Below are 56,185 nucleotides of genomic sequence, written 5' to 3'. Positions count from 1 at the left end.
TGCCGCTGGACGACGGTGACCGGGACACCGGCGAGCCCGGCCTGGGCGGCGGCGCGCTGGACGGCCGGTGGCTGCGCGGCCGGAGACTGCGCGGGCCGTCCGGAGGGGGCGCCCCGTTCCGGCCCGGGCCCGGCGGGGGCACCGGTCTCCGCCGCGCGGGGCATCGCGAGGCGCTGGACGGGCGCGTGCGCGCGGACGACGGGGCCCCGGGCGGCGGGCTCCGGTCCGGGGCCGCCCGGTACGGGGGGCTCCGGCGGCGCGCCGGTCCGGGCCGGGAGCGGCGCGTGCGGCCGGGGCGGGGCGACGGGGTCGGCGGCGACCCGCTGGACGACGGGGGCGGCGGGCGCGCCGGGCGCGGCGGACTCCGGGCGCGGGGTGTCGCGCCGCCAGGTGGCCGGTACGACGGGCCGGGTGGCGGCGGTTTCGCGGGCGGTGAAGCCGTCGGCGGCGCCGGTACGCACGACGATGCTCCGGGCCGCGAGGAGCGCGCGGGCGCGCTGGACGGGGGCGGGCCGGGGGGCCGGGCGGACGCGGACGGGCCCCTCCGGGGCGCGTGGGACGGCGGGCGGCGGCGCGGTGCGCAACGGCATCGCGGGGGGCCCGGCGGGGCCGGGCGGCGCGGGGCGCGGGGCGCCGCTCACGGGGCCTGCGGGGCCGGCCGTGCCTGCGGTCGGCGGGAGGGCGGACAGGGGCGCGCCGAGTCCGCCCCGGGTGCGGGCGTGGGAGCCGGGGCCGGTGGGCGGGGCCGGGTGCGCGGGGTCGGCACTGTCCGCCGTCTGCCGCTGGACGACGGGCAGCGCGGGGCCCGCGTCGCGGGCGGCCGGGGCGAAGGGGGCCGCGCCTGCGGGGAGTTCGCGCAGGGGCTTGCCCAGGGTGGGCCGGGCCGGGGCGGCAGAGGCACCCGCCCGGGCCGCCCCGCTGTCCGCCGGACCGGCAGACGCGTCCCGCCGCTGGACCACCGCGTCCGGAGCCGGGCGTACGGAGGACCCGGCCGTCGGTGCGGACCCGTCCGCCTGCCGCTGGACCACGGGGAGGGCGGGCCCGCCCGGGAGGTCCGACGCGGAGGCCCCCGCCTGGCGCTGAACCACCGGCAGCGCGGGCCCGCCCGGGGTCACGGGCGGCTGCGCGTCGAGGGTGGGCCGTACGGAGGAACCACTGTCCGGACCGGCAGACGCGTCCACGTGCCGCTGGACGACCGGCAGGACCGGGGCATCCGACGCGGGCAGCTCCGGGGCGGCGGCCGACGTGCCCGCCTGCCGCCGGCCGGGCCCGCCCGAGCCCACCACGGGCGGCTGCGCGTCCAGGGTGGGGCGTACGGAGGGACCACTGTCCGGACCGGCAGGCACGTCCGCGTGGCGCTGGACGACCGGCAGGGTCGGGGCATCCGGCGCGGGCCGTTCCGGGGCGGCGGCCGACGGGTCCGCCTGGCGCTGAACCACCGGCTGGACGGTCCCGCCCGGCGCCGTCACGGGCGGCTGCGCGTCCAGCGTCGGGCGCACGGACGAGCCGCCCGCCGGACCGGCAGCCGCGTCCATGTGCCGCTGAACCACCGGCAGAACGGGCCCGTCCGGGGCGGCGGAGGCGTCCACCTGCCGCTGGACGGGCTCGCCCGGCGCCGTCACGGGCGGCCGCGCGTCCAGCGTCGGGCGCACGGAGGAGCCACCCGCCGGACCGGCAGCCCCACCCGGCACCGACTGCTCCGGGACGACGGCCGACGCCTCCGCCTGCCGCTGGACCACCGGCAGGGCAGGACCGGCCGCTGCAACCGGCCCGGACGCATCCGCCTGCCGCTGGGCAGGCCCGCCCGGGGCCGTCACAGGCGGCTGCGCGTCCAGCGTCGGACGTACGGAGGAACCACCCGCCGGACCCGCAGGCGCGTCCGGCTGCCGCTCGGCCGGCGGCAGAAAAGGACCCGCCGGTGCGGACTGCTCCGGGGCGGCGGACCTGTCCGCCTGCCGCTGCACCACCGCCGGTCCAGGGCCGCCCGGTCCCGGACGCACGGAGGAACCGTCCGCCGGGCCACCGGACGCGTCCAACTGCCGCCGCACCACCGGCAGGACGGGCCCGGTCGGGGCACCCGGCCCCGGCTGCCCGGGGGCGGCGGACGCGTCCGCCTCGCGCTGGACCACTGGCAGGGCGGGCCCGGAAGGCACCGGCCCCGGGGCGGCCGGCGGGGGCGCGGAGAGCGGTTCGCCCGAGGGGCCGCCCAGGGCAGGACGTACGGCGGGCCCGGACGGGCCTCCCGGCGCGTCCGCCCGGCGCTGGACCGGCGGCGCGACCCGTGCGGGCACCCCGGACGACGGGACGGCGGACAGCGTGCGCGGGACGGCCTTCGCCGGGCGCCGCGCCAGGGTCAGCGGTGGCGCGGTGCGCCGGGCGCGTACCGGGGCGGGGTTGTCCACCGGCGGCACGCCGGGGCCGGAGGCGCGGGACGCCGACCCGGGCACGGCCCGGACGGCGCGCCGGGGGCCCGGAGGGGCCTGCGGACCGGGGCCGGTGGGCGTGGCCCCCGGGTCCGTGCCCGCATCGCCGCCCTCCGGCGCCGAAGGCCCGGCCGCGCGCAGCACCAGCGGCGCCCCGGAGGGCGCGGTGCGCGGCGTGCCCGGTGTCCGGGTCACCCCGTGGATCCGGCCCACCGGGGCGGACGGGAGCACGGCGTGGCCCAGGTCGCCGTCGCTGTAGGCCACGTTCTGCCAGGACGCGAGACGGGACCGGAAGCGCAGGCCGTCGCTGACGCCGATCGAGGACCGGGCGACGGTCACGGTCGGGGGCGCGACCCGGCGCCACCCGCCGTCCCAGTCCGCACCGGGACGCGGGGCGGCGGTCCCGGCACCCGTGGCGGCGTCCCCCGGTGCGCCGCCCCGGTCCGCCGACGCGGAACGTGGCGAAGGGCCGGCCGGGTCGCCCCCGGTCCCGGGCGCGGCGGCGGACCCCGAAGCGTCCTGCACGCCACGTGCCGCCCGGTCGGCGCCCCGGCGGAACCAGCCCCTCAACTCCACGCCCTCACCCGCTCTCGTTCACGCGGGTGTTGATCCGCGCAATCTCCCTCACCCATTCCTGCCGCTCACCATGCGTGAGGTCCAGGATCTCCTCGCGCTGCCAGTGGAAGTGGTAGGCGATGTACGCGATCTCCTCCCGCAGCCGGGAAGGCGCGTACGTCACGATTCCCCCAGGCGCTCACCCGACAGGTCCACCTCGAACGAGCCCTGGCACAGCGGGCAGGTGACCGCCGCGTGGGTGTGGCCCTCGCTGTTGATGCGGCGGTAGAAGTCCTGGAGGAACGCCACGTCGGTCGCGTACATCCGCTCGACCACCCCGGCGTGCACATCGGTGATCGTGCCGAGGCGGGTGATGACCTGGCTGAGGAGCACCACGCTCAGGTACGCGGGGTTCTCCTTGACCCGGAGGTCGATCTGCGGACGCAGTTCGTCGCGGGCCGTGGCGAGCCGCATGGTCCCGGTCCGGTGGGTCCGGCCCTCGTCGTCCAGATAGCCGCGCGGCAGCTCGAAGTCGAACTCGTCGGGACGGCGGGCGGCCGGGGACGGCGCGGGAGCCGGGGCCGGAGCCTCGGCCGGCGCCGGCGCGGCGGCCGCGAGGGTGTCCAGCACCTCTTCGAGGCCACCGCCGGAAACGGTCCTGCGCCTCATTCGACCACGATCTCCTCGAAGGTGATGGTGACCGTCTCGGTGGCCGCGCTGGACTCGCCGGCCTTCAGCGAGGGGCCCTCCCAGCGGCTGGCCCAGCCCTGCATCAGCTGGATGCGGCGGACGGTCTCACCCTTGGAGTCCTTGATCTCGATGGTGAGGTTCTGCCGCGCGGTGTCGACGGCGCCGTTGTTCAGCGTCTCCTTGATCCACTTGGTGAACTCGCTGCTCTTGTCGAGTCCCCGCGTGATCGTCACCTCGCCGGCCTGGCGCGCGCCGGGCTGCTTGCGGATGATCTGCTTACCGGTGGAGGTCACCTGCCGGACCTCCACCACCTCTTCCTCGACGGTCAGGCCGCTGATCTCCTGGATCGACTCCACGAGATAGCCGCCGAGCTGCACGCCGAAGACGTGGGTGGAAAGAGCGTCGCCCTCTGCCATGACTGTCTGTCACCTGTTCCGTTCGTTGCCGTCGCTTGAGTTGCTGCGGGAGAGGGGCTGCGGTCACTCGTCCACGAGGCTCGTGCTGTCCGAGAACTGGGAGAGGCGGAAGACGACGAACTCCGCCGGCTTCACCGGCGCGACGCCGATCTCGCAGACGACCTGGCCGAGGTCGATGGACTCCTGCGGGTTGTTGTCCCGGTCGCACTTGACGTAGAACGCCTCCTCCGCCGTACGGCCGAAGAGCGCGCCCCGGCGCCACTCCTCGGACAGGAACGCGGTGACGTTGCGCCGGATGCTCGACCAGAGGCGGTCGTCGTTGGGCTCGAAGACGACCCACTGGGTGCCCAGGAGGATGGACTCCTCCAGGTAGTTGAAGAGCCGGCGGACGTTGAGGTAGCGCCAGGCCGGGTCGGAGGAGAGGGTGCGGGCGCCCCAGATCCGGATGCCCCGGCCGGGGAACGCGCGCACGCAGTTGACGCCGATCGGGTTGAGCAGGTCCTGCTCGCCCCGGCTCAGCCGGAGTTCGAGGTCGAGCGCGCCCCGGATGACCTCGTTGGCGGGCGCCTTGTGCACACCGCGCTCGCCGTCGCTGCGGGCCCAGACACCGGCGACGTGGCCGCTCGGGGGCATCAGGGTCTGGCGGCCGGTGGCCGGGTCGAGCACCTTGAGCCAGGGGTAGTACACGGTCGCGTAGCGCGAGTCGTAACCGGCGTCGTCGTTGCGCCAGGTGCGGACGCGCTGGGCGTTCATGCCGGGCGGGGTGTCCAGGACGGCGACCCGGTCGCCCATCTGCTCGCAGTGCGCGATGAGGGCGAGCTGTACGGCCCTGACGCCCTCGTCGTCGATGTCACCGCGCTGGTGGGCGCTCATCAGGTCGGGGACGGCGACCATGGTGATCTCGTCGATCGCCTCAAGGGCCGCGATGCCCGTACGCGCCGACGCGTCGCCCACGTACTCGGTGGGGCCGGTCCGGCCGGTGGTGGTCGCGTCCGGGGTGGCGGGCGCGAGGGTGAGGCTCTGCTTCTCCGGGCGGGACTGCGCCGTGCCGGGCTGCTCGGTGACCTCGATGAGCTTCGACTGACGGGCCTGGGTGACCAGGTAGCCCTTGACGTTCTTGCGTACGGAGGTGTCGAAGGTCTCCACGACCTTCCCGCCCTGGCGGACCAGCAGGCGGAAGCGGTCCTCCGGCGGGTTCTCGCCCTCGGCGTCGGCGACCTCGATGGAGATCCCGTCGCCGGCACCCGGACGGGCCGAGACCAGGAAGCCGCCGATGGCCACGGAGGGGGCCGTCGCGGGGGCACCGTCCTGCGGGGCGTCCTCGGCGGGCCCGCCGATGCGCACGATGTACGCGGCGCCGCCGCCGTTGCTGAAGAACCCGTGGACGGCGAGCGTCAGATACGTGTCCGGGGTGAAGGTGCCGAACGTCGAAACGTACTGGTCCCAGCTGGTCACCAGCGTCGGCCGGTGGAAGGGGCCGGTCTCCGCGAAGCCGACGAAGGCGGCGACCGCGGTGCCGACACCCTCGATGGGCCGTGCTCCGGACTGCACCTCCTCCACGTATACACCTGGGGTGAGGTACGACGGCATGCTCGCTCCTTCGGCTGGTCAGACGTTCGCCCGCCCAGTCTTGGCAGAGGGCGGGCGCGGGCAGTAGGTCTCAAAGTCCTGGCCGGGGGGCAGGGCGGCTGCCTTTCCGGGCCGGTGCCCCGGAACGCCGGGCACGAGGGATTGGATTCAGCCAGAAATGAGGGGCCGGGCCGACGAGATCGGCCGGATTTCCCCGGTCGCTCCGGGGAACCGGATGAGGCCCGGTCCGCTCCGCCGAGCGCGGGTCCCGGTGGTCCAGCCCATTTGCCCCGCGCGGAAATGACCGGGAATCACCCGGGAAACGCCGGAATTGGCCCGCTGCCCGCACTCCGGGCATTTGCGGGTCCAGTGGTTCCGGGTGTGTCCGGGTGTGTGAAGGGACACACCCGGATGAACACGTGGTGGCGCATCCCCGCAGGTGGGAAACCCGTCTGTTCACACAGCGGGAACAGAAAGCCAGGAATCCGGCGCTATCGTTCCTCTCGCGAAACGTCGCTCAACACGCCGCTCACATTGAGCACTTGGTGACACCCGGAGGCCTGCTTACCGGTGGCCGGAGTCCCAGGCTTGGAGCAGGTCACGGAAACGGTGACCGCCGCCTTCTCCGGTATCTGAATGGGGGTCACCCAGTGGTAGTCCTGGTTCCTGAACGTCTCCAGGGCAATGGTGGTGATCTTCCGCTGCCCGAAGGAGATGGTCAGCAGCCCCTCGTCGCCCTGGAAATTGGCCACGACGATGTCCGTGACACCGAAAGTCTTGCCTGCCGGGACCACGTAGGTGCCCGCCCTCCGGCCCCCGGCGGTGGTCTTCACGTCGATGGTCTCGGAGCTCTGCTGGCCGCCGCCCCCGCCGCCGGAACCGCCCGAGCCGCCGGAGCCTCCGGTCGAGCCGGAGCCGCCCGTCGCACCGCCGGACCCGTCGGCGCCGGCCGAACCCTCCCCCTTGCCCTGGGGGTCCTGCTGCCCGCCGCCCGAGGCCGAACCGCCTTGCCTGGGCTGCCGGTTCTCCTCCTGCGCGGCCTTGGCGCCCGCCTCCTTGGCGGTGCTGCGGACGGCCGGGCGCACCAGCGCGAACCAGGCGAGCAGCAGTGCGAGCACCGCCGCGAGCAGGATCAGCAGCCACTTCGGGAACAGCGGGAGCTGGGCGAACTCGCCCTGGAGCGGCTCCGGCCGGCCCGCCCGGGGGCTCTCGGCCCCGGCGTCCTCCGGCTCCCCGGCCACCACCTCGAACGGCCAGGCGGCCGGCGCGCCGAACCAGATCAGCTTCCGGGCCCGGACCTTGAGGCCCGCCTCGGCGGACTCACCGGGCTCCAGCTTCCTGCGCTCCGGCGTGAACGCGAGGCGCAGTTCCTCGCCGGGCTGCCGGGCCGCGAGCGCGACCTCCGTGGGAGCGTTCCCAAGGTTCTGTACGACGGTGCGGAAGCGGGCCCCCAGCCAGCCCCGGCGGCGCCCCGGCTCCAGCCGCGCGCGCAGCTCGTGGAACGGCTCGACCACCACCGTCATCTCGGGGACGGCCACGGACTCGGGGTGCTCGGCGGGCAGCACCCGTATCCCCACGGGCTTCTCACCGGCGCGGACCTCGTGGGACCGGGGCGGCGCGAAGCGCACCGTGACGGTCTCGGAGGTGCCGGGGTAGAGGGAGACCCGGGCCGGTTCCACCGTGGTCCACGCCGCACAGTCGCCGACCACGTCGAGGGTGTACGCCTCGACGATGTCCCCGTCGTTGCGCACGGTCAGCGTGGTCGTCGCTTCGGCGCCGGGCGACACCGTCACCGTGGGCATTGCGAGTTCGGCAGATGTGGTCACCCTGCGACGTTAGGCCGCACCGCACCCCCGGCAGCAGGGGCGCGAGGGCAATGTGCGGGCAGGGGCGGTGCCCCGGGGGCACACCCGCGCCGGATGCCCGCACCGCATCCCCGGGCCAGGTCCCCCTGCCGGCGCGGGACGTACGCGTACGGCACCGGACGTAACGGAATTCGGCGGAAGCGGCCCAGAAGGACGAGCACATGACCACGATCACGACAGACATGACGACGACGGGGGCCGCGGTTCCGCGCGGCCTCGCACCGCCCGAGCAGCCCGCCCCCGGCATAGCCGCCCCGGCGTCCGGCCGGGTCTCGGTGGCGGTGTACGCGGAGGACCTGATCCTCCGGACCGGGGTGGTGCAACAGCTGCGCCGGCGCCCGGAGATCGAGCTGATACCGGACGAGGAGGCGGACCGGGCCCAGGTGTCCCTGGTGGTGGTGGACGTGGTGAACGAGCCGGCCGTCCAGCTCCTGCACCGCCTCCAGCGCAACACCGCCACCCGCACCGGCCTGGTCGTCGGCTACTTCGAGGCGGGCGCCCTCCAGACCCTGATCGAGTACGGGGTGGCCGCCGTGCTGCGGCGCGGGGAGGCCGACCAGGACCGGCTGGTCCATCTGGTGACGGCCATCGCGAAGGGCGAGGGGGTCCTTCCCGGGGACCTCCTCGGCAAGCTCATCGACCACGTCAGCAGCCTGCACCGCTCGGTCCTGGACCCGAGGGGCCTCTCGCTGTCCACGCTCACGACGCGCGAGGCGGAGATGATCCGGCTGGTGTCGGAGGGCTACGGCACGGCGGAGATCGCGCAGAAGACCTCGTACTCCGAACGCACCGTCAAGAACGTGCTGCACGAGGTCGCGACCCGCCTCAACCTGCGCAACCGGGCGCACGCGGTGGGGTACGCGATGCGTCACGGGCTGATCTGACGCCAGGCCCTGGTCCGGCACCGGGAGGGCAGCGGACGTTGCCCCCTCGGTGCCCCGGTGCGGCCGTCGGGCCGGGGCCCGCGTCCCGGGGTCTGCCCCGGTGCCCCTTGCCCCGGGCCGGGTCCTGCCGGTCTGTTGGCAGTGACCGTTCGTGGAAAGGCAGACCGTTGTCCCAGCGTGAGCACCGCACCGACCGGACCGCCGAGACCCGGTCCGCCCCCGCGCGCGTCCCTGCCCCGGCCGAACGGGCCGGGCTCCTGGAGGTCCAGCGCACCCTGGGCAACGCGGCCGCCCTGCATCTGCTGCGGCGGGCCGGCCACCCGGAGCCCCGGCAGGAGGGCCCGGAGCAGCCCGCCGTGCAGCGCTCGGCCGTCCACGACGTGCTGAACGGCAGCGGCAGGCCGCTGGAGGCGTCGCTGCGCGCGGAGATGGAGACCCGGCTCGGCGCGGACTTCTCGGACGTACGCGTCCACGACGGCGCGGCGGCCCGCGCGTCCGCCGCCGGGGTCGGGGCCCGCGCCTACACGAGCGGCCACCACGTCGTCATCGGCGAGGGCGGCGGCGACAAGCACACGCTGGCCCATGAGCTGACCCACGTCATCCAGCAGCGGCAGGGCGCGGTCTCCGGGACGGACCACGGGGACGGGCTGCGGATCTCCGACCCGTCCGACCGCTTCGAGCGGGCGGCCGAGGCGAACGCCCACCGCGTGATGCGGGGCGCGGCCCCGGCGGCGCGGGAGTCCGGGGAGCCGGTCGCGGGTCAGGGACGCGCGAGGGCGGACGCCGTGCAGCGGTTCATGGCGCCGACCGCGAGCGGTGACGCCGCCGCCTGGCGGCAGGATGCCCTGCAGTACTTCCAGTCCGCCGAGGCGAGGAACATCCTGAGGAACTACGCGGAGCTGGTGCTGGGGGAGCCGTTGCAGAACAAGCTTCTGGCGAAGCTGGTCGCGGACCTGGGCATCAAGGCCGAGTGGAAAACCGTGGTGCAGGCGACCGGCGGGGCAGCCGGTTCGGCGGGAGCGAACCTGGACGCGTCGCTGACCGCCGTGATGCGGAACCTGAACATCATGGAGCAGGAGGTCCTGACCTCGCGCAAGGTCGGGGAGCCGTCCGACTACGACAAGCCGCTGCCGCAGGCCGTCGTGGGCACCGAGTTCACGTTCACGGACGACACCCTCAACGGGATCACCGGGGGCAATCCGCTGCGCGTGGACATCAGCGGGCTGACCGGGCAGGCGGACGCCCGCGCACGGTCCGCGATCACCTACGCCCGGAACAAGATGAACGACTGGGCCGGGCGGGTCCAGGCCGCCGATCTGCCGGCCGGCTTCGAGCTGGCCGTGAGCAACACCACCGTGAAGGGCCAGGAGGCACGGAAGTTCACGTACACCAAGGGCGATACGACGTGGTGGTGGGAGATCACCATGGACGACGCCTGCCTGGAGACCCGGACCGACCCGACCCCGATCGCCGGCCTGCACGCCACCCATGTGCAGTACATCGTGGAACGCCACATCTTCCGGCTCGCCGAGAACAGCGGTCTGCGCGTGGACCAGAGCATCTTCGGGGGCGGCGGGCACATCTCGCTGGACAGCTCCTCGACCTTCGGCGGAAGCGTCGAGCTCTTCGTCAAGTCCATGCGGGAGTGGGAGTCGCAGTGGGAGGCGTGGGTCGACAGGTTCGGCGCCGCACCGCGAGGGAAGGACGCGGTGAACGCGCCGTGGACCGGGGACCTCCCCCAGGGCCGGGCCCATCTGGACCGCGTGCAGGCGCTGCTGACGCAGATCATGGACGACGCGCTCCTGGGCAATGTGGATCTGCCCGGCGCGGTACGGCGCCTGCAGGAGCACATGATGACGCTGCCCCTCCACCAGGACGCGACGCCGAACCTGCGGGACAAGGTCGCCGCCCATCCGGAGGACCGGCTGCACTACCAGGCGGTCAACCTTGAGCACATGAACGACTCGGACGAGGATCACCGGCGGGTCGAGTTCCGCGACATCCAGGCACAGGCGGGCTACGAGGAACTGCTGGACGACCTCCGGCACATCGGCTTCCTGCTTCAGGGCGTCCGCGGCGACGTCGGGCCCGAGCAGGCCGGCCGCCTCGCGGACCGCCACCCGGGTTAGCCCCCCGCCGCCCCCAAAGGGCACCCGGTCTTCCCCGTCCCGGGGTACTCCGGGCCCTGTCCGGACGCGCCCTTCGGCGGGATGCTCGTCGTGGAGAACCATCGACCAGACTGTGAGGTGGACCGTGGGCGGTCCTGCTGGCCCGGCGAGGGGTGCCCGGTTGCGCCGGATGTGCGGTGCGGTGGTGCTGCTGACGCCGTTGCTGGTGGCGGGTTCCGTGTCCGCCCCGCAGAGCGCCCAGCCGGCCGCCGCCGCGTCGAAGGCGGTGACCGACACCGGCCGGATCGCCTTCGCCGGTACGGGCCACCGCAGCCTCGGCCGGGTCACGTCGGAGACGGCCACGGGCGACCTGTTCGGGAGCGACGGCCCGGCCCACTACGACCAGGACGCCTACGGACGCGGCGACGCGCTCGTGTTCACCGGCCTCCGGGACGAGAAGCGCCCCCAGGTCTACCTGCGCGACGCGGCCGGCAACGTACTGCGGCTGACGAGCGGCATGGACGCCGCGCATCCCGAGCTCTCCCCCGACGGGAAGACCGTGGTCTTCGACTCGCCCGGGAACGGCGGCCGCCGGGACCTGTGGTCGGTGCCCACCGACGGGTCCGGGAAGACGCGGCAGCTGACCGACACCACGTTCGACGAGACGTCCCCGACGCTCTCCCCGGACGGCACCCGCATCGCGTACGCGAGTGACGGCGGCCCGGAGGCGGGCACGCAGATCTACGCACGCGACCTGGACGGCGGCACGGTGACGTGCCTGAGCAACAGCGCCGAGGGCAACGCGGACGAGCCCGAGTGGAACCCGGTCAAGGACGGCGCCCACGGCTCCCGCATCGCCTACACGCTGCACGTCGAACCCACCTCCGACACGGACACCGGCCACCGGCTGCGGGTCGCCACCGACGGGTCCGGGACCGCCCAGCCGGTGCTGACCGGTCTCGGCAAGGACTGGGGCTCCCGGTCACCGGCCTGGCTGCCCGACGGCGAGGGCCTGCTCTTCCTCAGCCCCAACACGGACTGCGGCTGCTCCGTCTACGACCACGTCTACCGGATCGTGTCCCTGGCCGACCCGGCCCCGCACATGGTGCTCACCGAGGACCGCGAGGTGGAGACCCCGGCGGTGCTCGGGACCGCGGACTCCTGGTCCACCGTCGTCACCCGCAGGACCACCAAGGACCCCGCCCTCGTCACGCTCCAGGACATGCGGCAGGACGGCTCCGACCCCCGCGACCTCCGGCTCGACGTCCTGCGCGAGGACCCCAGGGCCCTGACCAACACGAGTGACGACCCGGCCGTCGACCCGCTGTTCCACCCGGCCGACGGCTACGACCCCTGGACCGAGCGGCAGACGTACACGCCCGACGGACGCCACATCGCCGTGACGAAGTTCGAGACGATCGACGGGCAGCGGGTCCAGCGGATCTGGCTCGCCGACACGGACGGGAGGCACCCGTCGCCCATGGAGCTGGACGGGCGCGGCCCCCGGGACCGCGACACCGACCCCTCGTTCTCGCCGGACGGCACCCTGCTCGCCTTCACCCGGTCCACGCCCGGTACGGACGGCTCCTGGACCAGCCGCGTGCTCGTCGCGGAGGTGGACTCCGGGCGCATCTCCGGCGAGATCGTGCCGCCCGACGGCGAGGTCACCGGCGCCGACGCGCAGCCCGCCTGGTCCTCGGACGGCACCCTGCTGGCGTTCACCCGCGCCGAGGTCATCCGGGGTCTCGGCGGCATCAAGCACGTCTGGACCGCGCCGGTGAAGGCGCTGAAGCAGCAGAAGGACCTGAGCCGCCTCGGGGGCTGCCCCGGCGAGTGCAAGGTCATCGACGACAGCCCCGCCTTCTCGCCCGACGGCAGGTCCATCGCCTTCAACCGCAAGGACCGCGCGGACCAGATCAACCAGCGCGCCAGCGTCGTCGTCACCTCCCCGGACGGCAAGAACTGCCGGGTCGTCCTGCCGGCCGGCCGGAGCGGCGACCCCGCCGCGTGCGCCGCGAAGATCCCGGACGTCGAGACGACCGGCCCGTACCAGCCGCGTGACGTGGCCTGGTCGCCGGACGCCTCCCGGCTGGTCCTCAGCCACCGCCGCGGCCGGGCCCCCAACTCCCCGGAGCAGCTCTCCGAACTCGTCCTCGCCACCGGCACCCTGACCCCGCTCACCGCGGAGCTGCCCGGCCGCCAGAAGGAGCCCGCGTTCCAGCAGAAGGTGGACCTGGCCGTCACCGCGCAGCCCACCGTGCCCACCGTGGAGACCGGCTCGTCGGTGTCCGTCACGGTCACCGTCACCAACAACGGCCCCGCCCCCTCCCCCGGCACCACGCTGGTCGCCGACCTCCCGCCCGGCGTCCGGCTGGACGGCATGTCCACCCCGACGGGCGCGTGCGACGACGACGGTGCGCCGAGCTGTGACCTCGGCGTGCTCGCGCCCGGCGCCCGGGTCCCGGTCACCGTGCGGCTCATCGGCGTCACCAACGGGCCCTGGGAGCTGGGCTGGTCGGTCACCGGGGCGGTCGTGGACCCGAACCCCACGGACAACGCCACCAGCACCTCCGTACGGGTCCGCACCACGCCCGAACTGCCGAGCCCGCCGCCCTCCGGACCGGCCACCCCGCCCAAGCTGCCGCCCCCGGCCGCGCAGCCGCCCGCCCTGCCGCCCGCGCCCGAGGCCGGACCCGGCGTCGTGGTCCGGGCGCAGCCCAGCCCCGGCTACGTCGGCGGCCGGGTCGTGGTGACGTACACCGTCCGCAACGGCGCGAACGCCCTCGCCACCGGCCTCCGGCTGCGGCTCGGGCTGCCCTCCGGCATCCCCGTGGCCACGCTCCCGGCGGGCTGCACCGGCGAGGTGTGCGCGCTCCCCGACCTGGCGCCGGGCGCCTCCTCGGTCCTGCGGGTCGTGCTCGCCCCGGACCACGCGCTGCGGGCCCGGATCACCGGCACGCTGACGACCACCGGCACCGACGCGGACCGGGGCGACAACGTCTCGCGCATCCCGCTGCGCATCCTCCAGCCCCGGATCGTCTCGGTGCCGGAGATCGGCAAGCCCGGCTTCGTCACCTCGGTGCGCGGCAAGGACTTCCCGCCCGGTGCGCCCGTGAAGCTGGCCTGGAAGCCCGGGATCACGGCCGCCGCCGCGCCCACCCTGCCGGGCCGCGACGGCACGTTCATCGCGCAGCTGCTGATCATGGTCAAGGACCGGACCGGGCCGCGCGAGATCACCGCCTCCGGCCCCGGGTTCTCACCGGTGAGGACGGACTTCCTCGTGGTGACGGGCAACCTGGTCCCGCCGGACGAGATGGGGCGCCGGTGATCCACGAAGTGGACGAGGCGCTGCGGCTGCTGCTGGTGGACGCGGGCCTGGAGGACAGCGGTGTCGACCTCGTCTTCGACGCCCCGACGAAGGACTGGTCCGCCCGCCGCAACGCGCCCACGGTGAGCGTCTTCCTGTACGGCATCCGCGAGGACGCGACGCGCCGCCGCAGCGGCACGTCCGAGGAGTACGACGCCGAGGGCCTGGTCACCGGCCGCCGCGAGCCCCCGCGCTGGTTCGAGCTGACGTATCTGGTGACGGCGTGGACCAACCGGCCCCAGGACGAACACCGCCTGCTCTCCGAGGTGTTGCGCTGCCTGATCCGCACCCGCACACTGCCCGCCCGGATGCTCACGGGCAGCCTCGCCGACCTCGCCCTCACCGTCGAGATGGAGGCCGCCTCAGCGGGCTCGGGCGACCGCCCGTCCACGGTGGACGTCTGGTCCGCGCTGGGCGGCGAGCTGAAGGCCGCGATCGACGTACGCGTGTGGGCCCCGCTCTCCGGCGAGGTGGAGCCCGCCGGGCCGCCGGTCACGGAGGGCCTGCTCGTCCGCACGGCCGCCGCCGTGGACGGCGGGGCGACGGAGCCGGGGCGCCGCCTGCGCTACGGGGGCGGCACGGCCGCGTCCGGCGACGGCTTCGCGGCGGAACGCGAGCGGCAGCTCCCGCCGGGGCGGCGGAGGCGCGGGGGCGGGGTCGCCCGGTGACCGTCGCTCAGCAGCTCCCCGGCACCTCCGTCGCCGAGCTCTGGGAACGGCTCGGGCACGTCGAGCGGCGGGTGCGGACCGCCGTCGCACTGCGCCGCGAGACCGACCCGGCACCGGATGATCCGTTGCGGGGGCAGTACCTCACGCCCGACGGTGCCCAGCGCCTCCTGGACTCGCGCGACGCGTTCCTCCCCGTACCGGACCTCGGCCCCGGCGCGCCGCCCGAGCGCGGGCGGATCGCGGAGCTGGCCGAACGGTTCGGGCTGACCGGGCCGGACGTGGATCTCCTGCTCGTCGCCCTGGCCCCGGACATCGACGCACGGTTCGAGAGGCTGTACGGGTATCTCAACGACGACCTGACCCGGCGGCGCGCCACGATCGGGCTCGCGCTCGAACTGTGCGGGCTGCCCGGCGCGGGCCCCGGCAGGTTCCGGTTCGCGCCCTCCGCGCCGCTCGTCGCGTCCGGACTCGTGGAGGTGCTGGACCCCGAACTCCCCCTGCTCTCCCGGGTGCTGCGCGTCCCGGACCGGATCACCGCGCATCTGCTCGGCGACGACGAGGTGGACGCCCGGCTGTACGGGCTGGTCCGGGTCGGGGACCCCGGCGACGAGCCGGACACGGGCCCGGTCACCCGGCGCGTCGCGGCGGCCGCCGGGACCGGGAGCGGGTTCACGCATCTGCTGGACCGGGGCGGCGACCCGGCCCGTCTCGCCGTCGGCGCGCTCGCCGCGTCCGGGCTGCGCCCGCTCGTCGTGGACCCGGCGGCCCTGGCGGCGGCGCCCGGACCGGAGCGGGCGGTCAGGATGCTGGCGACCGAGGCCCGGCTGAGCGGCGGCGGGCTGGTGCTCGGCCCGCTGGAGGCGCTGGCGCCGGAACAGCCCAAGGGCGCCGCCCTCGTCGGGGCGCTGTGCGCGGCGGTCGGCGGCGGCTCGCCGTTGCTCGTGTACGGGCGGAAGCACTGGGACCCGTTGTGGGCCGGGGAGAGCCCGGTGACGGTGCCGGTCCCGCCGCCGGACCCGGCGGACGCGGTACGGCGGTGGCGCGGCGCGCTCACCGGGGCCGGTGCCGCGGCCGGGCTCGCCGCCGGGACGGAGGAGGCCGACGCCCTGCTCGCGGACGCGACCCGGGCGTACCGGCTGGACTCCGGCCAGATCCGCCGGGCCGCCGACGTGGCCGTCCGGCTGGCCGTGCAGGAGGGCCGCCCGGTGGAGGCCGCCGATCTGCGGACCGCCGTCCGGGCGCAGAACGGCGCGGGGCTCGCCCGCCTCGCCCGGCGCATCGAGCCGACCGTCGGCTGGGACGACCTCGTGCTGCCCCCGGCGACCCGCCGCCAGCTCTCCGACCTGGCCCTGCGCGCCCGCCACCGGGACCAGGTGCTCGGGCGGTGGCGGATGCGGCCGGGCGGCGGCCGGGGGCGGGGCATCGTCGCGCTGTTCGCCGGGGAGTCGGGGACGGGCAAGACCATGTCGGCCGAGGTCGTCGCGGCGGACCTGGGCATGGAGCTGTACGTGGTCGACCTGTCGTCCGTGGTCGACAAGTACGTCGGGGAGACCGAGAAGAACCTGGAACGGATCTTCGTGGAGGCGTCCGAGGTCAACGCGGTGCTGCTGTTCGACGAGGCGGACGCCGTCTTCGGGAAGCGCTCGCAGGTCAAGGACGCCCAGGACCGGCACGCGAACGTGGAGTCGGCGTACCTGCTCCAGCGGGTCGAGTCCTTCGACGGCATCGCCGTCCTCACGACGAACCTGCGGGCCAACCTGGACGAGGCGTTCACCCGCCGCCTGGACGTGGTCGCCGACTTCCCCGTACCGGACGCGCAGCAGCGGCTCGCGCTGTGGGAACGCTGCCTGGGTACGGAGGTCCCGCGCGCCCCGGACCTCGACCTGCCGACGTGCGCGGACCGGTTCGAGCTGACGGGCGGCTCGATCCGGGCGTGCGCGGTGACGGCCGCGTACCAGGCGGCGGAGTCGGGCCGTCCGCTGGACACCGAGCAGCTGGTCGGGGCGGTGCTGGCGGAGTACCGGAAGCTCGGACGACTGGTCCTGGAGAGCGAGTTCGGCCCGTGGCTGGAGCGCACGAGGCGACGCGGCTAGGGCCTTCACCCCGCTCCGTATCATCAGGTGCATGACTGCCGAGCCCGCCCGTTCCACCGCCCGTATGCGTGCGTCCGACGCCGACCGCGAAGCGGTGGTGGAGCAGCTGCGGGAGGCCGCGGCGGAGGGGCGGATCGACATGGAGGAGCTGGACGAACGCCTCAACCTGGCCCTCACGGCCAAGACGTACGGCGAACTCGCGCCCATCACCGACGACTTGGGCGGCCCGGCCGTGCGGGAGACGGGCGAGCCGCTGACGGTGCGGGGCGGCATGCACAAGGTGCGGCGGACCGGCGGCTGGAAGGTCCCCGCGCGCATCGTCGTGTCGGGCGGCCTCGGCGGCGCCCTCCTGGACTTCAGCGGCGCCGAGTGCCGGGTGCCCGTGGTCGAGCTGGAGGTGGACGCGCAGATGGGCGGGGTCCGCATCGTGGTGCCGGACGGCTGGGGCGTGGACACGGACGCGCTGGACCTGGCGTTCGGGGGCCTGAAGTCGAGGGTCAAGGGCGAGCGGGCGCCGGGCGCGCCCCTGCTGAGGATCACCGGTTCCTGCGGCGCGGGCGGCGTCCGCATCCGCCGCCCGGGTCTGCGCGAGCGCCGCGCGCGGCGCTGAGGCCGGTCAGAGCGGGCGGACGGTGAGGATCTGCTCCGCCCGGCCGACCGGCCCGTTGACGTCGTGCAGGACCGTGCTGGTGAGGCCCTGGCCGGTGGGGCCGAAGACGACCGTGGTGTCCAGGCCGGTCCAGCGGCCCTCGGGCTGGCGGTGCAGATGGATCGTCAGGTCCACGTTGGGGAACATCCACTCGGTGGGCTGCTCGCGTACGGCGATGCCGTTGGCGGTGTCCACGAGCGCCACGTACGAGGCCAGCGGCCCGGCGGTCTCGCCCGCCACCAGGTCGAGCGGGGTGGTGATCCAGGCGGTGGTGCGGCCGGGCAGCGGCGGGGCGAGCGGGCGGACGTCGAGCGACGCGATGTAGCCGCCGGGCCAGAGGTCGGCCATCGGCCAGGGGGCGAGCGCCTCGGGCGGGGTGAGCCGGTCGTCCTCGCCGTCAGCGACCCCGGTCGTGTCGACGGGGGCGAGCGACCAGGCCCTGGCCCGTACGACCGGGCGGCCCGCAATGAGCGCGACGGCCTCCACGAGCTCGATGGTGCGGCCGGGGCGGACGGTCTCGACGCGGATCTCGCACTCGTCCAGGGCGAGCCGCCCGAGGATGTCGAAGCTGATCCGGGACAGCAGCAGGCGCTCGCCCGGCCGCTCCGCGAGGTGGCGTTCGACGGCGTGGACGAGGAGCCCGCCGAACGGGCTGAAGTGCACCTCGTCCGTGCTCCACGCACCGCTCGCATGGGCGGTCGGCTTGTAGCGGTGGGCGTCGATGCGCTCGTAGTAGCTGCCGGTGTTCAACGGATCGCTTCCCTCACGGCCGTACGGATCGGGCATCAACAGCCTGCCACCGGGGGCGTTCCGGCCGACGCGCGGGTACCGCGCCCCCGCACCCGCGTTCGAGCGTGATCAATTCGCAATCGATTCCGGTCTTGACCGAGACCCATCAAGGAGTCGCGCGATTACGCTCCGAAGCATGTCCGACAGCGCACCTACCGCCGGTAGCACTTCCCCGGCCCCCACCGACCTCACCGAGGACCGCCCCGTTTACGTCATCGGCGGCGGCCCGGGCGGACTGGCCGCGGCTGCCGCCCTGCGCGCGCGGGGCGTCCGGGCGGTCGTGCTGGAGAAGTCCGGGGCCGTGGGCGCCTCCTGGCGCGGCCACTACGACCGGCTGCACCTGCACACCACCCGGCGCTGGTCCGCGCTGCCCGGGCTGCCGATGCCGAGGAAGTTCGGCCGCTGGGTGGCCCGCGACAACGTCGTGCGGTACCTGGAGAAGTACGCCGAGCACCACGAGCTGGAAGTGATCACCGGCGTCGAGGTCTCCCGGATCGACCGCGCGGCGGACGGCACCGGCTGGCGGCTGAGCGCGAGCGGGGGCCGCGAGCTGACCGGCCGCGCCGTCGTGGTCGCCACCGGCTTCAACCACACCCCGCGCCTTCCGGACTGGCCGGGCCGCGAGACGTTCACCGGAGACCTCCTGCACGCCTCGGACTACCGCTCCCCGGCCCCGTACGCGGGCAAGGACGTCCTGGTCGTCGGCGTCGGCAACACGGGCGCGGAGATCGCCGTCGACCTCGTGGAGGGCGGCGCCGCACGCGTACGGCTCGCGGTGCGCACCGTCCCGCACATCGTGCGCCGCTCCACGGCGGGCTGGCCCGCGCAGGCGACCGGCATCCTGGTCCGCAGACTGCCCGTCGCCCTGGTGGACCGGGCGGGCCGCCTGATGGCCCGCGCCGCCGTGCCGGACCTGTCGGAGCACGGACTGCCCCGCCCCGACACGGGCCTGTACTCCCGCGTCAAGGAGGGCGCGATCCCGGTCCAGGACGTCGGCCTGATCGACGCGGTGAAGCGCGGCCGGGTCGAACCCGTGGCGGCCGTCGAGTCGTTCGACGAGGACGCGGTGGTCCTCGCGGACGGCACCCGGGCCACCCCGGACGCCGTGATCGCCGCGACCGGCTACCGCCGCGCCCTCGAACCGCTGGTCGGCCACCTCGGCGTGCTGGACGCCCGGGGCCGCCCGGCGGTCCACGGCCCCCGCACCCCGAAGCAGGCCCCCGGCCTCTACTTCACCGGCTTCACCAACCCCATCAGCGGCATGCTCCGCGAACTGGCCCGCGACGCGGAGCGGATCGCGAAGCGGATCGCCCGCAAGGGGCGTTGAGGGTCAACGGGTGAGGGTGTACACCCCCGGGGCATCCAGATCGCCGTACAGGCGGACCAGCTTCGGGTGCTCCGGCGTGCCGCTGATCAGCCAGCCGGAGTCGACGTACTCGTCGAAGTCGTCGAAGCCGCAGCGCTCGATGCGCACCTTCAGACGCTGGTTCCAGGTAGTGGATGCGCCGGGTTCGTACGCCCAGGTGCCCGTGCCCGTGCAGCGGTACTTCGCGCGGCGGGCGTCCGCGTGGTCCTCGTATGCGGATTCATGGTCCGTCAGGCCCTCGGCGCGGGCCGTGCCGTCGGCGTTCAGCCGCAGCGTGCCGTTGTGGCCGTCGGCCCAGGCGCCCGCCAGCCCGGCCGCGTCGACCTTCGGAGGCCGGTACTCGGTGAGCAGCCCTGTCCCGAACGCCGTGGCGCCGATACCGAACACGAGCGTCGCCGCCAGCGCCCCGCAGCCGAGCACGGACAGCAGCAGACGGCGCCCGTCCAGGACGGCGTACCGCGCCAGAAGGGCGGGCCCGGCGAGCAGCACTTCGCCGGACAGGCAGGTCAGGACCAGGGGTCCGGGCCGGGGGGGCAGAGCGACCGCGACGACAGCCGTGATCAGGGCCGCCGGGACCGCGGCCACCGCCGGCACCCACCACCAGGCGTCCCTCCCGGTCAGCCGGGCACCGGCCCGGCGAGCCGCCCACACCAGGGGCAGCACGATCGCCAGGCTCCCCCACAGGGCGGCCGGGACCCCGAAGCACAGGGAGAACGGCAGCATGAGCAGGCCGCCCCCGGGCCCGTCCGGCGGCCTGTACGTCTCCATGGTGAGTCCCGCGAAGGCGTACACCTCGAAGGCGAGCATCAAGCCCACGTACAGCGCCGCCGCCCCCGCCACGATGGACCGCCCCGTCCACACGGACGGCGACCCGTCCGGCGCGCGGCCCGGCCGCCATCTCCCCCACGGCTTACCCGTGTCCCATGCGGTGTTGCTCGACATAAGGGCCCCTCCCGCACGCATTCTGGCCCTACGCCACCAGCGTCGCCCCCTCGGGGCCCCGCACGCGCCGGATCACCAGCACCATCAGCGCCGCCACCGCGCACAGCGCCCCCGCCGCGTACCAGACCACGTCATACGTACCGAAGTGGTCCCGCGCCACTCCGCCGAGGAACGCGACCAGCGCCGCCCCCACCTGGTGCGATGCCAGGACCCAGCCGAAGACGATCGCGCTGTCGTCGCCGTACTGCTCGCGGCACAGGGCCAGGGTCGGCGGGACGGTGGCGACCCAGTCCAGGCCGTAGAACACGATGAAGAAGACCATCGGCGGCTCCACCGTCGGGTGCATCAGGAGCGGCAGGAACAGCAGCGAGATCCCCCGCAGCCCGTAGTACACCGCCAGCAGCCGGCGCGCGTCGAAGCGGTCGGTGAGCCAGCCGGAGAAGACCGTGCCGATGATGTCGAAGATCCCGATGACCGCGAGGAGCGAGGCGGCGGCGGTGATCGGCATGTGGTGGTCGTGCGCCGAGGGCACGAAGTGCGTACGGATCAGGCCGTTGGTGGAGGCGCCGCAGATCGCGAAGGACCCGGCCAGCAGCCAGAACGGCCCCGTGCGCGCCGCGTCGAACAGCACCCGCACGGCCCGGCCCGCCGCACCCCTCGCGGGCGCCGGCTTCTCGGTGTACTCCCCGCCGTACGGGGCGAGCCCCACGTCGGCCGGGTGGTCGCGCATCAGGAGCCACACGAACGGGACGACGACCAGGGCCGCCAGCGCCACGGTCACCGACGCCGGGCGCCAGCCGTGCCGGTCCACGATCCACGCGCAGAGGGGGAGGAAGACCAGCTGGCCCGACGCCCCGGCGGCGGTGAGGACACCGGTCACCAGGCCGCGCCGGGCGGTGAACCAGCGGTTGGTGACGGTCGCGGAGAACGCCAGCGCCATCGAACCCGTGCCGAGCCCCACGAGGACGCCCCAGTAGAGCATCAGCTGCCAGGCCGCCGTCATCCACACGCTCGCCAGCGCCCCGACCGCGACCATGCTCAGCGCCACGGCCACCACCCGGCGGATGCCGAACCGGTCCATCAGCGCGGCGGCGAACGGCGCGGTCACCCCGTACAGCGCCATGTCGATGGAGACGGCGAACCCGATCTCCCCGCGCGACCAGCCGAACTCGTCCTGGAGCGGGTCGAAGAGCAGACCGGGCAGGGAGTTGAAGGCGGCCCCGCCGATGATCGTCACGAAGGTGACGGCGGCGACGATCCAGGCGCGGTGGATACGCCAGCGACCGGGCTTCCCGGGGGTGTTCGGAGCGGGGGCGACGGGAGCGACGCTCTCGGTTGTCGGATTCACCCGCTCAGCATCCGGGCGCGGACCCCTCCCCCACGAGTGGCCCGATGGCCACGGTTCGCAGGAATCGGGCCACCACCCTGACGCCCTCCGCACACGCGTACGATCTGGGGCACGCCGCTCCGACCAAGTCCCGGGGGAACTTCATGCAGTGGGCCGAACGACAGCACTTCAACCACGGGTCTTCGCTGATGCAGGGATGGGGAGCCGTGCTGCTGCTCATCGCCTGTGCCCTGTGGGTCCGGGTCGGCTTCCTGATCTGGGACACGGAGGACAGGATGTACTGCTTCCGCGCCTCGTCCATCTGCAAGCTGGAGACCACCATGCCCGAGCAGCTGACCCTGCTCGGCGTCTCGGCTCCGCTCGCGGTGGCCGGTACGGGACTGCTCGTCGCCGGAAGTGTGCGCCGGCAGACCAGCGCACACGTCCTGAGAGTCATCGAGATGCAGCAGTCCGAGGAGCGGGCGCGCAACAAGTAGCGCCCGCCCGCCGCAGGCTCAGCCGATCCGTTCCAGCCGGCGGACCGGGCGGGCCGCGAGCAGCACGCCCACCGCCAGGACGTTGACCACCGCTCCCGCGAACAGCACCTCGGGCGCGCCCAGTTCGTCCGCGAGCGGGCCCGCCAGGGCGCGGCCCGCCGCCACCATCAGCAGCGATCCGGCCACGTCGTACGCGTGCAGGCGGTTCAGGGACTCGGGCGGTACGTGGGTCTGGACGGTGGTCGACCACATCACCAGCCAGAACGCGGAGGCCGCGCCCGCCACGAACTGGCCCGCGCCCAGGGCCGGTACGGACAGCCCGAGGCCCAGCACGACGAGGTTCGCGCAGACACCGGTGAGCGCGACGGCGCCCGCCGCGAGGGGGCGGCGGGGGCGCAGGCGCAGGGCGAGCAGGCCGCCGACGACACTGCCCGCGCCGTTGACCGCCATCATGGCGCCGTACGTCCCCGAGCCGTGCGCCTCGGTGACGCGGACGGCGGTGAGCGGGAGCATCGGGCCGAGCACGGCGAAGCCGTACACCGTCCAGACGGCGATCACCCCCCAGAGCCAGCTGCGCGCGGTGAATTCGCGCCAGCCGTCCACGAGTTCCGCGAGGAACGAGCCGCGCGGCGCCTCGTCCGAGGGGGCCGGGGCCAGCCGGAGCAGGAAGAGGCACGCCCCGGAGACCAGGAAGGTCGAGGCGTTGGCCGCGTAGACCGCGCCCGCGCTCGCCAGGCCGACGAGGACGCCCGCGAAGGCGGGGCCCGCCATGGTCATCAGCGCCTCGGAGACGCGCAGCACGGCGTTGGCGCGCTGCACGTCCGGGGCCACACGCGGCACGGTGGAGGCGACGCCCGGCTGGAACAGGGCCGCGCCGACACCGGCCACCGAGCTCAGCGCGTACACCGCCCAGAGCGGGGGGTTGCCGGTCGCGAAGGTCACGGCGAGCACGGAGGCACCGACGAGCCGGAGCGCGTCCGCGATGATCATCATGCGGCGCGGCGTGAACCGGTCCGCGAGGACCCCGCCGAAGAGGACGAACACGGCGAGCGGGCCCATCCAGCAGGCCAGCGCGTAACCGACCGAGGAGGCCGGGCGGCCCGCGCCGAGAAGCCCCGCGGTGAGGGCGACGGGGATCATGCCGTCACCGAAGACGGCGGCGGTGCGGGCGACGAAGAACAGCCTGAAGTTACGGTTCCAGAGCTGCCTGCCGGGCTCCTCGAACAGAGGCGGCAGAGGCGGGAGAGGGGACGGGCCGCCGAGGGCGGCCTGGGGGTCCGTGGCGGGAATGCGCACGGAGTCTGCTGACTTTTCCTTCACACCGATGACATGTATCAGCTTATGGTCTATACCAGCTAGGGGCTTTTCACGGGCCCCGGCCGGCCGAAGGGAGTCCGCTGTGCCGCACCGGGTCGTCGTCCTCGCCCTCGACGGGCTGCTCCCCTTCGAACTGGGCATCCCCCAGAGGATTTTCGGGCGCTCGCTCGGTTCCGAGCCGCTGAACCGGGGCCGGAAACTGTACGACGTCGTGACCTGCTCGACCCGGCCGCCCGGGCCCGTCCGCACGGACGCGGACTTCTCGATCGTCGTGGAGCACGGCCCCGAGGCCCTTGCCACGGCGGACACGGTCGTCATCCCGGCCAGTTACGAGCTGGGCCCCGTCTACACCGAAGGCCGGCTGACCGACGAACTGGCCGCCGCGTTCGCGTACATCCGGCCGGGCACCCGGATGGTGTCCATCTGCACCGGCAGCTACGTCCTGGCCGCCGCCGGGTATCTCGACGGGCGCCCCGCCACCACGCACTGGGCCTCCGCCGACCACTTCCAGCAACTCTTCCCCCACGTCCGGGTCGACCCGGACGTCCTGTTCATCGACGACGGGGACGTGCTGACCTCCGCCGGGGTGGCCGCCGGGATCGACCTCTGCCTGCACATGGTGCGGCGCGACCACGGGACCGCCGTGGCCAACGACGTCGCCCGGCGCACGGTCGTGCCGCCGCACCGGGACGGGGGGCAGGCGCAGTACATCCAGCGGCCCGTGCCGGAGACCCGTTTCGCCACGACGACGACCGCCCGGGCCTGGGCGCTGGCCCGGCTGGAGCGGCCGATCCTGCTGCGGGACATGGCCCGGCAGGAGTCGATGAGCGTACGGACGTTCACCCGGCGGTTCCGCGAGGAGGTCGGCGTCAGCCCCGTGCAGTGGCTGACCCAGCAGCGCGTGGAGCTGGCGCGGCGGCTCCTGGAGTCCACGGACCTGTCCATCGACCAGGTCGCCCGGGACGCGGGCTTCGGCACCTCCACCTCGCTGCGGCAGCACCTCCAGGCGGCGCTGGGCGTCTCGCCGACGGTGTACCGCCGCACGTTCCGCACGACGGCGGGAAAGAGCGCCTAGGGAACCGCGGGCTCGGCGCCGTGCGCGCCCGGCTGGAGCCGGCCCTGGACCAGCGGGACGCCGCGGTCCACCTCGCACCAGATCCGCTTGCCCGCGCCCTCCGGCTGCCAGCCCCATCGGTCGGCGAGGCCGTCGACCAGCTCCAGGCCGCGGCCACCGGTGTCCTCACCCCGCGCGTGCCGCTGCTGCGGCGGGCGGCAGCTGGCGTCGGCCACCTCGACGCGCACGGTCCCGGCGCCGCCCGGGGCGCCCGCCGGACCGAAGAGCATGCGCAGCACGGCCGGACAGCCGGTGTGCACGACCGCGTTGGTGACCAGCTCCGAGATGAGCAGGATGAGGGTCTCGGCCAGCGGCTCGTCGTCCCTGACGCCGGAACCGGCGAGCCGTGAGCGCGCCCATCTGCGGGCCCGTCCGACCTCCGCGGGGTCGGGCCCGACCTCCAACTGAACCTGAAGCACCTGCACCGCTCACACCATCCGAACCGGCGGACACATCGCCTCGCGCCTCCATGGGGTCACGGAACGTGATTCCCTTGCACGACAGCATGGTTGACGTACAGTCACCGCAACAAGCGCTTCGGGCATATTCCAGCGCGAAGGAGTACGCGTAGTGCATACTGTGCGACGCACATTGCGGAGAGTCGAACAGCACCTCATCCGGACCCGACGCGCCCCGCAGGCCGCGTCCGGACCGTCAGGTTCCAGAACGACTCCCATCCCACGGAGGGTACCCGAGCCGGGTGCCGACTCCACGCCGTGACGAATCAGGCGAAGGACACAAGCCGGTATCGGTGACCGACGGTCGCACTGCGTCACGCCCAGGGGCCGGATGCCCCTGGGCGTCCGCCACTAATCCGGTTCGATGACCGTCACGTACGAAGCCAGCGCGGCCACCGCGTCCTCCTCGACGACCCCGCCGTCCCGGTCCGTGTCCAGGCTCTGCGCGGCGAACGCCGCCGCGTCCGGGCTCGCGCCGAGGACCCTCAGGGCCCGCTCCACGGCCGGTACCGGCGCCCTGTCGCCGCCGGACGGCCCGGCCGCCACCGCGAGGGCCGCCCGCAGGAACGGGCGGGCGATCTCCGCGAACCGCTCCGGGTTGTCGCGCAGCCGCTTCACCGCCCCGCCCACGAATTCCTCACGGGTGACCCGCTGGTCCCCGTCCACGTCGGCGATGCCCGCCATGCCCTGCCAGAACGCCTCGGCGCCGCTGTAGAGCGCCTGGCCCTTGTCGCAGCGGGCCGTCGTACCGAACTCGGTGAGCAGACGGGCCGCGGCGGCGTTGAAATCCGCGCGATCGATGTATCCGTTGCCGTCCTGGTCGAAGGCGGCGAAGCGGAAGGCGATCTTGCGCTCATACTCTGCGCTGTCCATGCGGGGAGCGTACGACGCCTTCAGCCGTCACGTGTCACTTACGGGGCTCAGCCCTGTGACAGCTCCGCACGAGCCGGTGCGGCGACGGCAGATTCAGGCCGTCATCGGCTCGGCCTTCTCGTCCACGGCCGCGTCCCAGTCCGGGAAGACATCGAACAAGCGGCGCACGCCGAGGGCGGCGAGCACGCGGTTGACGTGGGAGCCCTCCTCGGCGCCCCGGGCGGGCAGGATCAGGCGCAGCCGTCCGCCGCAGGACCGCATCAGGCGGCGCAGGGCGATGAGCACCCCGACGCCGCTGGAATCGCAGAACTGGACGCCGGACAGGTCGAGCACCACGTCGTGGCGCCCCACGGCCACCACCTCGTGGACGGACTGGCGGACGATGGCCGAAGTCAGCAGGTCCAGTTCGCCGCCTATGTGCAGCACGGTCCATCCGCCCCGCTCGGTCTCCGAGACTTTCAGGGTCACGCGACTGGGCCTCTCGTTCCGGGGATTCCGGGCAGCCCGGTGATCCGGAAGTTTGCGTTCCTCCCTGGCGGCTGCCCCCGTACGTCCCTCGCGAAACACCCGTCTCGCAAAGACGGCGTGTTCCCAGGACGTACTTGTCGTAAAGGGGCGTGCTTCTGGGGAGGTGGGGACTACATTCGGACAGGACGAGTGGGACAGGGACGCACAGGTCCGACGGCGGAGGACTGGGGGGCAGATGGCCGAAAACGCACCACCCCGCTGGGACCGCAGGATGCAGCAGCGGCTGTCGCGCGGCGAGGCCGCCGCCCTCGGCGAGATGTACGACCGGTTCGCCGCCCTCGTCCACAGCCAGGCCAACCGGATGCTGGACGACGAGGACGCCGCCGACGTGGTCACCCGCGAGGTCTTCGCCTACGTCTGGGAGAACCCGGACATGTACGACCCGAAGCAGGGCTCCATGCGGGCCTGGCTGGCCTTCCTCACGCACCGCGAGTCCGTGCGGCGGCTGCGCGACGCGGCGTATGCCGAGGACGCCCGGGACCCTCACGGCCCCGGTGGTCCGGACGCCCTGGAGGAGCGGGTCCGCCGGGCCACCGCCGCGGCCCGGGCCGACTACATCGTCGCCTCGATGCCGGCGCCGCTGCGGGCCGCCCTGGAGCTGGCGTACGTACAGCGCCGCGACTACCGGCAGGCCGCGGCGGACCTCGGCGTCACGGAGGACGAGGCGCGCAGGCGGCTGCGGCTCGGGCTGCAGCTGCTGTCCACCGCCCGGACCCGGCCGGTGGAGGGCGCCCCGCCGCCCGGTTACGGGAGGACGCTGTGAGCGGCGGCGCGGGCGGCGACCGGGACGAGGAGGGCCGCGACGAGGTGCGCGGCGCCCGGCGCATACCGGGACCCAGGCCCGCCGCTGACGACTTCGGGGACCTGGAACGGGTGCCGCCGCCCGCCCCGGTCCTCCCGCACCGGGTGCTTCAGGCCCTCCTGGGCGCCTGGGCGCTCGCCGCGTGCTCCGCCGAGGAGACCGAGGCCGTCGAGGCGCACCTGACCGGATGCGGGCCCTGTTCCGACGAGGCGCTGCGGCTGCGGGACGCGGTCGGGCTGCTGCACACCGACCGGAGCCTGGATCTCGATCCGCTGCTGCGGTCCCGGGTGCTGGAGAGCTGCCTGAACCGGCGCCCCGCGAAGGTCCCGGTGCCGGACTGGGCCGCCCCGTACGACGCGGAGACGGCGCGGCTCGACGCGCTGCTGCGGGACATCGGCACCGCCGAGTGGCACGCCCCGGTGCGGCTGAAGTGGTTCGAGGACGAGCGGCAGGCGGACCGCCGGACCACCGTCGCCGGGGTGATCGGGCACCTGATGAGCGTGGACGGCCTGGTGGGCGCGGCCCTCGGCCTGGACGACCCGCTCCCCGGCGCCCCGCTCACGCCGACCGCGCGGACCGAGGCGTACTGGACGTCCGCCCGGCGCCCGCTCACCCGCGCGGTGCGTGAGCCGTGGCGCGAGCAGAGCCGCACGCTGCTCAGGACCGTCTCGTTCGCGCGGCGCGGGGCCGCGGAGCTGTCCGTGCCGTACGGGGACCTCGCGCTGCCGTTGCGGGACGCGATGCTCGACCGGGCCTTCGAGTGCTGGGTGCACGCGTGGGACATCGCGAAGGCGGTGGACTACCCGTACGAGCCGCCGTCCGCCGGGCATCTGCACCGGATGATCGACCTCGCGGTCCGGCTGCTGCCGGGGGCGCTGGCGCTGCGGCGCCGGACGGGGCTCGCGGGGCCGGCCGGGCGGCTGGTGTCGGCCGGGTCCCCGGGGCGCTCGCTGCACCTGGAGATCGAGGGCTCGGGCGGCGGCGACTGGTACGTCTCGCTGGACTCCCCCGCCGCCCTCGGGTCCGCCGAGCACACGGTGGCGCAGGTCGCGCTGGACGGCGTGGAGTTCTGCCGGCTGGTGGCGGGGCACGTGCCGCCCGTCGAGGCGGCGGCCGGGCAGCGCGGGGACCGCGAGGCGATCAGCGACGTGCTGTCCGCGGCCGCCTCGCTCAGCCGCCTGTAGCCCCGCCCGGGGAGCCCCTCAGTCGAAGACGACCGTGCGGCGGCCGTTGAGCAGGATGCGGCGTTCCGCGTGCCACTTCACCGCGCGGGCCAGCGCCTGGCACTCGACGTCGCGGCCGATGGCGACGAGCTGGTCGGGGGTGACGCCGTGGCCGACGCGCTCGACCTCCTGCTCGATGATCGGCCCCTCGTCCAGGTCGGCGGTGACGTAGTGGGCGGTGGCGCCGATGAGCTTCACGCCGCGCGCGTGCGCCTGGTGGTAGGGCTTGGCGCCCTTGAAGCTCGGCAGGAACGAGTGGTGGATGTTGATGATCCGGCCGCTGAGCTGCTTGCACAGGTCGTCCGAGAGGACCTGCATGTAGCGGGCCAGGACGACCAGCTCGACGTTCTCCTCGCGGACCAGGTCCAGCAGCTCAGCCTCGGCCTGCGGCTTGTTGTCGCGGGTCACCGGGATGTGCCGGAAGGGCACGTCGTACGAGGCGACGAGCTCGGCGAAGTCCGGGTGGTTGGAGACGACGGCGGCGATCTCGACCGGCAGGGCGCCGATCCGGGACCGGAAGAGCAGGTCGTTGAGGCAGTGGCCGAAGCGGCTGACCATGAGCACGATCCGCATGCGCTCCGAGGCGCGGTGGATCTGCCAGTCCATGGCGAAGGAGTCGCCGATCGCGGCGAAGCTGGCCCGCAGCTTGTCGACGGTGACCGGAGTGCCCGCCGAGAAGTGGACGCGCATGAAGAACAGACCGGTGTCGTGGTCCCCGAACTGCTGGCTGTCCTCGATGTTGCAGCCGGTCATGAAGAGGTAGCTCGACACGGCGTGCACGATGCCCTGTTTGTCGGGGCAGGACAGCGTGAGGACGTACTGGTCGGGGGCAGGCTGCGGCGCGGTCATCCCCGTAGCGTGCCACACCGGGCGTGGATCAGGCGGACCTGGTCAGAATGCGGAGGACGTCCAGGGAGCGCGGCGGGGTGTCGGGGTCCTCGCCGTCGTTGGCGGCCAGCAGCACGTGCGCCTCGCGGGCGGCCGCGACGGCCTCCGGCCAGCCGGGGTGCTCCAGGTAGACGGAGACCGGGGCGTCCGCTCCGACCTGGTGCAGGATGCGCAGCACCCGGAGTACGGCGGCGTCCACCAGGGCGGCCTCGGTGGCGTCCCGGAATATCGTGCCGACGTACTTCTCGGCGGACCAGTTGTCTAGCCAGGTGTCCTCGACCAGGCGGTACACGGCGTCGGTGACGTCGCCGTACCCCTCGCGGCCGGCCAGCCAGCAGTCGCGGTGGAAGACGGGGTCGGAGAGCATGTGCAGCGCCGAGCGCACGTTGCTGCGCCAGCGCCACCAGGGAAGGTCATTGAGCGGCATGCCGCCCATGGTGGAGGAGCGACGGGCGCGACGGGAAGAGTTCTCGGAACCTTGCTGCACGGTTGTCGATCGTACGTTCCCTTTTCGGCGGTCCCGACCGGCCCCTGGCGTTCACGGTGACGTCACCCCCCGTTGACGAGGGCACACCACGGCGTTACCCGGGGCGGGGAAAGGTCTCGGTCCATGACCGGACGGCGACGCCCCCTTCCTTCCCGCCCCTTCGGATTGCTCACCGGCGCGGTGGCGGCCGGGGCCCTGCTGCTGTCCGGCTGCGGCGCGCTCCCTGGGGGTTCGGGGGACTCCAGGGGGCCCGTCACCGTGGTGACCTGGGCGCCCGGCGGCGGCTCGGGACCGGACGCCGAGAACATGGCCGGGATGACCGCCATGGCACAGGCGTACGGGCGCTGGATCAACGCGCACGGCGGGATCGACGGGCGCGAGCTGCGCGTCGTCACCTGTGACGAACAGGACGCCTGGACCGGGGCGGGGAACTGCGCCCGCAAGGCCGTCGAGGAGAAGGCGGTCGCGGTCGTCGGCTCTTACAGCCGGCACGGGCGGGCGTTCCTGGCCCCGCTGGAGGTCGCCGGGATCCCGTACATCGGCGGTTACGGGGCCTCCGAGGAGGAGTTCCGCAGCTACGCGTCCTACCCGGTGACCGGGGGCCAGTCCGCGCTGCTCGCCGGGACCGCCGAGCAGCTGGCGCACGACTGCGACCGGGTCTCGCTGGTGCGCCCGGACACCCTGTCCGGCGACAGCCAGGCGTGGCTGCTGCGCACCGGCCTCAAGGAGGCCGGGCGGCCCGCGCCGCTCGACATACCGGCCGCCGAGGGCGTCACCTCGTACGACGCGGAAGCGGAACGCGCGCTGTCCGGCGCGGGCACGACCGGCGGGTGCGTGACGTCCGTGCTGGGCGACCGCACGGAGACCTTCTTCGACTCGTTCCGGCGGCTGGAACCGGAGGACACCGCGGTGCGCGTGGCATCCGTGCTCGGCAGCGTGGAACAGCCGCTCATCGACCGCACCGGCGGGCGGGACAGCCCGTTCGAGGGGGCATACGTCACCGGCTGGTACCCGCCGCCGGGCGATGCCAGGTGGAACGCGATGCGGAAGGTGATCCGCGAGTACGCCTTCGGCGACAACCGGATCGACCCGGACGACACGGGCGTGCAGACCACCTGGATCGCGTACACCGCGCTGAAGTCGGTCATCGAGTCGATGCACGGGTCCGGGATCACCGCGGCGAAGCTCACCCGCGCCCTCGGCCAGGGCGCGCGGGCCGACACGGGGGGCCTCACGCCTCCGCTGCGCTGGCGCTACGAGGACATGATCGGCTCGCGGTCCTACCCGCGCGTCGTCAACAGCGAGGTGACGTTCCAGGTGGTGCGCGACGGGCGGCTGGTCGCGGCCCGGAAGGACTTCGTGGACGTCACGGAGACCATGGCGGAGGCCAGCGCGACCCGCTGAACCGGCGCGGGCGCACCGGTTCAGCGGCCCGGGGGATCAGAGCGCGGTCGCCTGGCGCTTCGTCAGGCCGTACTTCTCGGCGATCTTGTTCCACAGGGCGGCCGCCTGCCGCTTCGCGTTGCTGGCCTCGCCGCTCTTCACGGTCGCCTGCTGGGTGTGCGAGGTGGTCTTCGCGTGGCCGTGCTTGCAGACCTTCTTGCTCTTGGCCTGCGCCGCCCAGGCCGCGTAGTGGTCGTCGGCGGACGCGGACGCCTGCCACGCCCGGGTGAGCTCGGCGGTCAGCCGCTCGTGGTCCGGCAGCTTGTCGACCGAGAGCGCCTGGAGCCGGGTGACCAGGTCGCGGCGCTGCTTGGCGGCGCCCTTGAGGTCGGAGACGGCCGTGTCCAGGTCGGTGCAGGACTTGGTCTTCTCGACCGCGCCGATCACCGCGGCGCGGCTGTTGTTGCTGTCCGCGAGGAGCTTGTCCAGCTCCTCGGCCTGCGGCTTCCCCGGGTCGGCGGCGGGCTCTTCCTTCTCCTTGGACGGGCCACCGGCGGCGGGTGAACTCGCGGACGCCACCGGCTGCTTGCTGTCCTTGTCGTCATCGTCGCCGCCGCTCATCAGCGCGCCGGCGCCGAGCCCGATCACCGCGCAGCCGATGACGACGGCCGCGATCAGCGGCACCGCGCCGGACTTCTTGCGCCGCCCGCCGTCGCCCTCGTCGGGCCCCGGCCCGTCCTGGGGGCCGCTGTAGGGGGGCGGCTGCTGGAAGCCCTGCTGCGGCGGCGGGCCCGCCTGGTACGGGGGCTGCTGCGGGCGCTGCTGGTACGGGGGCTGCTGGGCCGGGTCGAACCGGGGCATCTGCTGCGTCGCGCCCTCGGGGGCGTCGCTGCGGAAGAGGTTGTCGAACTCGGCGGGCGGCTGCCGCTCGCCGGGCGCCCCGGGCCGGATGCCGTACGGGGCGCCGCCGGGCACCGGGGGTATGTACTGCGTCGCCTCGGCGTCCCCGCCGCCCTGGGGGGCCTGTGCGGCGCGGCCCAGGAACTGCGTGGACTCCGCGGGGCTCTCCGGCGGCAGCCCGCCGGGGACGGGGCCGCCGGGTATCGGCGCGATGTACTGCGTGGCGTCGGCGTCCCCGCCCGGAGCCGCGCCGGGCCCGGCCTCGGGCGGCAGCGGCTGCGCGTAGGGCTGGGGCTGCGCGGGCGGCAGGGGCGCGACGCCCTGGTTCCCGCCGTACGCGTCCTGTCCGTACCCGCCGGGCTGCTGCCGGTACGGCTCCTGCTGCGGCGGGTACGACGGCTGTGACTGCTGCTGCGGCTGCCCGTACGCGTCCTGTCCTCCGTGCTGCGGGCCCCACGTCTGCCCCCACGGCTGACCGCCGGCCGGGGCCGCCTGGTCCGCCGCTCTCCCCGGCGTCCAGGGCTCTCCGCCGTCCGAGGGCAGCACGACACCCTCGTGCGCGGGTCGTACAGCAGGGTTCTGCTGCTCGTCGCCCTGTCCGCTCTGTGTCACCGGGACTCCTACGTGCGTGTCAACTATGGAATCGTCGGCTCACGCTATCGGGTGGCAGCCACAGTGTGCCAAGCGCCCGCAGTCTGCAGCCCGCCCGTGACACACGGTGTAACACCGCGGCCTCTCAAGACGCAGTGAGGGTCTTTCGTCCGGATCAGGCCGCCTGGAGCTCAAGCCGCGCCCCGAACTCCCGTACCGCGGGCTCGTCCCCGTACGGCAGCAGGCGCTGCTGGAGGTCCTCCAGATACTCCGCGCCCCGGGTCGAGCGCACCGTGCCCAGCAGTTCCATCGCCCGGGTCCCCGTGTGGCACGCCTGCTCGACCTCCCGGAGCTGGACCTGGGCCGTGGCCAGCAGCGCGAGGCCGATGCCCCGGCGCCGGGCACGGGACTCCGGGTGGCCGTCCAGGGACTCCTTCGCCCGGCGCGCGGCGGCCTCCGCCTGCCCCAGGTCCCGGTGGCAGTGCGCGAGTTCGTCCGCGAGGTAGGCGTGGTCGAAGTGGGCGATCCAGTCCGGGTCGTCCCCGCTGTCCGGCTCGGCCATTTCCAGGGCGGCCTCGGCCCGGCCCGCGATCTCCAGGCAGGCGCGGGCGTCCCCGAGCAGGGCGTGGCCGCGCGCCTCCGCCGCGTAGAACATCGCCTCCGCGCGCGGAGTGACCCGGCCGCGCGCGCCCTCCTGCGCGGCGCGCGCCAACTGGGCGATCTCGCGCGGGTTGCCGAGCTGGGCGGCGAGGTGGCTCATCGAGGCGGCCAGGACATAGCCGCCGTAGGCGCGGTCGCCCGCCGCCTGCGCGAGGCGCAGGGCCTGGATGTAGTAGCGCTGGGCCAGGCCCGGCTGGCCCGTGTCGATCGCCATGTAACCGGCGAGTTCGGTGAGCCGGGAGACCGCGGCGAATAGCTGACGGCCCGTCGATTCGCGGTACGCCCCCGAAAGCAGGCCGGAGACCACGCTGTTGAGGTAGTGCACGAGGACCGGACGCACATGGCCGCTGCCGAAGCGGTGGTCGAGGTCGACCAGCGCGGCGGTCGTCGCCCGCACCGCCTCCACATCGGACATCCCGACCCGGGACCCGGCGGCCCGCGCGACCTGGGGGTCGGCGCCGGTGATCAGCCAGTCGCGGCTGGGCTCCACGAGCGCGGACGAGGCGACCGTGGAGCCGGTGAGGAAGTCGCGGCGGCCGACATCGCTGCGCCAGAGCTCGCAGACCTGCTCGATCGCCCCGATCACCGTCGGCGCGAACTGGAGGCCGACGCCCGAGGCGAGGTTCTTGCCGTTGGCCATGCCGATCTCGTCGATCGTGACCGTACGGCCGAGCTTGCGGCCCAGCGCCTCGGCGATGGTGCCCGGCGCCCGGCCACGCGGCTGCTGGCCGCGCAGCCAGCGGGCCACGGAGGTCTTGTCGTAGCGGAGGTCGAGGCCGCGTTCGGCGCCGACCATGTTGACCCGGCGGGCCAGGCCCGCGTTGGAGCATCCGGCTTCCTGGATGAGCGACTGGAGCCGTTCGTTCGGCTGCCGTGCGACGAGTGGCCTGGCTGCCATGCGTATCCCCCTGAGGCCGCAGTGATAGGTGGCGGGATCACTGCCCGGCATATGTCCGAGAAATGCGCCCATTCATCGTGTTGGTCACTTTCTGCGCGACTTACCTCATTCGTCACGGCCGGTCACTAAAATGCCGCGCCGGACCGCACCTGCCGGACGTCCCGTAACCAGCTACCCGCCCAGGGCCCGTGCCTCTCCCACGCGCCCCCGCCCGTGCACCCGTGCGCCCCGTGTGCGGAACCGCGCCGCGGGCGGCCGTAACTCTTCGTGAAGCCCGTAGTTGAGCTGGACGTGAAAGAGCCCATCGGAGTCAAGGAAGCGGAGCGGGTCCCCCGGCAGCGCGTGGAGCAGCTGCTCGACGCCGCCGTGCGGTACACGGAGGAGAGGCACTGGGACGTGTGCCCGGGCACGTGGCTGGAGCCGTCCGACGGCGGCCGCCGCTGCTCGTGCGGCGAGGAGTCGTGCGCCGCGCCCGGCGCCCACCCCGCCGGGGACGGCTGGGCGGACGGGGCCACCGGCAGCGGCGCGGCGGCCCGCCGGATGTGGACCCGGCAGCCCGGGGCGGCGGTGCTGCTGCCCACCGGGCGCGCGTTCGACGCGGTGGACGTGCCGGAGTCGGCGGGCTTCCTGGCGCTCGCCCGGATGGACCGGATGAGCCTGCCGCTCGGCCCGGTGACCCGCACCCCGGACCGCCGCATGCAGTTCTTCGTGCTGCCCGGCGCCGCCGCGAAGGCGGAGGACCTGGTCCGCCGGGCCGGGTGGAACGCCGCGTCGATCGGCCTGCGCGGCGTCGGCGAGGGCGGTTACGTCGTCGCGCCCCCGACCCGGGTCGGCGGGGCCGGAGCGGTGCAGTGGGCCCGCTCCCCCACGACCGCCAACCGCTGGCTGCCCGAGGTCGAGGAGCTGATCGGCCCGCTCGCGTACGCCTGCGGGCGGGCGGCGGCCGACGCGCGCCGGGCACGCCTTTCGTAGGGTGGTCCCCGAGGTACGACAGTACGTACGGGGACTTCGAAAGGCGCGCACATGGCGGACCGGACGGAACTCGGGGGAACGCGGCAGGCCGGGACGCCGCCCGCGGTGCGCGTGCAGGGGCTGTGGAAGCGGTTCGGCGAGCAGACCGCGGTCGCGGGGATCGATCTGGAGCTGCCCGCGGGCAAGTTCATCGGCCTGGTGGGGCCCAACGGGGCGGGGAAGACCACCACGCTCTCGATGGTCACCGGTCTCCTCCGGCCCGACCAGGGGCGGATCGAGATCGGCGGGCGCGACGTCTGGGGCGACCCGGTCGAGGTGAAGTCCCAGATCGGCGTGCTGCCCGAGGGGCTGCGCCTCTTCGAGCGGCTGTCCGGCCGCGAACTCCTCGCCTACACGGGCCGGTTGCGCGGGCTGCCGGGGCACGAGGTGGACAGCAGGGCCACCCAGCTGCTGGACGTGCTGGACCTGGCGGGCTCCCAGCACAAGCTGGTCATCGACTACTCGACCGGGATGCGCAAGAAGATCGGGCTCGCCGCCGCCCTGCTGCACAACCCCGAAGTGCTGTTCCTGGACGAGCCGTTCGAGGGCGTCGACCCCGTCTCGGCGCAGACCATCCGCAAGGTGCTTGAGCGCTATACGCGTTCGGGCGCGACCGTCGTCTTCTCCAGCCATGTGATGGAGCTGGTCGAGTCGCTGTGCGACTGGGTGGCCGTCATGGCGGCGGGCACCATCCGCGCCCACGGCCCGCTGGCCAAGGTGCGCGGCGAGGCGTCCTCCCTCCAGAACGCGTTCCTGGAACTGGTCGGCGCGGGCGACCGCGACACCGGGGAGACCCTGGACTGGCTGGGCGGCGACCGATGAGCGTGCTCGACGCCCCCGCGGGCAGCGGCCCCCGGACCGGGGCCACGACCGGTGCGTCCGCGCTGATTCCCGTATTCGCCCGGCTCAAGCTGGCCCTGCTCCGCAACGGGCTGCGCCAGTCCAGCGGGCGCAAGGCCGTCTACCTGATCTCGGTCGTGGGCGCCCTGCTGGCCGCGGCCGTGCTGCTGCTGGGGCTCGTCCTGCTGCGCGGCCACGACCACGCGGACTCGCTGGTGGTGCTGCTCGCCGGGGTCCTGGCCCTCGGCTGGGCGGTGATGCCGCTGTTCTTCTCGGCCGGGGACGAGACCCTGGACCCGACCCGGCTGGTGATGCTGCCGCTGCGGCCCCGGCCGCTGATCGTCGCGCTGCTGGTCTCCTCGCTGATCGGGCTCGGCCCGCTGTTCACGCTGTGCCTGGCGGCCGGTTCGGTGGCGGCGCTGGCCGAGGGGGCGGGCGCGGTGGTCTTCGCGGTGCTCGCCGTGCCGCTGACCCTGCTGGTCTGCGTGGCCCTGGCCCGCGCGGTCGCCGCCGCCAACACCCGGCTGCTGACCTCCCGCAAGGGCCGGGACCTGGCGGTCCTCAGCGGCCTGCTGATCGCGGTGGGCATCCAGGTCGTCAACTTCGGCGCCCAGCGCCTGGGCCGGACCGGCGGGCTCGCCCCGCTCGACCCGGCAGCGGACGTGGTGCGCTGGCTGCCGCCCGCCTCGGCCGTGGGGTCCGTGGACTCGGCCGCCGAGGGGGCGTACGGGCGGGCCGTCGTCCAGCTGCTGATCGCGGCGGCCGCGCTGGTGGTGCTGCTGTGGCTGTGGCAGCGCAGCCTGACGAAGCTGATGACCGCGCCGGACGGTTCCACGACCGCCGCCGCCGGGCCGGACCGCGAGAGGTCGGGCAGGATCGGCGCGGGCCTGTGGGCCCTGCTCCCCGAGGACCGCACCGGCACGGTGATGCAGCGGGCCCTGCGGTACATGGCACGGGACCCGAAGACCAAGGCCGCCTGGGTGACCGCGCTGGCGATCGGGCTGATCGTCCCGCTGATCAACGCGCTCCAGGGCCAGGGCACGGTCTACTTCGCCTGCTTCGCCGCCGGGATGCTCGGCATGCAGATGTACAACCAGTTCGGGCAGGACACCTCCGCGTTCTGGATGGTCGCCCAGACGATCTCCTCGGCCCGGGACGCGTACCTCGAACTGCGCGCCCGGGCACTGGCGCTGCTGCTGATCACCCTGCCGTACACGGTGCTCGTGGCGGTCGTGACGGCGGCGCTGCTCGGCGACTGGAAGCTGCTGCCGGGGGTGACCGGCCTGTCGTTCGCGCTGCTGGGCGCGATGCTGGCGGCGGGCGCGGTGGCCTCGGTGAGCTTCCCGTACTCGGTGCCGCAGGAGGGGGCGTTCAAGAACGTGGCACCGGGGCAGGCCGGGATCGCCTGGATCTCGATCCTCGGCGGCATGGTCGCGGCGGCGGTGCTGAGCGCCCCGGTGATCGCCCTGACGATCACCCTGCACGTCACGGACCGCACGGACTGGCTGTGGCTGCTGCTCCCGGTGGGAGCGGCGTACGGAGCACTGATCACCTGGGGCGGTCTGCGCCTGGCGGCCCCGCGCATGGCCATGCGGCTGCCGGAGATCCTGACGGCGGTCAGCAAGGGCTGAACACGCCCTACGGGGATACGGGCTCGCGGTCGTCCCGCGCGTCCTCGGAGAGCTGTTCGAGGAAGGGCTCGACCGCGGCGCGCCAGCCCTCCGGCTGGTCGAAGTGCACGAGGTGTCCGGCGTCGGCCACCTCCGCGTACTGGCCGCGCGGCAGGACCCGGACCATCTCCTGGGCCTCCGCCCGGCCGAGCTCGCCGTCCAGGCCGCGCAGCACCAGCGTCGGGCACCTGACCTGGGCCAGCTCCTCCCAGTGCGCGTCGAACACCCAGGTGGCGCGGGACTCCAGCATCTGGCGGCGGGAGAACACGGGCCACCAGCCGCCGTCCCGCTCGGCCATCACCTCGGCGTAGAACGCGCCCCGCGACGGGTTGGGGCGCTCCACCCAGGGGTCCTCCTGGCCGAACCACCGCCGCACGGCGTCGGGCGAGGCGAAGGGGAGCGGCCAGCTCCCGAACCAGTCCTCCCACTCGCGCTGCGAGGCCGCGCCGAGCGCGGAGGCGCGCATGTCGCAGACGACGAGCGCGCGGACCAGGTCGGGGCGCTTGGCGGCGAGCTGCCAGGCGGTGAGCGCCCCCATGGAGTGGCCGACGAGGGTGACGGGGGCGAGCCCCAGCTGTTCGATGACCGCTTCGGCGTCCGCCACGTAGGCGTCGCGGGTGTAGGGGCCGTCGGCCGGTTTCCCGCTGTCGCCGTGGCCGCGCTGGTCGAGGCCGACCGGCCGGTGCCGCTCGGCGAGCCATCCGGCGGTGGACGCCCAGTGCGAGGCCCGGCCCATCAGGCCGTGCAGCAGTAAGACGGCGGGGGCGGGGGCGCCGTCCGCGCCCGCCCGGGGCGGGTCGGTGAACTCCCAGACCGCGAGGCGTACGCCGTCCGATCCGGTCACTTCGATGCGCCGCGCCATAGCTTCTGGCACCCCCTTCTCTCCCTGGGTCACCGGCTGGATCACCGGGTGGTCGTGTCGGCCAGACTATCGAACCTTTATTCGAAAACCGGGATCTGCCGGCCAACACCGCTCGTTCGAGTGACTGCCTCCCAGGATTGACGACGGCAGCTGCGGGGAGATGTTCTGCGGGAGGCGGGCCACTCGGGGATGAGGGCCCGCGGGACCGACCTCGGGAGCTCGGGGCTCCGGGTCGGGCACAGGGAGGGACAGGCCCCGGCGCCTCGCGGCGCCGGGGCCGTCCGCTTGTCCGCGTGCTCTGCGTACGACGGGTGCATCACAGCTCCCCTCCCGGCGGCGGGGGCGGCGGCCGACACGCTCAGCCACCCCTCCGCCACAGCCTGGCACGGTCCGCGCCGGAGCGCTGCGGTTCCGGACGGAAAAAGAAAAACCGGGCACCGGCGGCTGCCAGGTGCCCGGTCTCAGGGAACGCGGGTCTACTTCTTCGCGACGAAGACGTGCGAGGCGATCTCGGAGTCCAGCTCCGCCGCCTCGCCACTGCTGCCGACCAGCACTCCGCCGGGCGACTGCGTCACGCTGACCACGGAGCCGGGCTGCACGCCCGCCCGCCGCAGCGTGTACATCAGCTGGGCGTCCGTCTGGATCGGCTCCCCGATCCGGCGGACCACCACCGTCTTCCCGTCGCTGCCCGGGTCGAGATCGGACAGGCTGACCATGCCCTCGTCGAGGAACGGGTCCGCCTCGGCCTTCTCGCCCAGCTCCTCAAGACCCGGGATCGGGTTCCCGTACGGCGACTCCGTCGGGTGCCGCAGCAGCTCCAGCACCCGGCGCTCGACCGCCTCGCTCATCACGTGTTCCCAGCGACACGCCTCGGCGTGGACCTGCTCCCACTCCAGGCCGATCACGTCGACCAGCAGGCACTCGGCCAGCCGGTGCTTGCGCATGACGCGGGTGGCCAGGCGGCGGCCCTCCTCCGTCAGCTCCAGGTGGCGGTCGCCCGCGACCTGCACCAGGCCGTCGCGCTCCATCCGCGCCACGGTCTGGCTGACGGTCGGACCGCTCTGGTCCAGCCGTTCCGCGATCCGGGCGCGCATGGGGACCACGCCTTCCTCTTCGAGTTCGAGGATGGTGCGGAGATACATCTCCGTGGTGTCGATCAGTCCGGACATTCGTGCCCCTCGATGCAATCGTGCGCTGGCCCTGACCCCAATTCTGACGCATCCCGCCGACAACCGTGCCGTGCCGTCGTCACCGGAGCCGTGCGGTATTGACAGGTCACTGGTCCAGACCGCAACGTGATCGGCGTTACGGACGCCCCCTGGACATCCCACCCCGCCGGAAAGGTCCTCCCCGATGAGCGAAAGCAAGCTGGCCGGTCAGTTCTTCGATGCGGCGATCGGCCTGCTGGGGAGGGTACGGGACGAGGAGGCCGGGAACATCGCGGCCGCCGGTGCCGCGATCGCCGACACCGTCGAGGCGGGCGGACGGCTCTTCGCCTTCGGCGCCGGGCACTCCTCGCTCGCCGCGCAGGACGTCGTCTACCGGGCGGGCGGGCTCGCCCTGATGAACCTCCTGGCCGTCCCCGGTGCCCTCGGCGTGGACGTCATGCCCGCCACCCTCGGCTCGGCCCTGGAACGCGTGGACGGCCTCGCGGGCGCGGTGCTCGACTCCAGCCCCGCGAAGTCCGGCGACGTGCTCGTGATCATCTCGCTCTCCGGGCGCAACGCCCTGCCCGTCGAGATGGCGCTCAACGCCCGCGCGCTGGGCCTGAAGGTCATCGGCGTCACCTCGGTCGCGTACGCGGAGGAGACCCGGTCCCGGCACAGCTCGGGCGGCTTCCTGCGGGACCACTGCGACATCGTCCTCGACAGCAAGATCGCGATCGGCGACGCGGAGCTGGAGGTGGACGGCATCGAGGCGCCGTTCGCGCCCGCGTCCACGGTGGTCACCAGCGCGATCATGCAGAGCATGATGGCCGCGGCGGCGGAGCGGTTGCTGGAGCGGGGGATCGAGCCGCCGTTGCTGCGGTCGGGGAACGTGGACGGCGGGCACGAGTGGAACGGGCGCGTGATGTCGCAGTACGCGGAGCGGATTTTCTACCGGCACTAGGACCTGGCCGGCCCGGACCGGGAGGCGCCGTTTCCCGGCGGCAACGGTTCCGTCCTCAATCGCCGGACGGGCTGGAATTGCGCAACGGACCCGTCCTCAATCGCCGGACGGGCTGGACATGTGCAGGTCCACCGATGCCGCCACCCGGGCCGCCACGCTCTCCGCGTACATCGCGTCCGGGCGTTCGAACGCGGCGCGGTGCGACGAGCGGAGGAACGTCACCACGCCCAGGGTGCGGCCGCGGCTCCGGAGCACCGTGGCGAGGGCGTGGACCGCGTCCGGGGGCCACTGGCGCCTGCGGGCCCACTCGCCGTCCCCGCCGTCCGCCCCCGCCGACGTGCGCACCGAGCCGGTGCGGTCCACCGCCTGGAGGGCCGGATGGCCCGGCGCGTACCGCAACGGGATGCCGCCGCCCGCCACCGGGAGGCAGGGGCCCGGCGCGTCGGCCGGGGTGGCCGCCGCCCGGACCAGCCGCTCCCCCGCCACCAGGTCGACCAGCGCGTGGTCGGCGAACCCGGCCAGCGCGAAGTCGAGCGACGCCGTCGCGGCCTCCATCGGGTCCTCGCACTCCGCGGCGGACCGCGAGGCGCGATGCAGCTGGTTGGAGCGGAAGCGCAGCCGGTCCGCCTCCTGGGCGGCGAGCCGGGCGTCCGTGACGTCCTGGAAGACCCAGCCCGCACCCAGCGGCACGGGCTCCTCGGTGAGCGGGGAGGCCAGCCGCAGGAAGCCGCTGCGCCAGCAGCGACGGCGGGTGCCGTCACCGCCGCGCAGGGTCACCCACAGCTCGGCGGGCGCGTCCGGCGCCCCCTCGGCGAGAACGTGCTGAAGGGCGCCCTCCAGCTCCTCGACCCCCTGGGCGATCAGCTCGCCCAGCGGCCGCCCCAGCATCGTCGTACGGCCGCCGCCCAGGGCGCGGGCCGCGTGGGCGTTGACCACAGTGGGGCGCAGGTCCACGTCGACCAGGACGACGCCCCAGGAGGCGTCCTCGAACAGGGCCTCGCTGAGCGCGATGGCCCGTTCCAGGTCGATCTGGGCGTGGACCTCGCTGAACGCGCAGTACACCCCGGCCGGCTTCCCGTCGGCGCCCCGGACCCCGGCGGACTGGGTGCGCACCAGGACCCGGCCGCCGTCCTTGCGCAGCAGCGCGAACTCGTGGACCTGGCGCCCGGGCGCGTCCATGACCGCCATCAGCCGCCGCTGCACCTCGTCCGCGTCGGCCCGGCGCACCGCCCAGCCGGCCAGCCCGGAGCGGCCCACGGCCTCGTCGGCGGACCAGCCGAGGACGCGCTCGGCCTCGCGGTTCCAGTGGGTGACGGTGCCGTCCGCGCCGAAGGCGCAGAGCGCCGCGTCCATGCCGTCGAGGAGGGCCGCCAGCAGTTCCGCACCGGCCGTCCCCCTGCTCGTGGAAGCACTCATCCCGGTCCCCCTGCGAGAGGTGTCCGCCATAGCCGCACGTCAGACCATTGAACTCGAACGTGACCCAGGGCACAGGGATTTTCCCGGAAATCGGTACGCCGTTAATTCGCTTGCCCGGCCCCGGGGCGCTTCCTAAGCTGTCCGTACACGTTGAAAGGAGGTGATCCGAAAAGTGCAGTCTTATCGGATTCGTGAGGTGGCTGCGGGCTGACAGCCCGTCGTCGCACATCGTGCACCTCGGCGGACTGTCTGCCGAAACCCAAGCAGTCACCGACCCGCAGGCTCGCCGGTAGATCCGGCCGGCTCCTCCGCAAGGAGGGACCAGAGCCTGCGGGTTTCCGCATGTCGGGGGCGATTTACGGGCACAGCCGCTCGACCCGCCACGTGCCGTCCTCGCCGCCCTCGCGGACGTAGCGCAGCCGGTCGTGGAGCCGGTTCTCGTGGCCCTGCCAGAACTCGATCGTCTCGGGGACGACGCGGAAGCCGCCCCAGTGCGGGGGCGCCGGGACCTTCTCGCCCTCCGGGTAGCGGGCCGACAACTCCTCGTAGCGGGCGGTCAGCTCCTCGCGGCTGCCGATCACCGTGGACTGCTCGCTCGCCCAGGCCCCGAGCTGGGAGCCGTGCGGGCGGGTGCGGAAGTAGGCGACGGTCTCCTCGCGGGGGACGCGGGCGGCGGTGCCGGTGACGATGACCTGGCGGGCCAGCGGATGCCAGGGGAAGAGCAGCGAGACATACGGGTTGGCCGTCAGCTCGCGGCCCTTGCGGGAGCCGTAGTTGGTGAAGAAGACGAAGCCGCGCGCGTCGTACATCTTCAGCAGCACCGTGCGGGAGGAGGGGCGGCCCTCGGGGGTCGCCGTGGAGACCACCATGGCGTTCGGCTCGTGGAGCATGCCACCGGCGGCGACTTGGCGGAACCAGCGCGCGAACTGGTCCATCGGACCGGGCGCGAGCGAGTCCTCCGTGAAGGTCTCGGATCGGTATTGCTCGCGCATCGCGGCCGGATCGGTGGTGGAATCGAAGGAGGAGTCTGGGGTGGGCACGGTGCCATCCTGCCGCAGCGGCCGGACGGGCCGGAGGTCCGCCCGGCGCAACCGTCGAACCGAGGGAGCCGCCTGATGTCCGACTTCGTACCCGGGCTCGAAGGAGTCGTCGCGTTCGAGACGGAAATCGCCGAACCCGACAAGGAAGGCGGTTCGCTCCGGTACCGGGGCGTCGACATCGAGGAACTCGTCGGCCATGTCTCCTTCGGCCATGTGTGGGGGCTGCTGGTGGACGGGGCGTTCGAGCCGGGTCTGCCGCCCGCCGAACCGTTTCCGCTCCCCGTGCACTCCGGTGACGTCCGGGTCGACGTGCAGGCCGCGCTGGCCATGCTCGCCCCGGTCTGGGGGCTGAAACCGCTGCTCGACATCGACGCGGGGACCGCGCGCGAGAATCTGGCGCGGGCCGCCGTGATGGCCCTGTCGTACGTGGCGCAGTCGGCGCGCGGGCAGGGCGTGCCGATGGTCCCGCAGCGGGAGATCGACAAGGCCGAGTCCGTCGTGGAGCGGTTCATGATCCGCTGGCGGGGCGAGCCGGACCCGCGCCATGTGAAGGCGGTCGACGCGTACTGGACGTCCGCCGCCGAGCACGGCATGAACGCCTCGACGTTCACCGCCCGGGTCATCGCCTCGACCGGGGCGGACGTGGCGGCCGCGCTGTCCGGAGCGGTGGGGGCCATGTCGGGCCCGCTGCACGGCGGCGCCCCGTCCCGGGTCCTCGGCATGATCGAGGGCGTCGAGCGGACCGGGGACGCCACGGCGTACGTGAAGCAGGCGCTGGACAGGGGCGAGCGGCTGATGGGCTTCGGCCACCGCGTCTACCGTGCCGAGGACCCGCGCGCCCGGGTGCTGCGGCGCACCGCCGAGGAGCTGGGCGCGCCCCGCTACGAGGTGGCGCGGGCGCTGGAGAAGGCCGCGTTGGAGGAGCTGCACGCGCGGCGCCCGGACCGGGTGCTCGCGACGAACGTGGAGTTCTGGGCGGCGATCATGCTGGACTTCGCCGAGGTGCCGGCGCCCATGTTCACGTCGATGTTCACGTGCGCGCGTACGGCGGGCTGGTCGGCGCACATCCTGGAGCAGAAGCGCACGGGCCGCCTGGTGCGCCCCTCGGCGCGCTACGTGGGCCCGGGCGCCCGGAGCCCGCGCGACGTCGCGGGGTACGCGGAGCTGAACAGGCCCTGACCCGGGGCGAAGCCGCATGCCGCGTGCGGGGGACAACACGGCATGCGGCCGTTCTGGGGGGTGGCGGGAATGCCTCAGGCGGCCTGGGGCGCCCACTCGACGCCGTAGCGGGCGAAGATCAGCTGGATGTCGTCGTCGTTCGGCAGGTGCCCGGCGCCGCCCTCCAGTTCGGCGGCGATGAGCCCGGTGACGTCGCCGACGCTCTCCAGCGACATCGCCTTCTCCGGCGGCAGCGGGTCGAGCCCGAACAGGTCCTCCAGGGTGAAGGCGAGTTCGGCCAGGGCCAGCGAGTGGTAGCCCAGATCGGAGATGAGGCGCTGCTCGGGCCGGCTGTCCTCGTTCTTCTGGGGGGCGACGAGCAGCACGAGCCTGCTCACCAGCTCCTCCACCGAGCCGGAGTCGATCACGGTGCTGCTGTCAGTCATGGGACTTCTCCACGTTCGGGTGCCGTGCCGGACACCGGTACGGATGCGCCGGGCCCATGTTCCGCGTGGTGATCACCCGGACTCCAGGCAACAACTCCGGCAAGGGCGCGGCAACTCCGTACGGAATCCCGGCTTCCGGTGGGCGGCCCAATTGCCTGCCGTGTGCCGGAATCGTTGCCTGGAGAGGGCATACGGGGCGCTGCCACAATGCTGTCCGACCGTGACGGACAGCAGAGGTGGACCCGCATGAGTGTGACGGCACGGCCGCAGGACGAACGCTGGGTCTCCGGCCGGCTCGCCGTCGGCACCGCGCACACCCGGCTGATCTGCGTACCGCAGGCGGGCGCGGGCGCCGGGGCGTTCGCCGGGTGGCGGCGGCACATCCCGCCGGGCATCGAGCTGGCCCCCGTGGAGCTGCCGGGCCGGGGCACGCGGCAGGACGAGCCGATGCCGGACGACTTCGACGAGCTGGCCGAACGGCTGCTGGCCGGACTTGAGCCGGAATTCGCCATGCCGTACGCCCTGTTCGGGCACAGCTTCGGCGGGGCTCTGGTCTACGAGCTGAGCCGCCGGATCGCGGCGCGGGGGCTGCCCGCCCCGGTCGCCACCCTCGTCTCCGGCTTCCGGGCCCCGCACACCCCGCCCCCGGCGACCATGTCCCAGGCGTCCGACGAGGGGCTTCTCGACTGGCTGCTGCGCAACGGCGGGCTGCCCGAAGAGCTCCTCGAATTCCCGGAGTTCCTGGCCCAGATCATGCGGCCCATGCGCACCGACCTCCGGTTCGCGGAGAGCTATCTGCTCGCCGCCCCGGACCCGCTGCCCGGCCCGCTGCACGTCTTCGGCGGCGCCGACGACGAGGTGACGCGCGCCGACGGGCTGCCCGAGTGGCGGCACTGCGCCGGGGCCGGCTTCTCGCTCACGCTGCTGCCCGGCGGTCACCACTTCCCCCACTCCGGCCCCGCCGCGATGGTGACGGCCCTCACGGACGCACTCGCCCGCACCGCGTAACCCGTACACCCACCCCCCAACTCCCGAGGGAACGCCCATGCTCAGCCTGCTCGCCCACGGCTCCGTCGCCCCCACCGCGCAGCTCGCGGCGGTCCATGCCGACGGGAGCGGCGACTTCGCCGTGGTGTTCAACACCGTTCTCGTCGTGGGGATCACGGTGGGGGTGCTGATCACCCAGTTCACCGCGCGCGAGGTGCGGCCGCAGATGTACATCTGGTGCGCGCTGCTCGTGGCGCGGGGCTGTGTGCCGCCGGGCCCGAGCGAGGCGACGACGGGCGGAATCGGCTTCCTGGTGCTCGCGCTCGCCGTCTCGGTGGTGTTCGGCGCGCTGCGCGCCCGCTCGATGCCGATGTGGCGGACCACCGCGGGCAAGGTGATCCGCAAGGGCGGCATGGGCACCATGTGGCTGTGGCTGGCGACGATCGCGGCGCGGCTCGTGGTGGGCGCGATCGCCCATGTGACGACCGGTGAGCCGATCAACGTCAACGCGCTGTGGCTGGGCATGGGTGTGACGCTGCTCGTCCAGCAGTACTTCCTGGGCCGGCGGGCGAAGGACTCCGCCCTGCCGGTACGGGAGTCGGCCGTCCCGGCCGCCGGGCCCCGGACCTCGGAGTGACGACCGCCGGGCTGCTGCCCGCCGGGGTGATCCTGGTCGAGTCCTTCGGTGACACGGGGGACGCGGCCGGGATCCGCCTTTTTCCGGAGGAGGCGGCGCTGGTCGCGGACGTGGTCGAGGAACGGCGGCGCGAGTTCACGACCGTACGGGGCTGCGCCCGCGAGGCCATGCGGCAGCTGGGGCAGGCGCCCGCGCCGCTGGTACGGAAGGGACGGGACGGGCCGACGTGGCCGGACGGCCTGGTGGGCAGCCTGACGCACTGCGTGGGCTACCGGGCCGCCGCCGTCGCCCCCGCCGGGGCGTTCCGGGCCGTCGGGATCGACGCGGAGCCGGACGCGCCGCTGCCGCGCGGGGTGGCCGGGCGGGTGCTGGGCGCCGGCGAGCGGGAGGCCGTCGCGGAGCTGGCGCGGGCCGGGGCGCCGGTGGCGTGGGACCGGCTGGTGTTCTGCGTGAAGGAGGCCGTGTACAAGGCGTGGCATCCGCTGACCGGGCTGCCGCTGGGGTTCCTGGACGCGGAGGTGTCCCTGTCGGCGGACGGCACGTTCACCGCGCGGGTGCCGGGCGGGCCGGTGCCGGGCGGGCCGCCGTTCCCGGAGCTGCTGCGGGGGTCCTGGGCGGCCGGGCGCGGGCTGCTGCGGGTGGGCCTCGCCGTGCCGGCCCCGGTACCGGACGGCGGTACGGGGCCGGGTGCGAAGGCGGTTCAGGCGGAGGCCAGGGTGACCGGCTGAGGGGTCAGGGTGACCGGGAGGCTCGCGAGGCCGTTGAGGAAGTTGGAGTAGACCCGGCTCTCCTCGCCGGTGACCGCCAGCTCGGAGGCGTACTCGCGCAGGCCCTCGACGACGGCGGAGAGTTCGGCCCGGGCCAGGTAGGCGCCGATGCAGAAGTGCGCCCCGTGGGCGAAGCTCAGGTGCTTGTTCGGGGTGCGGGCCAGGTCGAAGCGGTAGGGGTCGGGGAAGACCGTCTCGTCGAAGTTGGCGGAGGCGTTCCAGACGGTGACGACGTCGCCCTCCTCGATGAACTGCCCGCCGAGGAAGGTGTCCTGGGTCGCGGTGCGGCCACTGTGCAGGGCGGGCGTGGTCCAGCGCAGGATCTCCTCGACGGCCTGGGCCACCGGGACCTCGTCCGCGCACAGCGCCCGCCACTGCTCCGGGTGGTCGACCAGGGCGCGGAAGCCGCCGATCATGGCGAGCCGGGTGGTCTCGTGGCCGCCCATGATGATGCTGTAGCAGTTGAAGATGATCTCCTCGTGGGTCAGCGGGCGCCCGTCGACCTCCTTGCTGACGAGCAGGCTGACCACGTCGTCGTACGGCTTCTCCCGCCGTGACTGGGCCAGTTCGGAGAAGTAGAGCAGCAGGTCGTTGCGGGACGACCAGGTGCCCTCCTGGGTGGGGGCGCCGTCGGTGGAGGAGAGCGCCGAGGACGTCAGCTCGATAATCAGGCCGCGGTCCTTCGGGGGGACGCCGAGCAGGTCGCAGATGGCGGCGAGCGGGATGTGCGCGGCGACGTCGGTCGCGAAGTCGCAGCTGCCGCGCTCCACGGCCTGCCGGATCAGCTCGCGCGTCGAGCGCCGCACGCTGTCCACGACGACGTCCAGCGAGCGCGGCGAGAAGGGCTTGCTGAGCACGCCCCGGAGCGCGGAGTGCGGGCGGCCGTCGGTGACGGCGAGCATCCGCCCGGCAGCGGAGTCCCCGCCGTGCAGGAGGGTGTCGAGCACGTTGCCGCGCTCGGAGGTGAAGGTGCGGCTGTCCTTGTAGACGGCGGCGACGTCCTCGTAACGGGTCAGCACCCAGAAGCCGTCGGTCTGTCCGGCCGGCGGGTGCCAGTGCACCGGGGACTCGGTCCGCAGGTGGCTCCACAGCTCGCGCAGGTCGTACGTGGCGTGCAGCCGGGGATCGGACAGGTCGGCCGTGTCGAGGTGCGCCGGGTCGAACACGGGGCGCTCGGTCATGATCGTTCCATTTCTGCGGTCGTGTTCAGCGGTCGTGGGCGGTCCGGGGCCGCCGGACGTGAGGGGTCCGGCGGCCCCGGGCGCGGCCCCGGGCTATCCGGTGTGGCCCGGGAAGAAGGCCGTCGTGGCGCCGGCGGTCTCGCCGCCGTCCACGACGAGTTCCTGCCCGGTGATGAACCGGGCCCCGTCGGACGCCAGATAGTGGAAGGCTGCGGCGATCTCCTCCGGCAGGGCGTGCCGCCGCGCCGGAATACGGGCGTTGACCTCGTCCAGCATGGCCGGGGTGTACTCCGCCTCCTGCATCGGTGTGAGCACCGCCCCCGGGGTCACGCACGCGGTCCGGATCATCGGGCTCAGCTCCATGGCGAAGGTCTGGCACAGCGAGGCGACCCCCGCCTTGGAGGCGTTGTAGTCCGCGTAGAGCGGGTAGCCGCGCGAGCCGTTGACGGACGCGGTGGCGAGCAGCACGCCGTGGCCCTGGCGGACCATGTGCCCGGCGGCGTGCCGCCACAGCGCCAGGACGCCCATGAGGTTGACGTCGAGGGTCCTGCGCGCCTCGGCCTCGGTGAGTTCGAGGACGCCGTGGCGGATGCTGATCCCGGCGTTGGCGATGACCACGTCGAGCCGGCCGGTGGACTCCTGGACGGCGGCGACGGCCTCGCCCACGGCGTCCCAGTCGGCCACGTCCACGTCGAGCCACCGGACGCCGGGGACCTCGCCGTCCGGCTTCGCCACGTCCAGGTTGACGACGTGGTCGCCGTCCAGCGCGAAGCGGGCGGCGACCGCGCGGCCGATGCCGCTGGACGCGCCGGAGACGACGACCGTACGGCCCCCGGTCACAGGATCACCCGGTGGCTGTCCGTGGCGGACGTGTTCAGACCGCGCCGCAGGTTGCGGCTGACCAGCTGCTTCTTCAGCCAGCGGTCGGTGCCGTCGTAGCGGGCCCGGAACGAGCGGCGGCCGTGCGCGGCCAGGTAGTTGTCCACGACGAGCAGGGAGCCCTGCTCCACGACCACGTCCTGCTGGACCCGCTCCAGCTCCTCCATGAGCCGGTCCAGGGCGGCGACGGCCCGGGGGTCGTCGTCCACGCAGCGCATGAAGGGCCGGTCGATGCGCAGGTACGGGCTGAGCCGGTCGCCGAGCAGGACGGCACTGGGCACCGGCCGCTCCAGCATCCGGCGGGCCTCGGCGAGCGCCGGGTGGTCCGGGTCCCACGCCTCCAGCTGCCGGATGTGCTCGGTGTCGGGCAGGATGTGGAAGCTCTCGGAGGCGAGGATGTCGCGGTCCTCGTCGGAGAGCCGGATGTCGCGGACGGAGGCGACGATGGTCGGCACCCGGTCGTGGTTGCGCAGGCCGAGCAGCATCAGGTAGTCGCAGCGCTGCGGGTGGAAGCCGTCCTCGGTGTGGAACTCCAGGAGCGATTCGCTGCCGTAGCCGCTCTGGTTCTCCTCGTCGCCCGCGATCGGCAGGACGTTCTGCACGAGCCGCCCCTGCTGGAGGGTGGCCCAGGCGAAGGGCTCGCCGAGCACCATCCCGCACAGGGCGAGGGCCAGTTCCTGGTCGAGGGCGTTCTTGACGGTGATCGCCTCGCTCCAGTGGGCGGGGGTCGCGCCCAGGGCCTCGTCGTCCACGGAGAAGCCGTGGACCATGCAGGCGGCGGACTGCTCGGTGCGCCGGAAGTCCTCCAGGAAGGCGCGCAGCCCGGCCGGCAGGACCTCGACGGCCTGCCAGGAGTGGTCGTAGAAGTCGGGGAACGACGGGTCGCCCGCGCTGTCCCGCAGCGAGGCGAGCCCTTCCCCGAGCTCAGCGGCCTCGCGGCCGGTGAGGGTGTACGCGGCGACGCTCTCCAGGACGGTCATCGGGCACTCCCCTCGGTGGCGGCGACCAGGCTCCCCGGGCGCATGTCGGTCCAGTTGCCCTCGATGTACGCGAGCGCGGAGGCCCGGTCGGAGTCGCCGAGCGCAGTCGTCCAGCCGGCCGGGACCTCGGCGAAGGACGGCCACAGCGAGTGCTGCCCCTCGTCGTTGACGAGGACCATGAAGGTCCCCTCCTCGTGGTCGAACGGATTCGCCATCGTCGTGTCCTCTCTCTGGCCGGCCGGGGCCGGTCGGTCCGGTCCTGTTGCGGCCCCTTCGGCCGCGGGGTGGTGCCGCCCTCGGAACCGGCCGAGCAGGGTCCCAGCCGGTTCGTCGTGGGGCGTGGTCCCCGGCGCGCGGGCGCGCCGGGGAGGTCTCAGGCGGAGTCGTCGTCCCACTCCGCGGTGAACTCGTCCAGCTCGTCCTGGTCCAGGGCGACCAGGGGCTCCTCGGGGGCCGCGGCGGGCTGCCGGGCCTCGGAGCCGAGCCGCTTCGCCAGCGCGGCCAGACCGGCCACGGTGCGCCCGGCGAACACATCGCGCGGGGCGATCTCGTACCCGGCCCGGCGCGCCCGGGTGACGAGCTGGATGGACGTGATGGAGTCGCCGCCCAGGTCGAAGAAGCTGCTGTCCGCGCCCGCCCGGTCCACCTGGAGCACTTCCTGGAAGAGCGCGCAGAACAGCTCCTCCGCCTCGCCGCGCGGGGCGCGCCCGGTCGCGGCGGCGCTGAAGTCCGGGGCGGGCAGGGCGTTCCGGTCGAGCTTGCCGCTCGGGGTGACCGGCCAGGCGTCCAGCTCGACCACGGCGGCCGGGACCATGTAGTCCGGCAGCACCGCGCCGACCCGCTCCCGCAGGGCCGCCGGGCTGACCCGCTGGCCCGGTGCAGCGACGACGTAGCCGACGAGGCGCCGGATGCCGGGGGCGTCCTCGCGGGCGACGACGACGGACCGGGCGACGGAGGCGTCGGCGGTGAGCGCGGCCTCGACCTCGCCGGGCTCGATGCGGAAGCCGCGGACCTTGACCTGCTCGTCGCTGCGGCCCAGGTACTCCAGCTGCCCGTCGGCGGTCCACCGCGCGAGGTCGCCGGTGCGGTACATCCGGGTGCCGGGGGCGCCGTACGGGTCGGCGACGAAGCGCTGCGCGGTGAGCGCGGTGCGGCCGAGGTAGCCGCGGGCGAGCCCGGCTCCGGCGATGTGCAGTTCGCCGGGGACCCCGGGCGGGACCGGGCGCAGCGTCTCGTCCAGTACGTAGACGCGGCTGCCGGCGACCGGGCGGCCCATGGGCGGGGCGGTGCGCCCGGCCAGGGGTGCGCTCATGGTGGCCATGACGGTGGACTCGGTCGGGCCGTACGCGTTGACCATGCGGCGTCCGGCGGACCAGCGGGCCACCAGGTCGGGCGCGCACGCCTCGCCGCCGACGACGAGCGTGACGCCCTCGGGCAGCCCGTCCTCGGGGACCACGGCCAGCGAGGACGGCGGCAGCAGCAGGCAGTTCACCCCGTACCGGGCGACGGTGTCCACGAGCGGCTGCCCCGGCAGGAGTTCACCGGCCGGGACGACGACGGCGCAGGACCCCGTGAGCAGCGCGGTGCACAGCTCCCACACGGAGGCGTCGAAGCTGGGCGAGGCGTAGAGCAGCACCTTGCCGAGCGGCTTCGCGTCGAGCCCGTCGGCCTGGGCGGCCATCATCGAGGCGAGCCCGCCGTGCGTGACGAGGACGCCCTTCGGGGTGCCGGTGGAGCCCGAGGTGTAGATGACGTACGCGGCGGACGCCGGGCGCAGCGGGCCCGTCCGGTCGGCGTCGGTGAGGTCGGCGCCGGAGGTGGACTCGGGGACCGTCAGCTCGTCCACGTACAGCCGGGTGGGGCCGTCGTCCTTTTCGGGGGGCAGGCCCTCGGCGGCCTCACGGGTGGTGAGGACGAGGTGCGGGGCTGCGTCGCGGAGCATGAACGCGACCCGGTCGGCCGGGTAGTTGACGTCGAGCGGCAGGTAGGCGGCGCCCGCCTTGAGCGCGGCGACGATCGACACCACGGAGTCCGTCGAGCGCGGCATCGCGACGACGACCAGGCGTTCGGGTCCGGCGCCGTGGGAGGCGAGGACGCGGGCCAGGCGGTTGGCGCGGGCGTCGAGTCCGGCGTACGAGAGGGTGCCCCCCGGTCCGGTGACGGCGGGTGCGTCCGGGCGGGCGGCGACCTGCCGGGCGAACAGCTCGGGGAAGGTGGCCGGGGTCGCGGTCCGGGCGTCGGCCTCCCGGTTGGGCTCGCCGACCAGGCGGTCGAGCTCGGGCGCGGAGAGCAGGCCGATGCGGCCGGCCGGCAGGTCCGGAGTGGCGACGAGGGCGTCCAGAACGCGGCCCACCACCGCGAGCAGCGCGTCCGCCTCGTCGTGCGTGAAGAGGTCTCCCCGGTAGTTCAGTTCGAGGCTCAGCCGCTCGCCGGGGACCACGACCAGGCTGAGCGGGTAGTGGGTCGCGCCGGGGGCGGCGGTGTCGTCCACGGAGATCCGGAGACCCGGCACCTGCTCCTGGACGGCGGCCCGGTCGACCGGGGTGTTCTCGAACCCGAGGACGGTGTCGAAGAGTTCGCCGTGCCCGGCGCTCTGCTGCACGGCCGCCAGGGAGACGTGGTGCGCCTCGCCGAGGGCGGCCTGCTCGTCCTGGAGCCGGGCCAGGACGCCGGAGAGGGGCTGCCCGGGCTCCCAGCGCACCCGGACCGCGATGGTGTTCATCAGCATGCCGACGACGGACTCGGCGCCGGGCAGCTGCGGGGCGCGCCCGGCGACGGTGGCGCCGAAGACGACGTCGCGGCGGCCGGTGAGGCGGCCGAGTGCGACCGCCCAGGCGTACTGGAGGACGGTGTTCAGGGTCAGCCCGTGGGCGCGGGCGGCGGCCGTGAGCGCACGGGTCTCGTCGGCGCCGAGGCGGTGCGCGACGAGGTCCGGGACGACGGCGGCGGCCGCGTCGGCACCGGGGGCGACCAGGGTCGGCCCGTCGAGCCCGGCCAGCGCGTCCTTCCACAGCTGGTCGCCCGTACCGTCCAGGGAGGCGAGCCAGCCGAGGTGGTGGCGGTACGGGGTGACGGCCGGCAGGGACGCGGAGGTGCCGCCGTTCGCGTACAGCTCGAAGAGGTCGCGGAACATCAGGGGCAGCGACCAGCCGTCGAGCAGGATGTGGTGGTGGGTCAGCAGGAAGAGGTGGCGGTCGTCGGCGAGCTTGACCAGGGTGACCCGCACCAGCGGCGGTTCGGCCAGGTCGAAGCGGCGGACCCGGTCCTCGGCGAGCAGGGCCGCGACCCGGTCCCGCCGGGTCTCCTCGTCGAGCCCGGTGAGGTCGAGGTCCGTCCACGGCAGGGCGACGGCGGCGGGCACCACCTGCACGGCGGCCCCGCCGGCCGGGCGGACGAACGCGGCGCGCAGGTTGTCGTGCCGGGCGAGCAGCGCCTCGCACGCGGTCCGCAGCACGCCCGGGGCCAGCTCACCGTCGAGTTGCAGGGGGCGCTGGGTGTTGTAGACGTCGACGCCGTCCTCGGCGAGCAGGGCGTGGAAGTGCATGCCCTGCTGGAGCGGGGTCAGCGGCAGGACGTCCAGGTGCCCGGGGTAGTCCCGGTCCAGCTCCGCCCGCTCCTCGGCACCGAGGGTGACGAGCGGTCCCTCCGGCGGTACGAACGAGGGCCCGGCCTCGGCGGTCGCGGTGGCGGCGGTGGCCAGCGCGGCGACGGTGCGGTGCGTGAAGACGTCCTTCGGGGTGAGCACGAGCCCCGCCTTGCGCAGCCGGGAGACCAGCTGGAGGGAGAGGATCGAGTCGCCGCCCAGGTCGAAGAAGCTGTCGTCGGCGCCGACGCGTTCGACGTGCAGCACCTCGGCGAACAGCTCGCACAGCAGCCGCTCCCGGTCGTCCTTCGGCGCCCGGCCGCCGGACGTGCCCGCGAACTCCGGTGCGGGCAGGGCGCGGCGGTCCAGCTTGCCGTTGATCGTGAGCGGCAGCTCGGGCAGCGTGACGACGGCGGCGGGCACCATGTGCGCGGGCAGCACCCCGGCGAGCCGGCCGGTCAGCCCGGCGATGTCGGCGGAGGCGTCGGCGGGCACCACATAGGCGACGAGGCGCTTGACGCCCGGCCGGTCCTCGCGGGCCACGACGGCTGCCCGGGCGACGGCCGGGTCGGCGGCGCAGACCGCCTCGATCTCGCCGGGCTCGACGCGGAAGCCGCGGATCTTGACCTGGTCGTCGGCGCGCCCGGCGAACACCATCGTGCCGTCGGGCAGCCAGCGGCCGAGGTCGCCGGTGCGGTACATGCGGGCACCGGGCGCGCCGAAGGGGTCGGCGACGAAGCGTTCGGCGGAGAGCCCGGGGCGGCCGAGGTAGCCGCGGGCGAGCCCGGCCCCCGCGATGTACAGCTCGCCGTCCGTACCGGCGGGGACGGGGCGCAGCCGGTCGTCCAGGAGGTACACGCGGGTGTTGTGCGCGGGGCGGCCGATGGCGGGGCGCTCGCTGTCGCCGGTGCGGCAGAGCATCGCGTCGACGGTGCACTCGGCGGGGCCGTACAGGTTGTAGCCGTTCAGGCCCTCGGTGGCGCGCAGTTCGTCCCACAGGTCGTCGCCGACGGCCTCGCCGCCGAGCGCGAGCGTGGCCGGGCGGTGGCCCCCGGCGGCGAGGAGCCCGGCCGCGAGGAGGGTGCGGGCGAAGCTGGGCGTGGTGTCGAGGACGTCGATGCGCCGCTCGGTGACGTACGCGGTGAGCGCGTGCGGGTCCTTGCGGGTCTCGTCGTCCACCAGGTGCAGTTCGTGGCCGCCGGTCATCCACAGGAGCTGGCTCCAGGACGCGTCGAAGACCAGCGCGTTGGTGAGCGCGACCCGCATCTGCCGGCCGCCCGCCGCCTCGGACTCCGGCGTGAAGAACCGGTCCCGGTGGCTGTGGAACATGTTCACCAGGGCGCGGTGCTCGACCGCGACGGCCTTGGGCGTGCCGGTGGAGCCCGAGGTGGAGATGGTGTACGCGAGGTGCGCGGGGAGCAGCGGGGCGGTGCGGTCGGCGTCCGTGAGGTCGGCGTCCGAGGGCGCTCCGGCACCCCCGTCGAGCTCGGCCGCGAGGGCGTCGAGCGAGAGCCGGGCCGGGCCGCCGTCCGGGAGCCCGGCCGCGACGGCGTCGGTGGTCACCAGGAGGACCGGCGCGGTGTCGGCGAGCAGCGCGGTGATCCGGGCGGCCGGGTACTCGGGGTCGATCGGCAGGTAGGCGGCCCCGGCCTTGAGCACGGCGAGGATCGCCGCCACGGTGTCGGCGGTGCGGGGCAGCGCGAGCGCGACGAGAGTGTCGGGTCCGGCGCCCCTGGCGGCGAGGAGCCGGGCGAGCCGGTTGGCGCGGGCGTTGAGGGCGCCGAAGGTGAGGGCCTGGCCGCCGCCGACGAGGGCGGTCGCGTCGGGGGTGGCCCGCACCTGCGCCTCGAACACGTCGGGGAGCGTGGCGTCGGGGACCTCGCGGGCGGTGTCGTTCCAGGTGTGGAGGGTGCGGCGGCGCTCCTCCTCGGTGAGGAGGTCGACACGGCCGGCCGGGGTGTCCGGGGCGGAGACGAAGCCTTCGAGGAGCAGCCGGAGCCGGCCGAGGAGGGCCGTCGCCGCTTCGGTGTCGAAGAGGTCCTGGCGGTGGTTGAGTTCGAGGCGCAGTTCGCCGCCCGGGTAGACGGCGAGGCTGAGCGGGTAGTGGGTGCCCTCGTGGGCGTCGTGGCCGGTGGCCTCCACGATGGCGATGGCCATGCCGGGGATGGCCTTGGACGCGGCGAGCGGGTCGATCGGGAAGCTCTCGAACGCGACGGTGGTGTCGAAGAGTTCGGTGTGCCCGGTGGTCCGGTGGATGTCGGCGAGGCCCAGGTAGTGGTAGCCGCCGAG

Annotated in this window: 47 protein-coding genes (2 of these 47 cut by a window edge); 20 read left to right on the top strand and 27 right to left on the bottom strand. The window is 74.1% G+C overall.

Annotated elements, in window-relative coordinates:
* The 6 genes from ACZ6C6_RS25705 to ACZ6C6_RS25680 form a co-directional block, all read right to left on the bottom strand.
* A protein-coding gene (locus ACZ6C6_RS25705; RefSeq protein WP_469205696.1) for a hypothetical protein crosses the window boundary here: on the bottom strand, positions 1–2,999 show its 5' portion. 160 nt of this gene lie to the left of the window's left edge; the window shows 2,999 of its 3,159 coding nt (coding positions 1–2,999); the start codon lies at positions 2,997–2,999; its stop codon lies beyond the left edge, outside the window.
* A gap of 4 nt (positions 3,000–3,003) precedes the next feature.
* A complete protein-coding gene (locus tag ACZ6C6_RS25700; protein WP_018101391.1) occupies positions 3,004–3,162 on the bottom strand; it encodes a DUF6760 family protein in 159 nt (52 codons plus the stop codon).
* Positions 3,159–3,647, bottom strand: coding sequence for a hypothetical protein (locus ACZ6C6_RS25695; RefSeq protein ID WP_469205693.1), 489 nt, complete (start codon positions 3,645–3,647; stop codon positions 3,159–3,161). The genes ACZ6C6_RS25700 and ACZ6C6_RS25695 overlap by 4 nt, the downstream gene beginning before the upstream one ends.
* Positions 3,644–4,084: a phage tail protein gene (locus ACZ6C6_RS25690; RefSeq protein ID WP_111337042.1), complete on the bottom strand. Its 441-nt coding sequence runs from the start codon at positions 4,082–4,084 to the stop codon at positions 3,644–3,646. The genes ACZ6C6_RS25695 and ACZ6C6_RS25690 overlap by 4 nt, the downstream gene beginning before the upstream one ends.
* Before the next feature lie 63 nt (positions 4,085–4,147).
* Positions 4,148–5,674 carry a phage tail sheath family protein gene (locus ACZ6C6_RS25685; RefSeq protein ID WP_469205691.1) on the bottom strand — a complete coding sequence of 509 codons (1,527 nt, stop codon included), beginning with the start codon at positions 5,672–5,674 and terminating at the stop codon, positions 4,148–4,150.
* A 470-nt stretch (positions 5,675–6,144) separates the two neighbouring features.
* Positions 6,145–7,455, bottom strand: coding sequence for a COG1470 family protein (locus ACZ6C6_RS25680; protein ID WP_469205742.1), 1,311 nt, complete (start codon positions 7,453–7,455; stop codon positions 6,145–6,147).
* A 224-nt stretch (positions 7,456–7,679) separates the two neighbouring features.
* Here ACZ6C6_RS25680 and ACZ6C6_RS25675 point away from each other — a divergent pair, with 224 nt between their 5' ends.
* The 6 genes from ACZ6C6_RS25675 (at position 7,680) to ACZ6C6_RS25650 (ending at position 17,248) form a co-directional block, all read left to right on the top strand.
* Complete coding sequence (locus ACZ6C6_RS25675; RefSeq protein WP_469205689.1) at positions 7,680–8,402, top strand: helix-turn-helix transcriptional regulator; 723 nt, start codon at positions 7,680–7,682, stop codon at positions 8,400–8,402.
* A 167-nt stretch (positions 8,403–8,569) separates the two neighbouring features.
* Complete coding sequence (locus ACZ6C6_RS25670) at positions 8,570–10,531, top strand: eCIS core domain-containing protein (RefSeq protein ID WP_469205687.1); 1,962 nt, start codon at positions 8,570–8,572, stop codon at positions 10,529–10,531.
* 169 nt (positions 10,532–10,700) lie between these two features.
* Positions 10,701–13,838, top strand: coding sequence for a hypothetical protein (locus tag ACZ6C6_RS25665; RefSeq protein WP_469205740.1), 3,138 nt, complete (start codon positions 10,701–10,703; stop codon positions 13,836–13,838).
* Positions 13,835–14,545, top strand: a complete 711-nt coding sequence (locus ACZ6C6_RS25660; RefSeq protein WP_469205685.1) for a Pvc16 family protein — start codon at positions 13,835–13,837, stop codon at positions 14,543–14,545. The genes ACZ6C6_RS25665 and ACZ6C6_RS25660 overlap by 4 nt, the downstream gene beginning before the upstream one ends.
* Entirely contained in the window at positions 14,542–16,638 is a 2,097-nt protein-coding gene (locus ACZ6C6_RS25655; protein WP_469205683.1) for an ATP-binding protein, read from the top strand. The genes ACZ6C6_RS25660 and ACZ6C6_RS25655 overlap by 4 nt, the downstream gene beginning before the upstream one ends.
* Before the next feature lie 31 nt (positions 16,639–16,669).
* Positions 16,670–17,248 (top strand): DUF1707 SHOCT-like domain-containing protein, encoded by a 579-nt coding sequence (locus ACZ6C6_RS25650; protein WP_469205681.1) that lies wholly within the window; start codon positions 16,670–16,672, stop codon positions 17,246–17,248.
* A 6-nt stretch (positions 17,249–17,254) separates the two neighbouring features.
* Here ACZ6C6_RS25650 and ACZ6C6_RS25645 read toward each other — a convergent pair whose 3' ends face one another.
* A complete protein-coding gene (locus ACZ6C6_RS25645; RefSeq protein ID WP_469205679.1) occupies positions 17,255–18,037 on the bottom strand; it encodes a thioesterase family protein in 783 nt (260 codons plus the stop codon).
* A 175-nt stretch (positions 18,038–18,212) separates the two neighbouring features.
* Between ACZ6C6_RS25645 and ACZ6C6_RS25640 the strand changes: the two genes are divergently transcribed.
* Positions 18,213–19,403 (top strand): flavin-containing monooxygenase, encoded by a 1,191-nt coding sequence (locus ACZ6C6_RS25640; protein WP_469205677.1) that lies wholly within the window; start codon positions 18,213–18,215, stop codon positions 19,401–19,403.
* A gap of 3 nt (positions 19,404–19,406) precedes the next feature.
* Here the strand turns inward: ACZ6C6_RS25640 and ACZ6C6_RS25635 are convergent, their stop codons facing one another.
* Positions 19,407–20,384 (bottom strand): hypothetical protein, encoded by a 978-nt coding sequence (locus ACZ6C6_RS25635; protein WP_469205675.1) that lies wholly within the window; start codon positions 20,382–20,384, stop codon positions 19,407–19,409.
* A gap of 28 nt (positions 20,385–20,412) precedes the next feature.
* Positions 20,413–21,732, bottom strand: coding sequence for an MFS transporter (locus ACZ6C6_RS25630; protein WP_469205673.1), 1,320 nt, complete (start codon positions 21,730–21,732; stop codon positions 20,413–20,415).
* 44 nt (positions 21,733–21,776) lie between these two features.
* Here ACZ6C6_RS25630 and ACZ6C6_RS25625 point away from each other — a divergent pair, with 44 nt between their 5' ends.
* Positions 21,777–22,208: a hypothetical protein gene (locus tag ACZ6C6_RS25625; RefSeq protein ID WP_469205671.1), complete on the top strand. Its 432-nt coding sequence runs from the start codon at positions 21,777–21,779 to the stop codon at positions 22,206–22,208.
* A gap of 18 nt (positions 22,209–22,226) precedes the next feature.
* Here ACZ6C6_RS25625 and ACZ6C6_RS25620 read toward each other — a convergent pair whose 3' ends face one another.
* The gene (locus ACZ6C6_RS25620) at positions 22,227–23,504 is read right to left on the bottom strand and encodes an MFS transporter (RefSeq protein ID WP_469205669.1); all 1,278 of its coding nucleotides are present in this window, start codon (positions 23,502–23,504) and stop codon (positions 22,227–22,229) included.
* Between the two features lie 103 nt (positions 23,505–23,607).
* Between ACZ6C6_RS25620 and ACZ6C6_RS25615 the strand changes: the two genes are divergently transcribed.
* Positions 23,608–24,600 carry a GlxA family transcriptional regulator gene (locus tag ACZ6C6_RS25615; protein ID WP_469205667.1) on the top strand — a complete coding sequence of 331 codons (993 nt, stop codon included), beginning with the start codon at positions 23,608–23,610 and terminating at the stop codon, positions 24,598–24,600.
* On the opposite strand, the gene ACZ6C6_RS25610 is transcribed toward ACZ6C6_RS25615, so the two are convergent.
* The 3 genes from ACZ6C6_RS25610 to ACZ6C6_RS25600 all read right to left on the bottom strand — a co-directional run bounded on the left by ACZ6C6_RS25610 (position 24,597) and on the right by ACZ6C6_RS25600 (position 26,438).
* Positions 24,597–25,064 carry an ATP-binding protein gene (locus tag ACZ6C6_RS25610; RefSeq protein ID WP_469205665.1) on the bottom strand — a complete coding sequence of 156 codons (468 nt, stop codon included), beginning with the start codon at positions 25,062–25,064 and terminating at the stop codon, positions 24,597–24,599. The two genes, ACZ6C6_RS25615 and ACZ6C6_RS25610, sit on opposite strands and share 4 nt — an antisense overlap.
* Before the next feature lie 384 nt (positions 25,065–25,448).
* On the bottom strand, positions 25,449–25,970 hold the full coding sequence (locus tag ACZ6C6_RS25605; RefSeq protein WP_469205662.1) for an EF-hand domain-containing protein: 522 nt from the start codon (positions 25,968–25,970) through the stop codon (positions 25,449–25,451).
* 93 nt (positions 25,971–26,063) lie between these two features.
* The gene (locus ACZ6C6_RS25600) at positions 26,064–26,438 is read right to left on the bottom strand and encodes an STAS domain-containing protein (RefSeq protein WP_469205661.1); all 375 of its coding nucleotides are present in this window, start codon (positions 26,436–26,438) and stop codon (positions 26,064–26,066) included.
* 235 nt (positions 26,439–26,673) lie between these two features.
* Here ACZ6C6_RS25600 and ACZ6C6_RS25595 point away from each other — a divergent pair, with 235 nt between their 5' ends.
* Positions 26,674–27,261 (top strand): RNA polymerase sigma factor, encoded by a 588-nt coding sequence (locus tag ACZ6C6_RS25595; protein ID WP_469205659.1) that lies wholly within the window; start codon positions 26,674–26,676, stop codon positions 27,259–27,261.
* Complete coding sequence (locus ACZ6C6_RS25590; RefSeq protein WP_469205657.1) at positions 27,258–28,484, top strand: zf-HC2 domain-containing protein; 1,227 nt, start codon at positions 27,258–27,260, stop codon at positions 28,482–28,484. The genes ACZ6C6_RS25595 and ACZ6C6_RS25590 overlap by 4 nt, the downstream gene beginning before the upstream one ends.
* An 18-nt stretch (positions 28,485–28,502) precedes the next feature.
* On the opposite strand, the gene purU is transcribed toward ACZ6C6_RS25590, so the two are convergent.
* Entirely contained in the window at positions 28,503–29,372 is an 870-nt protein-coding gene (gene purU, locus ACZ6C6_RS25585) for a formyltetrahydrofolate deformylase (protein WP_469205655.1), read from the bottom strand.
* A 28-nt stretch (positions 29,373–29,400) separates the two neighbouring features.
* Positions 29,401–29,847, bottom strand: a complete 447-nt coding sequence (locus ACZ6C6_RS25580) for an SCO4402 family protein (RefSeq protein ID WP_469205738.1) — start codon at positions 29,845–29,847, stop codon at positions 29,401–29,403.
* Between the two features lie 174 nt (positions 29,848–30,021).
* On the opposite strand from ACZ6C6_RS25580, the gene ACZ6C6_RS25575 reads away from it, so the two are divergent.
* The gene (locus tag ACZ6C6_RS25575) at positions 30,022–31,302 is read left to right on the top strand and encodes an ABC transporter substrate-binding protein (protein ID WP_469205654.1); all 1,281 of its coding nucleotides are present in this window, start codon (positions 30,022–30,024) and stop codon (positions 31,300–31,302) included.
* 36 nt (positions 31,303–31,338) lie between these two features.
* Here ACZ6C6_RS25575 and ACZ6C6_RS25570 read toward each other — a convergent pair whose 3' ends face one another.
* Both ACZ6C6_RS25570 and ACZ6C6_RS25565 read right to left on the bottom strand, forming a co-directional pair.
* Positions 31,339–32,727 (bottom strand): hypothetical protein, encoded by a 1,389-nt coding sequence (locus ACZ6C6_RS25570; protein WP_469205736.1) that lies wholly within the window; start codon positions 32,725–32,727, stop codon positions 31,339–31,341.
* A 220-nt stretch (positions 32,728–32,947) separates the two neighbouring features.
* The gene (locus ACZ6C6_RS25565; RefSeq protein ID WP_469205652.1) at positions 32,948–34,330 is read right to left on the bottom strand and encodes a transcriptional regulator; all 1,383 of its coding nucleotides are present in this window, start codon (positions 34,328–34,330) and stop codon (positions 32,948–32,950) included.
* A 291-nt stretch (positions 34,331–34,621) separates the two neighbouring features.
* On the opposite strand from ACZ6C6_RS25565, the gene ACZ6C6_RS25560 reads away from it, so the two are divergent.
* From ACZ6C6_RS25560 to ACZ6C6_RS25550, 3 genes are read left to right on the top strand one after another with little or no spacing between them, the layout of a single operon-like run.
* On the top strand, positions 34,622–35,302 hold the full coding sequence (locus ACZ6C6_RS25560) for a bifunctional DNA primase/polymerase (RefSeq protein ID WP_469205650.1): 681 nt from the start codon (positions 34,622–34,624) through the stop codon (positions 35,300–35,302).
* A gap of 51 nt (positions 35,303–35,353) precedes the next feature.
* The gene (locus ACZ6C6_RS25555) at positions 35,354–36,163 is read left to right on the top strand and encodes an ABC transporter ATP-binding protein (RefSeq protein ID WP_469205648.1); all 810 of its coding nucleotides are present in this window, start codon (positions 35,354–35,356) and stop codon (positions 36,161–36,163) included.
* Entirely contained in the window at positions 36,160–37,812 is a 1,653-nt protein-coding gene (locus ACZ6C6_RS25550) for a transporter (protein ID WP_469205646.1), read from the top strand. The genes ACZ6C6_RS25555 and ACZ6C6_RS25550 overlap by 4 nt, the downstream gene beginning before the upstream one ends.
* A 7-nt stretch (positions 37,813–37,819) precedes the next feature.
* Here the strand turns inward: ACZ6C6_RS25550 and ACZ6C6_RS25545 are convergent, their stop codons facing one another.
* Together ACZ6C6_RS25545 and ACZ6C6_RS25540 are read right to left on the bottom strand one after the other, a co-directional pair.
* Positions 37,820–38,713 carry an alpha/beta fold hydrolase gene (locus tag ACZ6C6_RS25545; RefSeq protein WP_469205734.1) on the bottom strand — a complete coding sequence of 298 codons (894 nt, stop codon included), beginning with the start codon at positions 38,711–38,713 and terminating at the stop codon, positions 37,820–37,822.
* 476 nt (positions 38,714–39,189) lie between these two features.
* Positions 39,190–39,882, bottom strand: coding sequence for a metal-dependent transcriptional regulator (locus tag ACZ6C6_RS25540; protein WP_469205644.1), 693 nt, complete (start codon positions 39,880–39,882; stop codon positions 39,190–39,192).
* A 184-nt stretch (positions 39,883–40,066) separates the two neighbouring features.
* Here ACZ6C6_RS25540 and ACZ6C6_RS25535 point away from each other — a divergent pair, with 184 nt between their 5' ends.
* Entirely contained in the window at positions 40,067–40,822 is a 756-nt protein-coding gene (locus ACZ6C6_RS25535) for an SIS domain-containing protein (protein ID WP_469205642.1), read from the top strand.
* 96 nt (positions 40,823–40,918) lie between these two features.
* Here ACZ6C6_RS25535 and ACZ6C6_RS25530 read toward each other — a convergent pair whose 3' ends face one another.
* The gene (locus ACZ6C6_RS25530; protein WP_469205640.1) at positions 40,919–42,238 is read right to left on the bottom strand and encodes a PAS domain-containing protein; all 1,320 of its coding nucleotides are present in this window, start codon (positions 42,236–42,238) and stop codon (positions 40,919–40,921) included.
* 356 nt (positions 42,239–42,594) lie between these two features.
* Positions 42,595–43,230 carry a pyridoxamine 5'-phosphate oxidase gene (pdxH, locus tag ACZ6C6_RS25525; protein ID WP_469205732.1) on the bottom strand — a complete coding sequence of 212 codons (636 nt, stop codon included), beginning with the start codon at positions 43,228–43,230 and terminating at the stop codon, positions 42,595–42,597.
* 123 nt (positions 43,231–43,353) lie between these two features.
* Between pdxH and ACZ6C6_RS25520 the strand changes: the two genes are divergently transcribed.
* Positions 43,354–44,457 carry a citrate synthase 2 gene (locus tag ACZ6C6_RS25520; protein ID WP_469205638.1) on the top strand — a complete coding sequence of 368 codons (1,104 nt, stop codon included), beginning with the start codon at positions 43,354–43,356 and terminating at the stop codon, positions 44,455–44,457.
* A 74-nt stretch (positions 44,458–44,531) separates the two neighbouring features.
* Here the strand turns inward: ACZ6C6_RS25520 and ACZ6C6_RS25515 are convergent, their stop codons facing one another.
* Positions 44,532–44,882, bottom strand: coding sequence for an acyl carrier protein (locus tag ACZ6C6_RS25515; RefSeq protein ID WP_469205636.1), 351 nt, complete (start codon positions 44,880–44,882; stop codon positions 44,532–44,534).
* Between the two features lie 246 nt (positions 44,883–45,128).
* On the opposite strand from ACZ6C6_RS25515, the gene ACZ6C6_RS25510 reads away from it, so the two are divergent.
* Genes ACZ6C6_RS25510 through ACZ6C6_RS25500 form a run of 3 tightly spaced genes read left to right on the top strand, consistent with a single transcriptional unit; the run spans position 45,129 to position 47,234 of the window.
* Positions 45,129–45,890 carry a thioesterase II family protein gene (locus ACZ6C6_RS25510; protein ID WP_469205634.1) on the top strand — a complete coding sequence of 254 codons (762 nt, stop codon included), beginning with the start codon at positions 45,129–45,131 and terminating at the stop codon, positions 45,888–45,890.
* Positions 45,891–45,927: 37 nt separating this feature from the next.
* Positions 45,928–46,506: a hypothetical protein gene (locus tag ACZ6C6_RS25505; protein WP_469205632.1), complete on the top strand. Its 579-nt coding sequence runs from the start codon at positions 45,928–45,930 to the stop codon at positions 46,504–46,506.
* Positions 46,503–47,234 carry a 4'-phosphopantetheinyl transferase family protein gene (locus ACZ6C6_RS25500; RefSeq protein ID WP_469205630.1) on the top strand — a complete coding sequence of 244 codons (732 nt, stop codon included), beginning with the start codon at positions 46,503–46,505 and terminating at the stop codon, positions 47,232–47,234. The genes ACZ6C6_RS25505 and ACZ6C6_RS25500 overlap by 4 nt, the downstream gene beginning before the upstream one ends.
* Here ACZ6C6_RS25500 and ACZ6C6_RS25495 read toward each other — a convergent pair.
* The 5 genes from ACZ6C6_RS25495 to ACZ6C6_RS25475 form a co-directional block, all read right to left on the bottom strand.
* Positions 47,207–48,454, bottom strand: a complete 1,248-nt coding sequence (locus tag ACZ6C6_RS25495; protein ID WP_469205628.1) for a cytochrome P450 — start codon at positions 48,452–48,454, stop codon at positions 47,207–47,209. The two genes, ACZ6C6_RS25500 and ACZ6C6_RS25495, sit on opposite strands and share 28 nt — an antisense overlap.
* A 93-nt stretch (positions 48,455–48,547) precedes the next feature.
* Complete coding sequence (locus ACZ6C6_RS25490) at positions 48,548–49,294, bottom strand: SDR family NAD(P)-dependent oxidoreductase (RefSeq protein ID WP_469205626.1); 747 nt, start codon at positions 49,292–49,294, stop codon at positions 48,548–48,550.
* The gene (gene gntD / locus ACZ6C6_RS25485; RefSeq protein ID WP_469205624.1) at positions 49,291–50,313 is read right to left on the bottom strand and encodes a guanitoxin biosynthesis L-enduracididine beta-hydroxylase GntD; all 1,023 of its coding nucleotides are present in this window, start codon (positions 50,311–50,313) and stop codon (positions 49,291–49,293) included. The genes ACZ6C6_RS25490 and gntD overlap by 4 nt, the downstream gene beginning before the upstream one ends.
* Entirely contained in the window at positions 50,310–50,528 is a 219-nt protein-coding gene (locus tag ACZ6C6_RS25480) for an MbtH family protein (RefSeq protein ID WP_469205622.1), read from the bottom strand. The genes gntD and ACZ6C6_RS25480 overlap by 4 nt, the downstream gene beginning before the upstream one ends.
* Before the next feature lie 158 nt (positions 50,529–50,686).
* Positions 50,687–56,185: the 3' portion of an amino acid adenylation domain-containing protein gene (locus ACZ6C6_RS25475; protein ID WP_469205620.1), read on the bottom strand. Its footprint extends 990 nt past the window's final position; the window shows 5,499 of its 6,489 coding nt (coding positions 991–6,489); its start codon lies beyond the right edge, outside the window — the gene reads right to left on this strand; it ends in the stop codon at positions 50,687–50,689.

It is taken from the genome of Streptomyces sp. NPDC041814, from assembly GCF_055590565.1.
Note: the sequence above shows the minus strand (reverse complement) of the source record. Positions and strands in the feature narration are given on the sequence as shown.

Excerpts from the sequence above, each read along its gene's own strand:
- ACZ6C6_RS25695 (WP_469205693.1), bottom strand. The coding sequence starts at position 3,647 with ATGAGGCGCAGGACCGTTTCCGGCGGTGGCCTCGAAGAGGTGCTGGAC.
- ACZ6C6_RS25690 (WP_111337042.1), bottom strand. The coding sequence starts at position 4,084 with ATGGCAGAGGGCGACGCTCTTTCCACCCACGTCTTCGGCGTGCAGCTC.
- ACZ6C6_RS25685 (WP_469205691.1), bottom strand. The coding sequence starts at position 5,674 with ATGCCGTCGTACCTCACCCCAGGTGTATACGTGGAGGAGGTGCAGTCC.
- ACZ6C6_RS25680 (WP_469205742.1), bottom strand. The coding sequence starts at position 7,455 with ATGCCCACGGTGACGGTGTCGCCCGGCGCCGAAGCGACGACCACGCTG.
- ACZ6C6_RS25675 (WP_469205689.1), top strand. The coding sequence starts at position 7,680 with ATGACCACGATCACGACAGACATGACGACGACGGGGGCCGCGGTTCCG.
- ACZ6C6_RS25665 (WP_469205740.1), top strand. The coding sequence starts at position 10,701 with ATGTGCGGTGCGGTGGTGCTGCTGACGCCGTTGCTGGTGGCGGGTTCC.
- ACZ6C6_RS25650 (WP_469205681.1), top strand. The coding sequence starts at position 16,670 with ATGACTGCCGAGCCCGCCCGTTCCACCGCCCGTATGCGTGCGTCCGAC.
- ACZ6C6_RS25640 (WP_469205677.1), top strand. The coding sequence starts at position 18,213 with ATGTCCGACAGCGCACCTACCGCCGGTAGCACTTCCCCGGCCCCCACC.
- ACZ6C6_RS25635 (WP_469205675.1), bottom strand. The coding sequence starts at position 20,384 with ATGTCGAGCAACACCGCATGGGACACGGGTAAGCCGTGGGGGAGATGG.
- ACZ6C6_RS25625 (WP_469205671.1), top strand. The coding sequence starts at position 21,777 with ATGGCCACGGTTCGCAGGAATCGGGCCACCACCCTGACGCCCTCCGCA.
- ACZ6C6_RS25605 (WP_469205662.1), bottom strand. The coding sequence starts at position 25,970 with ATGGACAGCGCAGAGTATGAGCGCAAGATCGCCTTCCGCTTCGCCGCC.
- ACZ6C6_RS25595 (WP_469205659.1), top strand. The coding sequence starts at position 26,674 with ATGGCCGAAAACGCACCACCCCGCTGGGACCGCAGGATGCAGCAGCGG.
- purU (WP_469205655.1), bottom strand. The coding sequence starts at position 29,372 with ATGACCGCGCCGCAGCCTGCCCCCGACCAGTACGTCCTCACGCTGTCC.
- ACZ6C6_RS25580 (WP_469205738.1), bottom strand. The coding sequence starts at position 29,847 with ATGGGCGGCATGCCGCTCAATGACCTTCCCTGGTGGCGCTGGCGCAGC.
- ACZ6C6_RS25575 (WP_469205654.1), top strand. The coding sequence starts at position 30,022 with ATGACCGGACGGCGACGCCCCCTTCCTTCCCGCCCCTTCGGATTGCTC.
- ACZ6C6_RS25565 (WP_469205652.1), bottom strand. The coding sequence starts at position 34,330 with ATGGCAGCCAGGCCACTCGTCGCACGGCAGCCGAACGAACGGCTCCAG.
- ACZ6C6_RS25555 (WP_469205648.1), top strand. The coding sequence starts at position 35,354 with ATGGCGGACCGGACGGAACTCGGGGGAACGCGGCAGGCCGGGACGCCG.
- ACZ6C6_RS25550 (WP_469205646.1), top strand. The coding sequence starts at position 36,160 with ATGAGCGTGCTCGACGCCCCCGCGGGCAGCGGCCCCCGGACCGGGGCC.
- ACZ6C6_RS25545 (WP_469205734.1), bottom strand. The coding sequence starts at position 38,713 with ATGGCGCGGCGCATCGAAGTGACCGGATCGGACGGCGTACGCCTCGCG.
- ACZ6C6_RS25540 (WP_469205644.1), bottom strand. The coding sequence starts at position 39,882 with ATGTCCGGACTGATCGACACCACGGAGATGTATCTCCGCACCATCCTC.
- ACZ6C6_RS25535 (WP_469205642.1), top strand. The coding sequence starts at position 40,067 with ATGAGCGAAAGCAAGCTGGCCGGTCAGTTCTTCGATGCGGCGATCGGC.
- ACZ6C6_RS25530 (WP_469205640.1), bottom strand. The coding sequence starts at position 42,238 with ATGAGTGCTTCCACGAGCAGGGGGACGGCCGGTGCGGAACTGCTGGCG.
- pdxH (WP_469205732.1), bottom strand. The coding sequence starts at position 43,230 with ATGCGCGAGCAATACCGATCCGAGACCTTCACGGAGGACTCGCTCGCG.
- ACZ6C6_RS25520 (WP_469205638.1), top strand. The coding sequence starts at position 43,354 with ATGTCCGACTTCGTACCCGGGCTCGAAGGAGTCGTCGCGTTCGAGACG.
- ACZ6C6_RS25515 (WP_469205636.1), bottom strand. The coding sequence starts at position 44,882 with ATGACTGACAGCAGCACCGTGATCGACTCCGGCTCGGTGGAGGAGCTG.
- ACZ6C6_RS25510 (WP_469205634.1), top strand. The coding sequence starts at position 45,129 with ATGAGTGTGACGGCACGGCCGCAGGACGAACGCTGGGTCTCCGGCCGG.
- ACZ6C6_RS25505 (WP_469205632.1), top strand. The coding sequence starts at position 45,928 with ATGCTCAGCCTGCTCGCCCACGGCTCCGTCGCCCCCACCGCGCAGCTC.
- ACZ6C6_RS25495 (WP_469205628.1), bottom strand. The coding sequence starts at position 48,454 with ATGACCGAGCGCCCCGTGTTCGACCCGGCGCACCTCGACACGGCCGAC.
- gntD (WP_469205624.1), bottom strand. The coding sequence starts at position 50,313 with ATGACCGTCCTGGAGAGCGTCGCCGCGTACACCCTCACCGGCCGCGAG.
- ACZ6C6_RS25480 (WP_469205622.1), bottom strand. The coding sequence starts at position 50,528 with ATGGCGAATCCGTTCGACCACGAGGAGGGGACCTTCATGGTCCTCGTC.